54 protein-coding genes, 1 other RNA gene, 1 riboswitch and 3 other annotated features (2 of these 59 cut by a window edge) are annotated in these 57,671 nt (G+C 32.6%); of the genes, 52 read left to right on the forward strand and 3 right to left on the reverse strand.

Going from position 1 to position 57,671, the window contains the following annotated elements; all coding sequences use genetic code 11:
• From coaE to RPL90_RS05395, 22 genes are all read left to right on the forward strand, one after another.
• Window positions 1–373: the 3' portion of a dephospho-CoA kinase gene (gene coaE, locus RPL90_RS05290; protein WP_313546370.1), read on the forward strand. 242 nt of this gene lie to the left of the window's left edge; 373 of the gene's 615 nt are visible here — the last part of the coding sequence; its start codon lies off the left edge, out of view; the stop codon is at window positions 371–373.
• A gap of 134 nt (window positions 374–507) precedes the next feature.
• On the forward strand, window positions 508–1,533 hold the full coding sequence (gene gap / locus RPL90_RS05295; protein WP_313546373.1) for a type I glyceraldehyde-3-phosphate dehydrogenase: 1,026 nt from the start codon (window positions 508–510) through the stop codon (window positions 1,531–1,533).
• 177 nt (window positions 1,534–1,710) lie between these two features.
• The gene (nrdR, locus tag RPL90_RS05300; protein ID WP_048793470.1) at window positions 1,711–2,181 is read left to right on the forward strand and encodes a transcriptional regulator NrdR; all 471 of its coding nucleotides are present in this window, start codon (window positions 1,711–1,713) and stop codon (window positions 2,179–2,181) included.
• A complete protein-coding gene (locus RPL90_RS05305; RefSeq protein ID WP_313546378.1) occupies window positions 2,181–3,560 on the forward strand; it encodes a replication initiation and membrane attachment family protein in 1,380 nt (459 codons plus the stop codon). The genes nrdR and RPL90_RS05305 overlap by 1 nt, the downstream gene beginning before the upstream one ends.
• A complete protein-coding gene (dnaI, locus tag RPL90_RS05310; RefSeq protein ID WP_313546381.1) occupies window positions 3,560–4,480 on the forward strand; it encodes a primosomal protein DnaI in 921 nt (306 codons plus the stop codon). Before RPL90_RS05305 ends, dnaI begins: the two co-directional genes overlap by 1 nt.
• 329 nt (window positions 4,481–4,809) lie before the next feature.
• Window positions 4,810–6,747 (forward strand): threonine--tRNA ligase, encoded by a 1,938-nt coding sequence (thrS, locus tag RPL90_RS05315; protein WP_313546384.1) that lies wholly within the window; start codon window positions 4,810–4,812, stop codon window positions 6,745–6,747.
• Window positions 6,748–6,818: 71 nt separating this feature from the next.
• Window positions 6,819–6,992, forward strand: a riboswitch (Lysine riboswitch).
• Between the two features lie 146 nt (window positions 6,993–7,138).
• Window positions 7,139–8,629, forward strand: a complete 1,491-nt coding sequence (locus RPL90_RS05320; protein ID WP_313546386.1) for an amino acid permease — start codon at window positions 7,139–7,141, stop codon at window positions 8,627–8,629.
• Window positions 8,630–8,689: 60 nt separating this feature from the next.
• Window positions 8,690–8,816 (forward strand) — a sequence feature (ribosomal protein L20 leader region).
• Between the two features lie 27 nt (window positions 8,817–8,843).
• Window positions 8,844–9,371, forward strand: coding sequence for a translation initiation factor IF-3 (gene infC / locus RPL90_RS05325; RefSeq protein WP_048793669.1), 528 nt, complete (start codon window positions 8,844–8,846; stop codon window positions 9,369–9,371).
• 27 nt (window positions 9,372–9,398) lie between these two features.
• Window positions 9,399–9,599, forward strand: a complete 201-nt coding sequence (rpmI, locus tag RPL90_RS05330) for a 50S ribosomal protein L35 (protein ID WP_061854471.1) — start codon at window positions 9,399–9,401, stop codon at window positions 9,597–9,599.
• 64 nt (window positions 9,600–9,663) lie between these two features.
• Entirely contained in the window at window positions 9,664–10,020 is a 357-nt protein-coding gene (gene rplT / locus RPL90_RS05335) for a 50S ribosomal protein L20 (protein WP_048793476.1), read from the forward strand.
• Window positions 10,021–10,122: 102 nt separating this feature from the next.
• Window positions 10,123–10,734 (forward strand): NUDIX domain-containing protein, encoded by a 612-nt coding sequence (locus tag RPL90_RS05340; protein WP_313546393.1) that lies wholly within the window; start codon window positions 10,123–10,125, stop codon window positions 10,732–10,734.
• A gap of 13 nt (window positions 10,735–10,747) precedes the next feature.
• Window positions 10,748–11,671 carry a hypothetical protein gene (locus RPL90_RS05345; RefSeq protein WP_313546396.1) on the forward strand — a complete coding sequence of 308 codons (924 nt, stop codon included), beginning with the start codon at window positions 10,748–10,750 and terminating at the stop codon, window positions 11,669–11,671.
• A 155-nt stretch (window positions 11,672–11,826) separates the two neighbouring features.
• A complete protein-coding gene (gene tig, locus RPL90_RS05350) occupies window positions 11,827–13,137 on the forward strand; it encodes a trigger factor (protein ID WP_313546399.1) in 1,311 nt (436 codons plus the stop codon).
• A gap of 191 nt (window positions 13,138–13,328) precedes the next feature.
• The gene (gene clpX / locus RPL90_RS05355) at window positions 13,329–14,591 is read left to right on the forward strand and encodes an ATP-dependent Clp protease ATP-binding subunit ClpX (protein ID WP_061854475.1); all 1,263 of its coding nucleotides are present in this window, start codon (window positions 13,329–13,331) and stop codon (window positions 14,589–14,591) included.
• Window positions 14,592–14,734: 143 nt separating this feature from the next.
• The gene (gene yihA / locus RPL90_RS05360; protein ID WP_313546406.1) at window positions 14,735–15,322 is read left to right on the forward strand and encodes a ribosome biogenesis GTP-binding protein YihA/YsxC; all 588 of its coding nucleotides are present in this window, start codon (window positions 14,735–14,737) and stop codon (window positions 15,320–15,322) included.
• A gap of 168 nt (window positions 15,323–15,490) precedes the next feature.
• Window positions 15,491–16,828, forward strand: a complete 1,338-nt coding sequence (hemA, locus tag RPL90_RS05365) for a glutamyl-tRNA reductase (RefSeq protein ID WP_313546409.1) — start codon at window positions 15,491–15,493, stop codon at window positions 16,826–16,828.
• A gap of 20 nt (window positions 16,829–16,848) precedes the next feature.
• Window positions 16,849–17,670: a cytochrome c biogenesis protein gene (locus RPL90_RS05370; RefSeq protein WP_313546412.1), complete on the forward strand. Its 822-nt coding sequence runs from the start codon at window positions 16,849–16,851 to the stop codon at window positions 17,668–17,670.
• Between the two features lie 49 nt (window positions 17,671–17,719).
• Window positions 17,720–18,646: a hydroxymethylbilane synthase gene (gene hemC / locus RPL90_RS05375; protein ID WP_313546415.1), complete on the forward strand. Its 927-nt coding sequence runs from the start codon at window positions 17,720–17,722 to the stop codon at window positions 18,644–18,646.
• A 17-nt stretch (window positions 18,647–18,663) separates the two neighbouring features.
• Window positions 18,664–19,341, forward strand: a complete 678-nt coding sequence (locus RPL90_RS05380) for a uroporphyrinogen-III synthase (RefSeq protein WP_313546418.1) — start codon at window positions 18,664–18,666, stop codon at window positions 19,339–19,341.
• A gap of 1 nt (window position 19,342) precedes the next feature.
• A complete protein-coding gene (gene hemB, locus RPL90_RS05385; protein ID WP_313546421.1) occupies window positions 19,343–20,320 on the forward strand; it encodes a porphobilinogen synthase in 978 nt (325 codons plus the stop codon).
• A gap of 12 nt (window positions 20,321–20,332) precedes the next feature.
• Complete coding sequence (hemL, locus tag RPL90_RS05390; RefSeq protein WP_313546424.1) at window positions 20,333–21,616, forward strand: glutamate-1-semialdehyde 2,1-aminomutase; 1,284 nt, start codon at window positions 20,333–20,335, stop codon at window positions 21,614–21,616.
• A gap of 284 nt (window positions 21,617–21,900) precedes the next feature.
• Complete coding sequence (locus RPL90_RS05395; RefSeq protein ID WP_313546427.1) at window positions 21,901–22,974, forward strand: AbrB family transcriptional regulator; 1,074 nt, start codon at window positions 21,901–21,903, stop codon at window positions 22,972–22,974.
• Between the two features lie 34 nt (window positions 22,975–23,008).
• Here the strand turns inward: RPL90_RS05395 and RPL90_RS05400 are convergent, their stop codons facing one another.
• Window positions 23,009–23,572 (reverse strand): DNA-3-methyladenine glycosylase I, encoded by a 564-nt coding sequence (locus RPL90_RS05400; protein WP_313546430.1) that lies wholly within the window; start codon window positions 23,570–23,572, stop codon window positions 23,009–23,011.
• Window positions 23,573–23,630: 58 nt separating this feature from the next.
• Window positions 23,631–23,855, forward strand: a binding site (T-box leader).
• A gap of 38 nt (window positions 23,856–23,893) precedes the next feature.
• Here RPL90_RS05400 and RPL90_RS05405 point away from each other — a divergent pair.
• From RPL90_RS05405 to RPL90_RS05430, 6 genes are all read left to right on the forward strand, one after another.
• Window positions 23,894–26,524 carry a valine--tRNA ligase gene (locus tag RPL90_RS05405; RefSeq protein ID WP_313546433.1) on the forward strand — a complete coding sequence of 877 codons (2,631 nt, stop codon included), beginning with the start codon at window positions 23,894–23,896 and terminating at the stop codon, window positions 26,522–26,524.
• 11 nt (window positions 26,525–26,535) lie between these two features.
• On the forward strand, window positions 26,536–27,798 hold the full coding sequence (locus tag RPL90_RS05410) for a bifunctional folylpolyglutamate synthase/dihydrofolate synthase (RefSeq protein WP_313546436.1): 1,263 nt from the start codon (window positions 26,536–26,538) through the stop codon (window positions 27,796–27,798).
• A 166-nt stretch (window positions 27,799–27,964) separates the two neighbouring features.
• A complete protein-coding gene (locus RPL90_RS05415) occupies window positions 27,965–28,663 on the forward strand; it encodes a prepilin peptidase (RefSeq protein WP_313546438.1) in 699 nt (232 codons plus the stop codon).
• Between the two features lies 1 nt (window position 28,664).
• Window positions 28,665–29,342: a RadC family protein gene (radC, locus tag RPL90_RS05420; RefSeq protein WP_313546440.1), complete on the forward strand. Its 678-nt coding sequence runs from the start codon at window positions 28,665–28,667 to the stop codon at window positions 29,340–29,342.
• Window positions 29,343–31,347: 2,005 nt separating this feature from the next.
• Window positions 31,348–31,956, forward strand: coding sequence for a hypothetical protein (locus tag RPL90_RS05425; protein WP_195708514.1), 609 nt, complete (start codon window positions 31,348–31,350; stop codon window positions 31,954–31,956).
• 685 nt (window positions 31,957–32,641) lie between these two features.
• Window positions 32,642–32,935 carry a hypothetical protein gene (locus RPL90_RS05430; RefSeq protein WP_313546444.1) on the forward strand — a complete coding sequence of 98 codons (294 nt, stop codon included), beginning with the start codon at window positions 32,642–32,644 and terminating at the stop codon, window positions 32,933–32,935.
• Between the two features lie 48 nt (window positions 32,936–32,983).
• Here RPL90_RS05430 and RPL90_RS05435 read toward each other — a convergent pair whose 3' ends face one another.
• Window positions 32,984–33,166 carry a hypothetical protein gene (locus RPL90_RS05435; protein ID WP_080985256.1) on the reverse strand — a complete coding sequence of 61 codons (183 nt, stop codon included), beginning with the start codon at window positions 33,164–33,166 and terminating at the stop codon, window positions 32,984–32,986.
• 141 nt (window positions 33,167–33,307) lie between these two features.
• Between RPL90_RS05435 and RPL90_RS05440 the strand changes: the two genes are divergently transcribed.
• The 24 genes from RPL90_RS05440 to RPL90_RS05555 all read left to right on the forward strand — a co-directional run bounded on the left by RPL90_RS05440 (window position 33,308) and on the right by RPL90_RS05555 (window position 56,538).
• Window positions 33,308–33,766, forward strand: a complete 459-nt coding sequence (locus tag RPL90_RS05440; RefSeq protein ID WP_313546447.1) for a DUF4930 family protein — start codon at window positions 33,308–33,310, stop codon at window positions 33,764–33,766.
• A gap of 69 nt (window positions 33,767–33,835) precedes the next feature.
• Window positions 33,836–33,991: a hypothetical protein gene (locus RPL90_RS05445; protein ID WP_313546450.1), complete on the forward strand. Its 156-nt coding sequence runs from the start codon at window positions 33,836–33,838 to the stop codon at window positions 33,989–33,991.
• A 266-nt stretch (window positions 33,992–34,257) separates the two neighbouring features.
• Complete coding sequence (gene mreC / locus RPL90_RS05450; RefSeq protein WP_313546453.1) at window positions 34,258–35,100, forward strand: rod shape-determining protein MreC; 843 nt, start codon at window positions 34,258–34,260, stop codon at window positions 35,098–35,100.
• Window positions 35,100–35,624 (forward strand): rod shape-determining protein MreD, encoded by a 525-nt coding sequence (mreD, locus tag RPL90_RS05455; RefSeq protein WP_313546456.1) that lies wholly within the window; start codon window positions 35,100–35,102, stop codon window positions 35,622–35,624. The genes mreC and mreD overlap by 1 nt, the downstream gene beginning before the upstream one ends.
• A gap of 29 nt (window positions 35,625–35,653) precedes the next feature.
• Window positions 35,654–35,727, forward strand: a sequence feature (ribosomal protein L21 leader region).
• A 12-nt stretch (window positions 35,728–35,739) separates the two neighbouring features.
• Entirely contained in the window at window positions 35,740–36,048 is a 309-nt protein-coding gene (gene rplU, locus RPL90_RS05460) for a 50S ribosomal protein L21 (protein WP_061854498.1), read from the forward strand.
• A 2-nt stretch (window positions 36,049–36,050) separates the two neighbouring features.
• Window positions 36,051–36,371 (forward strand): ribosomal-processing cysteine protease Prp, encoded by a 321-nt coding sequence (locus RPL90_RS05465; RefSeq protein ID WP_048793501.1) that lies wholly within the window; start codon window positions 36,051–36,053, stop codon window positions 36,369–36,371.
• A gap of 11 nt (window positions 36,372–36,382) precedes the next feature.
• Entirely contained in the window at window positions 36,383–36,667 is a 285-nt protein-coding gene (gene rpmA, locus RPL90_RS05470) for a 50S ribosomal protein L27 (protein WP_002510438.1), read from the forward strand.
• A gap of 123 nt (window positions 36,668–36,790) precedes the next feature.
• Window positions 36,791–38,083 (forward strand): GTPase ObgE, encoded by a 1,293-nt coding sequence (gene obgE / locus RPL90_RS05475; protein WP_313546468.1) that lies wholly within the window; start codon window positions 36,791–36,793, stop codon window positions 38,081–38,083.
• Window positions 38,084–38,096: 13 nt separating this feature from the next.
• A complete protein-coding gene (locus RPL90_RS05480) occupies window positions 38,097–38,552 on the forward strand; it encodes an ACT domain-containing protein (RefSeq protein ID WP_313546470.1) in 456 nt (151 codons plus the stop codon).
• 12 nt (window positions 38,553–38,564) lie between these two features.
• Window positions 38,565–39,167: a Holliday junction branch migration protein RuvA gene (gene ruvA / locus RPL90_RS05485; RefSeq protein ID WP_313546473.1), complete on the forward strand. Its 603-nt coding sequence runs from the start codon at window positions 38,565–38,567 to the stop codon at window positions 39,165–39,167.
• A gap of 19 nt (window positions 39,168–39,186) precedes the next feature.
• Complete coding sequence (gene ruvB / locus RPL90_RS05490; protein ID WP_195716285.1) at window positions 39,187–40,185, forward strand: Holliday junction branch migration DNA helicase RuvB; 999 nt, start codon at window positions 39,187–39,189, stop codon at window positions 40,183–40,185.
• 5 nt (window positions 40,186–40,190) lie between these two features.
• On the forward strand, window positions 40,191–41,216 hold the full coding sequence (gene queA, locus RPL90_RS05495; RefSeq protein WP_313546478.1) for a tRNA preQ1(34) S-adenosylmethionine ribosyltransferase-isomerase QueA: 1,026 nt from the start codon (window positions 40,191–40,193) through the stop codon (window positions 41,214–41,216).
• A gap of 22 nt (window positions 41,217–41,238) precedes the next feature.
• Window positions 41,239–42,378, forward strand: coding sequence for a tRNA guanosine(34) transglycosylase Tgt (gene tgt, locus RPL90_RS05500; protein WP_313546481.1), 1,140 nt, complete (start codon window positions 41,239–41,241; stop codon window positions 42,376–42,378).
• A 15-nt stretch (window positions 42,379–42,393) separates the two neighbouring features.
• Window positions 42,394–42,654, forward strand: coding sequence for a preprotein translocase subunit YajC (gene yajC / locus RPL90_RS05505; RefSeq protein ID WP_048793508.1), 261 nt, complete (start codon window positions 42,394–42,396; stop codon window positions 42,652–42,654).
• A gap of 223 nt (window positions 42,655–42,877) precedes the next feature.
• Complete coding sequence (secDF, locus tag RPL90_RS05510; RefSeq protein WP_313546488.1) at window positions 42,878–45,154, forward strand: protein translocase subunit SecDF; 2,277 nt, start codon at window positions 42,878–42,880, stop codon at window positions 45,152–45,154.
• A 153-nt stretch (window positions 45,155–45,307) separates the two neighbouring features.
• The gene (recJ, locus tag RPL90_RS05515) at window positions 45,308–47,584 is read left to right on the forward strand and encodes a single-stranded-DNA-specific exonuclease RecJ (RefSeq protein ID WP_313546491.1); all 2,277 of its coding nucleotides are present in this window, start codon (window positions 45,308–45,310) and stop codon (window positions 47,582–47,584) included.
• Window positions 47,585–47,601: 17 nt separating this feature from the next.
• Window positions 47,602–48,120 (forward strand): adenine phosphoribosyltransferase, encoded by a 519-nt coding sequence (locus RPL90_RS05520; RefSeq protein ID WP_313546494.1) that lies wholly within the window; start codon window positions 47,602–47,604, stop codon window positions 48,118–48,120.
• A 359-nt stretch (window positions 48,121–48,479) separates the two neighbouring features.
• Complete coding sequence (locus tag RPL90_RS05525) at window positions 48,480–50,669, forward strand: RelA/SpoT family protein (RefSeq protein ID WP_313546497.1); 2,190 nt, start codon at window positions 48,480–48,482, stop codon at window positions 50,667–50,669.
• A 14-nt stretch (window positions 50,670–50,683) separates the two neighbouring features.
• Window positions 50,684–51,136, forward strand: a complete 453-nt coding sequence (gene dtd, locus RPL90_RS05530) for a D-aminoacyl-tRNA deacylase (RefSeq protein WP_313546500.1) — start codon at window positions 50,684–50,686, stop codon at window positions 51,134–51,136.
• Window positions 51,133–52,008: an N-acetylmuramoyl-L-alanine amidase gene (locus RPL90_RS05535; RefSeq protein WP_313546502.1), complete on the forward strand. Its 876-nt coding sequence runs from the start codon at window positions 51,133–51,135 to the stop codon at window positions 52,006–52,008. Before dtd ends, RPL90_RS05535 begins: the two co-directional genes overlap by 4 nt.
• Window positions 52,009–52,345: 337 nt before the next feature.
• Window positions 52,346–53,608 carry a histidine--tRNA ligase gene (gene hisS / locus RPL90_RS05540; protein ID WP_313546505.1) on the forward strand — a complete coding sequence of 421 codons (1,263 nt, stop codon included), beginning with the start codon at window positions 52,346–52,348 and terminating at the stop codon, window positions 53,606–53,608.
• Window positions 53,609–53,620: 12 nt separating this feature from the next.
• Window positions 53,621–55,387: an aspartate--tRNA ligase gene (gene aspS, locus RPL90_RS05545; RefSeq protein WP_313546508.1), complete on the forward strand. Its 1,767-nt coding sequence runs from the start codon at window positions 53,621–53,623 to the stop codon at window positions 55,385–55,387.
• A 61-nt stretch (window positions 55,388–55,448) separates the two neighbouring features.
• A non-coding RNA gene (ssrS, locus tag RPL90_RS05550) (6S RNA) lies at window positions 55,449–55,640 on the forward strand.
• Window positions 55,641–55,761: 121 nt separating this feature from the next.
• Window positions 55,762–56,538 carry a tRNA threonylcarbamoyladenosine dehydratase gene (locus RPL90_RS05555; protein WP_313546511.1) on the forward strand — a complete coding sequence of 259 codons (777 nt, stop codon included), beginning with the start codon at window positions 55,762–55,764 and terminating at the stop codon, window positions 56,536–56,538.
• A 59-nt stretch (window positions 56,539–56,597) separates the two neighbouring features.
• Here RPL90_RS05555 and RPL90_RS05560 read toward each other — a convergent pair whose 3' ends face one another.
• Window positions 56,598–57,671, reverse strand: partial view of a replication-associated recombination protein A gene (locus tag RPL90_RS05560; protein WP_313546514.1) — the 3' portion only. 210 nt of this gene lie beyond the right edge of the window; the window shows 1,074 of its 1,284 coding nt (coding positions 211–1,284); the start codon falls outside the window, past its right edge; the stop codon is at window positions 56,598–56,600.

A 57,671-nucleotide genomic window follows, 5' to 3' on the forward strand; every position in this document is an offset into this window, starting at 1 on the left:
ATTAGCACTAAATGAAATTGTACATCCAATCGTCCATGATATTATGGAAAATGAAAAGAATGCGTACCTTAACCAAGGATATAACGTAATTATGGATATTCCATTATTATTTGAAAATGAATTACAAGATACTGTTGACGAAGTGTGGTTAGTTTATACCTCAGAAAGTATCCAAATTGACCGATTAATGGAACGAAATAATTTATCACTTGAAGATGCAAAAGCACGTGTTCTAAGTCAAATATCTATCGATAAAAAACGAAGAATGGCAGATCTTGTCATCGATAATAGAGATTCTAAGCTTGATTTAAAGCAAAATTTAGAAAGCTTATTAATAGAACAAGGCTATATTGATGAAGCTGAGCATCTTTAATATATTCGCCATTAGCGTTTTGTTTAGAAACGCTAATGGTAATTTTTATTTTTTTAAGCAAACGCTTTCATTTTTTAATTAATATGTTATACTAATCCCTATAAAGTATAACACAAATTTGAGAGGTGCTTTCGATGACGACTAATATAGCAATTAATGGAATGGGTAGAATTGGGCGAATGGCTTTACGTATCGCACTTAAAAATGAGGATTTAAACGTGGTAGCAATCAACGCTAGTTATTCACCAGAAACTATAGCTCATTTAATTAATTATGATACTACGCATGGTACATACGATTTAAAAGTTGAGCCGACTGAAAATGGTATTAAATTAGCAGACCATGAAATTAAATTAGTATCAGATAGAAATCCTGAGAATTTACCGTGGCAATCACTTAATATCGATATCGTTATAGAAGCTACTGGTAAATTCAATCATGGAGATAAAGCAGTAGGCCATATTAATGCTGGGGCTAAAAAAGTATTACTTACAGGACCATCTAAAGGCGGCGACGTACAAATGGTCGTAAAAGGTGTTAATAATAATAGCTTAGATATTAATAAGTATGACATATTTAGTAATGCTTCTTGTACAACTAACTGTATTGGACCAGTTGCCAAAGTATTAAATGATAAATTTGGTATTGTTAACGGATTAATGACAACTGTACATTCAATTACTAACGATCAAAATAATATTGATAACCCTCATAAAGATTTAAGACGTGCGCGTTCATGTAGCGAAAGTATAATACCAACTTCTACTGGTGCAGCAAAAGCATTACGAGAAGTTTTACCTGAATTAGATGGTAAGCTCCATGGTATGGCACTAAGAGTTCCAACAAAAAATGTATCACTGGTTGATTTAGTCGTTGACTTAGAACAAAATGTAACGGCAGAAGAAGTAAATAGTGCATTTAAAGAAAATGATTTACAAAGCGTTTTAGCTACAGAGGACGCACCGCTAGTTTCTGTAGACTTTAATACGAACCCATATTCAGCCATCATTGATACACAAAGTACTATGGTTATGGGCGACAACAAAGTGAAGTTGATTGCATGGTATGATAATGAATGGGGCTATTCAAATAGAGTCGTTGAAGTAGCTGCACAATTAGGACAATTATTAAATGCTGAAGCGGACGTGCTCATTAGTTAAATTAGATAAAACGCTTACTATAAAAAATGTCAGAATATAGATTCTGACATTTTTTTGTTATAATACATTGTATTTCGCAAATAATAGTAATGTACTGTTAACTATGACATCATTCTTTTGTCGTCAAGTTATTTATAGTATAATAAATTCGAATCAACTGAAGAGGGTGATAGCACAATGAAATGTCCAAAATGTAATTCAACGCATTCACGTGTCGTAGATTCTCGTCACGCTGATGAAGTTAACGCGATTCGCCGTCGTAGAGAATGTGAAGTTTGTAATACCAGATTCACAACATTTGAACATATTGAAAAAAGGCCATTAATCGTAGTTAAAAAAGATGGTACACGCGAACAATTTTTAAGCGAAAAAATTTTAAATGGTTTAGTTCGTTCATGCGAAAAAAGACCAGTGAGATATGAACAATTAGAAGAAATTACTAATAAAGTCGAATGGCGTCTTAGAGATGAAGGGCGTGCTGAAATCTCTTCAAGAGACATTGGGGAATATGTCATGAATTTATTAATGCATGTAGACCAAGTATCGTACGTGCGCTTTGCATCAGTCTATAAAGAATTTAAAGATGTAGACCAATTATTACAATCGATGCAAGGTATATTATCAGAAAATAAACGGAGTGATTCATAATGGGTTTACAATCTTCGGATTTTGGATTGAGACCTCAAGATAGCTTTAATGTTATCCGCGATTTTTCCATTAATGAACAACATTTAGATATATTAAATAGACTATTCACTCCATTAGTAGGTCCCAATGCAATGGGACTTTATTACTATTTAGAGCAATTTGTAACACAAAAAGCTGAAATAGTAACCACACATTATGTTGTAATGAGTGAATTACAAATCAATTTAAGCGAATTTAGAACTCAAATGGATGCACTGGAGGCTATAGGCTTAGTTAAAAGTTATGTACACCATGATAGTAATACTTCATCTTTTGTCTACAAACTTATCCAACCACCAACGGCGTATCAGTTTTTTAGCGATCCTATGTTGTCGATATTTTTATTTACTGCAGTAGGCAAAGAACGTTATCATCAACTAAAAGCTCATTTTGAGGCAACTACTGCGTTGAACCTTAGCAATTATCAAGAAATAACACGTAAGTTTACCGATGTGTTTTCAGTACCTAATAAGCAGTTTCACAATGATGTTTCAAACATTAAACGTGAAAAAACTTATGAAGGTTTAAATTTAGCTAAGGTTGACTTCGATTTTGAGGCGCTTTATGACTTATTGCAATCCCATTTTATAAGTACAGAAATTATTAACGCTGATGCTAAAGCTTTAATTACGCAACTTGCTACTTTATATGGCTTAACACCAGAAGCTATGAAAAGCGTAATTTTAAAATCAATCACGAGTGCACAACAATTATCGTTTGAAGACATGCGTAGATATGCACGTACTTATTACCAAATGGAACACGAACAAAGTTTGCCATCATTACAATTAAAACATCAAAGCATACCTCAGCCTGAAGGCAATGGTCAAACTACAGAAGAAGACCGCCTAGAGCAACTGAATCGTGTTAGTCCAATTGAAATGTTAACTGCATGGAAAGGCTCTGAAATTAGTTTAGACGAAAAGAAATTAGTTGAAGAGTTGGTCGAAAGAGAACAGCTACCATTCGGAGTAATTAATATATTGTTGCAATTTGTTATGTTAAAACGAGATATGCGTTTGCCAAAAAAGTATACGCTAACGATTGCGGCACATTGGAAACGTAAAGGATTAAAAACTGCGCAAGAAGCAGAACCATTTGCTAAGAAAATAAACGAAGAAGAACAACAACAAAAATCTCAACGTAGTTTCAAACAGCCAAGAGCAAATTTAGTCTCAAAAGAAATGACACCGAAATGGCTATTAGAAAGAGATAGCACGGACAATGACGAACAAAATCAACCAGACAATAAAACTACGGCAACAAATGATTCTGAGCATGAACAAGAACGTGCCGCGTTCTTACAACATTTAAAAGAAAGATGGGGGGATGATGACTAATGAAAAGCTTTGAAAATATAATGGGCGAATCAAATGATTTAATGAAACGCATTGCTAAAATAAAACAAGATGTAGTCAATGATAAAGACGTTAAAGCATTTTTAACAGAGCATCAAACCGAACTAACTAATGCAATGATTGATGAAGATTTAAATGTCCTACAAGAATATAAAGATCAACAAAAACATTATGACGGTCATCGTTTTGAAGATTGCCCAAACTTTGTAAAAGGTCATGTACCAGAACTTTATATTGAGCATCATCATATTAAAATTAAATACTTACAATGTCCATGTAAGGTTAAACACGATGAAGAGAAATTTAATGCGCATTTAATTACCTCCCATCATATGCAACGTGATACATTGAATGCTAAATTAAAAGATATCCATATGGATGGTAAAAGACTAGAAGCAGCAATGAAAGCAGATGAAATTTGTAATGATATAGCACATGACAAAACGAATGTTAAAGGTCTATACTTATATGGTCAGTTTGGTACAGGTAAATCATTTATTTTAGGTGCCATAGCTAATCAGCTAAAGACTAAAAAAATACCATCTACGATTATTTACTTACCGGAATTCATACGTACTTTAAAAAGCGGGTTTAAAGATGGTAGTTTTGAATCTAAATTAGCAACAGTACGTGAAGCGAATATTTTGATGCTTGATGACATCGGTGCAGAAGAAATCACACCATGGGTTAGAGATGAAGTTATTGGACCTATTTTACATTATAGAATGGTGCATGAATTACCGACATTCTTTAGTTCGAATTTAAATTTCAAAGAATTGGAACACCATTTATCTGTGACACGTGACGGTACTGAAAAAACGAAAGCTGCACGAATTTTAGAACGTATTAAAACATTATCGACACCTTATTATTTAGAAGGGAAAAATTATCGTGATGTTTGAAAAATTAAATAAATGTTGTATAATAAATTCAAATCTAAATTAAAGCGAAATAAATTGAGGACATGATAATTTATTCACTGATATCCAGAAAGTCATTAGTTGATGAGAATATGACTATTATAATAATTTTATTACTCCCTCAAGTACAGTGTTTGTAATGAACACTCGGCTCAAGACCGTTATCTTAAGTAGAGTTTATATTAGGCGATTGTATAAAATGTCTAATATATAATTTAGGGTGGTACCACGAAGACCTCGTCCCTTTTTAGGGGACGGGGTTTTTTATTTCGTTTTATGCAGAGTGAGTTCAAAATAGGAGGGTTTTAACTATGGAACAAATTAATATTCAATTCCCAGATGGAAATACAAAGGAATTTGATAAAGGGACTACTACAGAAGAAATTGCACAATCTATTAGTCCCGGTTTACGTAAAAAAGCAGTTGCAGGTAAATTTAATGATAAATTAGTAGATTTAACTAGACCATTAGAATCAGATGGAGCTATTGAAATCGTAACTCCAGGTAGTGAAGAGGCGTTAGAAGTGTTAAGACACTCAACAGCTCATTTAATGGCACAAGCACTAAAACGCTTATATGGAGATGTTAAATTTGGCGTAGGGCCAGTTATCGAAGGTGGTTTTTATTATGACTTCGATATGGAAGAATCAATTTCATCTGATGATTTTGAAAAAATTGAAAAAACTATGAAGCAAATTGTTGATGAAAATCACAAAATTGAGCGTAAAGTAGTTTCACGTGATGAAGCAAAAGCATTCTTTAGTGATGACCCTTATAAATTAGAGTTAATTGATGCAATACCAACAAATGAAAACGTTACTTTATATTCACAAGGCGAATTTACTGATTTATGCCGTGGTGTACATGTACCGTCTACTTCAAAAATTAAAGAATTCAAATTGTTATCAACAGCAGGTGCCTATTGGCGAGGAGACAGTAACAATAAAATGTTACAACGTATTTATGGTACTGCCTTCTTTGACAAAAAAGATTTAAAAGCACATTTGAAAATGTTAGAAGAACGTAAAGAACGTGACCATAGACGTATTGGTAAAGATTTAGAGTTATTTGCGAATAATCAACTTGTAGGTGCTGGACTACCATTATGGTTACCTAATGGTGCTACAATTCGCCGTGAAATCGAACGTTACATTGTTGATAAAGAAGTGAGTATGGGTTATGACCATGTTTATACACCAGTAATGGCAAACACTGACTTATATAAAAAGTCTGGTCACTGGGATCACTACAATGACGACATGTTCCCAACAATGAAATTAGATGAACAAGAAGAAATGGTATTAAGACCGATGAATTGTCCTCATCATATGATGATTTATGCGAATAAACCTCATTCTTACCGTGAATTACCAATTCGTATTGCTGAATTAGGTACAATGCATCGTTATGAAGCTAGTGGCGCAGTTTCAGGATTACAACGTGTACGTGGTATGACTTTAAATGATGCGCATATTTTCGTGCGACCTGATCAAATTAAAGAAGAGTTTAAACGCGTCGTTAATTTAATCATAGATGTATATGAAGATTTTGGTTTTGAAAATTATAACTTTAGATTAAGTTACAGAGACCCTGAAGACAAAGAAAAATATTACGATGACGACGATATGTGGATAAAAGCGGAAAGCATGCTAAAAGAAGCAGTAGACGAGTTAGGATTAGATTATGTCGAAGCAATTGGCGAAGCGGCATTCTACGGTCCAAAACTTGATGTACAAGTACAAACTGCAATGGGCAAAGAAGAAACTTTAAGTACTGCGCAATTAGATTTCTTACTTCCTCAAAAATTTGATTTAACTTATATTGGTAATGATGGCGAACAACATCGTCCAGTTGTGATCCATAGAGGTGTCGTATCAACAATGGAAAGATTTGTTGCCTTCTTAACTGAAGAAACTAAAGGTGCGTTCCCAACATGGTTAGCACCAATGCAAGTTGAAATCATTCCAGTAAATGTTGATTTACATTATGATTATGCTCGAAATTTACAAGATGAGTTGAAATCTCAAGGTGTAAGAGTAGAAATTGATGATCGTAACGAAAAAATGGGTTATAAGATACGTGAGGCCCAAATGCAAAAGATTCCTTATCAGCTCGTTGTAGGTGATAAGGAAATGGAAAATAACGAAGTTAATGTACGTAAATATGGTTCACAAGATCAAGAGACTGTTGAAAAAGAAGACTTTATTTGGAATTTAGTAGACGAGATTCGTTTGAAAAAGCAAAGATAGTGTTGAAACAAATCAATTATTCATGTATATTGATGATTAGTGAAACAGTGAATAACTAAAATTTAAATAAACTTTGAGTTAGAGGTTGCATTTTTAATCAGTAACTTTTCAATGGCTTAATGGAGCCTAGATTGAAACAGCAAAAGGTAAAAATGCCGAAACACACAATAACCATTATTATTGCGTGTTGGGTCAGTCATCGATAAGATGCTGGACTGTCACATATGTGATGTGCTACCTAGTATGATTGATAACACAGCGGTTGCATATCGGAAGGTATGCAACCATTTTTATTTTCTATAAATTTACATAGGTTGACATTTACTATAAGAAATTTTTAATTTGTTTCTTTCAATAGTAAACCTCTAAGCAAGACAGAAAGGAAGCTACTATGGAAAAAAATCAACATGATGGGGTTAAAAGAGGACTAAAAGACCGCCATATTTCAATGATTGCGATAGGTGGCTGTATCGGTACTGGTTTATTTATGACATCAGGCGGTGCTATCCATGATGCCGGTGCATTAGGTGCGTTATTAGCTTATGCAATTATCGGAGCAATGGTATTTTTCCTAATGACATCGTTAGGGGAAATGGCAACGTATTTACCTGTATCGGGTTCATTCAGTACATACGCTACGCGATTCGTGGATCCTTCTTTAGGATTTGCATTAGGTTGGAACTATTGGTTCAACTGGGTCATTACAGTTGCGGCCGATGTAACGATAGCGGCGCAAGTTATTGAATATTGGACGCCATTACAATCATTACCAGCATGGATATGGAGCAGTATTTTCTTAATCATTATCTTTGCATTAAATGCATTATCAGTACGTGTTTATGGTGAAAGCGAATATTGGTTTGCATTAATTAAAGTTGTTACAGTCATAATCTTTATTATTATTGGCTTATTAACAATTGTAGGTATCATGGGTGGAAAATTTGTAGGATTTGATACGTTTACAGCAGGACAAGGACCAATCTTAGGTCATGGGTTAGGCGGCAGCTTGTTAACTATACTTGGTGTATTTTTAGTTGCTGGTTTCTCATTCCAAGGAACAGAGTTGATAGGTATCACTGCAGGAGAATCAGAAAACCCAGAACGTGCAGTACCTAAAGCTATCAAACAAGTGTTTTGGCGTATCTTACTATTTTATATTTTAGCAATTTTCGTGATTGGTATGCTTATTCCATATAATAGTCCAGCCTTAATGGGTGGAGAAAGTGACGTTGCAACGTCTCCATTTACACTTGTATTTAAAAACGCAGGTTTAGCGTTTGCTGCATCATTTATGAATGCTGTTATTTTAACTTCGGTATTGTCAGCAGGTAACTCAGGTATGTATGCATCAACGCGTATGCTGTATTCTATGAGTAAAGATAAATTAGCCTTTCCAATTTTTGCTAAGACTAATAAAAGTGGGGTACCTTATTTATCACTATTAGTCACTGCGCTTATAGTAATTTTGATCTTTGCGTTACAACATATAAGTGGCGATGCGTACGAATACATCGTAGCTGCAAGTGGTATGACAGGATTTATCGCATGGGTTGGTATTGCAATAAGTCACTATCGCTTCAGAAAAGCTTTTGATAAACAACACTACGATAAAGCTATATTAAAATATAAAGCAAAACTATTCCCGTTTGGGCCGATTTTTGCCGGCATATTATGTGTTATCGTAATTATTGGCCAAGATGTCGATTTTATCCAAACAGGACATTTCAATCTTAATCGTTTTGTGATTACTTATATGGGAATCCCAGTATTTTTAGCATTTTTTATCTACCATAAATTACGTTACAAAACTAAGATCATTCCATTAGAAAAAGTGGATCTTAGACAAGATGTTGATATGGAAGAAATAAAAACACATAAATAATTAAATAACGGTTGACTTATGCCCTAATCGTTGCTATGATAAATAACGTTGAATACGAAACGAACCAAGTAGAAGCTCCCGCTTCTCACCTGTAGCGACGCGAAGGCAGTTGGCAGGTCAATAATACATGTAGTAAACATGTGTAAAGCAGAGCGGGTGTAATTTATACTCGCTCTGCTTTTTTACTTGGCATAATTTCGTAAATTTCATGGAGGTGTCAACCATAGCTAAAGATCAAACTCAAGTAAACGATAAGATTCGTGCAAAAGAATTAAGATTAATCGGTCAAGATGGCGAACAAATTGGGGTTAAACCAAAAAGTGAAGCATTAGAAATGGCCGATCGTGTAGGTTTAGACGTAGTAGTCGTAGCGCCAAACGCTAAACCACCTGTTGGTAGAATTATGGATTATGGTAAATACAAATTCGAACAACAGAAAAAAGAAAAAGAAATGAAGAAGAAACAAAAAACAATAAACGTAAAAGAGATACGTTTAAGTCCTACTATTGAAGAACATGACTTTCAAACTAAGTTGAAAAATGGTCGTAAGTTCTTATCAAAAGGGGACAAATGTAAAGTTTCTATTCGTTTTAGAGGTAGAGCAATTACACATAAAGAAATTGGACAACGCGTTTTAGAAAAATTCGCTGAAGAATGTAAAGATATTGCTTCAGTTGAACAAAAACCTAAAATGGAAGGGCGTCAAATGTTCATTATGTTAAGCCCTACAGCTGAAAAATAATATTCAAATCACAGGAGGAAATTTATCATGCCTAAAATGAAAACACACCGTGGAGCAGCTAAACGTGTTAAAAGAACTGGTTCAGGACAATTAAAACGTTCAAGAGCTTTCACATCTCACTTATTTGCAAACAAAAACACTAAACAAAAACGTCAATTACGTAAAGCTAAGTTAGTTCATAAATCTGACTTAAAACGCGTAAAACAATTATTAGCTTACAAAAAATAATTAGACAACGTTTGCTTATCATTAACATTATAAAGAATTAACATATTTTGAGGAGGAATTTATTATGCCACGAGTAAAAGGTGGAACAGTAACAAGAGCTCGTCGTAAAAAGACGATCAAATTAGCAAAAGGTTACTTCGGTGCGAAACGTACTTTATATAAAGTAGCAAAACAACAAGTTATGAAATCAGGTCAATATGCTTTCCGTGACCGTCGTCAAAGAAAACGTGATTTCCGTAAATTATGGATTACACGTATTAATGCAGCTGCACGTCAACATGACATCAGCTACTCAAGATTAATGAACGGCTTGAAAAAAGCTGAAATTGACATTAACCGTAAAATGTTATCTGAAATTGCTATTTCAGACGACAAAGCTTTCGGTGAATTAGTAACTAAAGCAAAAGATGCTTTAAAATAATAAATAACAAGAGATGTGGCATTTGCTACATCTCTTTTTTATTTTGAGAAATAAATTAGATTTGATAAAATAACTACGAAGTCAAACATGAAGGAGATACATATGTCAAAATTCGATGAACGCATTATAGTAGTGCCTCGTCATATATTATTTGATGAAGAAAATAATCAATTTAATGGGTTTTTAGCTAACGATAGTACAAAAGGGCAAGAAATATTTGATACGCTTAGCCAATACGAGGTTAAACGTAGAGGGGATATGGAAGAAGACCCTGACTATAAGCAATTAATTTCATATTGTTTGTTAGAAAATGAAAATGATCAACTTTTAGTATATGAAAGACTATCTGGTGGTGGTGAAGACCGTTTGCATGGTCAATCATCTATCGGCGTAGGTGGCCATATGAACGATATTGTGGGTGCAGATACAATTAATGAAGTATTAAGAACTAATGCACAACGTGAATTAGAAGAAGAAGTTGGACTAGCATCAGAGAAATCACAAAACTTACAATACATAGGTTTTATTAATGATGACATGAATGAAGTGGGCGAAGTACATCTAGGTGTCGTATTTAAAATCAAAGTGAATTCAAATGATGTAGAGGTACAAGAGACGGACACTTTAAAAATTAAATGGGTTGAACAAGGAAGTATCGACAATTACGATGACTTTGAAACATGGAGTTCTTTAATTTTAGAAGCTTTACAATAGAGGTGAAATAGCCATGTCAGACATCATTCCTTTTCCGCGTTCGAGAGAAAAGCTAATAAGAGATATTAAAGTTGAATTTAACAACAACCATTTAGAAAAGGTTTATGAACTGTTCGAAGAATTTGAACAACATTTTGAGTTAGATGAAACTTTATCGTTGTTAAAATGCGCAACATTACATGAATTAGGTTATTATTTAGAACTTAGAGAAGAAACTATCATTTTATTAAAGCAAGGCTTTAATAATTATGATGAGCTTGTATTGTATTATGTTAAAAGCTTAAACAACTTAAAGCAATATATTGAAGTTGTTGAAGTCATTAATCAAATTATAGATGAAGTTCAAAATCATCAAACGAGAATGGAGCTTTTTCCTATAAAGGAATTTGCACTTAGTCAACTAGAACAATATAACAAAATGGCCGGCGAACAATTGCAGCAATTTGATGCTTTATCTTTAAGAGAACAAATCAATACTATTTTAACTTTAATTGATAATAACCAATACAATTATAAAGAATCGGTGGCACAGCTAATTAATTCTCTATCTTTGCAGCCTAATGTCATAAGCATTATGTTAGAATACTTAAGGTTTGCACAATATGAAACGAGTATTCAATTATCAAAATTTGGTTATAATCTTGATGTAGTTCCGAGTGCCTTAGAAGGTTTAGAACATACTGAACTTAAACAGTATATTATTCCAAACGTAATTCAATTAATGGAAAAAGACGCAACACAATTAATTAATGAGGCAGCACACGTTATGAATAATCATGCCATTTTATTATATCCGCTTGATATAAATCGCATAGCATCTTCAGAACAATGGATTGAGACATATGAAAATTATTTTAAGTCGATGTTAGGCATCGATAAGGGTGAAGCACATAGTGAAATTAAAAACTTAATTTTAAAACTAGATAGTTTAACATAATTAATACATTACATTGTGGGTATACAAACAACATAGTATTAATTCTTAGCAAATTATTTGAACTGTAAAACATCTAGGTTTGTATACCCACTTGTCGTATGGTATACTAGTGAAGTTGAAAAAATAAAATAGGATAATCATGGAGGTTTTTATACATGACAGCAACTTGGGAAAAAAAGGAAGGTAACGAAGGTGTATTATCAGTTACAGTTCCAGCAGAAAAATTAGACAAAGCATTAGATCAAGCTTTCAAAAAAGTAGTAAAACAAATTAATGTACCTGGTTTCCGTAAAGGTAAAGTTCCACGTCAAATCTTTGAACAACGTTTTGGTGTAGAAGCACTTTATCAAGATGCGGCTGATATTTTATTACCAGAAGCATATGGTGAAGCTATCGATGAAACTGGTATCAAACCAGTTGATCAACCTGAAATCGACGTACAACAAATCGAAAAAGGTCAAGACTTCAAATTTGATGCTACAGTTGTAGTTGAACCAGAAGTTCAATTAGGAGACTATAAAGGTCTTGAAATTGAAAAACAAAATGCTGAATTAACTGATGAAGAAGTTCAAGAATCAATTGATCATCAATTAGGCCATTTAGCTGAAATGGTTGTTAAAGAAGACGGTGCCATTGAAGATGGTGACACAGTTAATATCGACTTCGATGGTTATGTAGATGGAGAACAATTCGAAGGTGGTCAAGCTGAAGGTTATGACTTAGAAATTGGTTCAGGTATGTTTATCCCTGGATTTGAAGAACAATTAATTGGTGCTAAAACTGGAGAAGAAAAAGACGTAACAGTTACTTTCCCAGAAGAGTATCATGCAGAAGAATTAGCTGGAAAAGAAGCTACATTCAAAACTAAAGTAAACGAAGTTAAAGCTAAAGAAGTTCCTGAATTAACTGATGAAATTGCTAACGAATTAGATTCAGAGGCAAATTCAGTTGATGAATTTAAAGAAAATACGCGTAAACGTTTAGCTGAACAAAAAGAAACTGATGCAGAAAATGCACAAAAAGAAGAAGCAATTAATAAAGCTGCTAACAATGCGACTATCGATATTCCAGAAGCAATGGTTAACACTGAATTAGACCGTATGGTTCAAGAATTTGGGCAACGTATGCAACAACAAGGTTTAAATTTAGAAACTTACTTCCAAATTTCAGGTCAAGACGAGTCTCAATTAAGAGAACAAATGAAAGACGACGCACAAGAACGCGTTAAAACAAACTTAACATTAACTGCAATCGCTGACGCTGAAAATGTTGAAGTATCTGATGAAGATATCGATAAAGAATTAGAAAAAATGAGTGGTCAATTTAATATCTCAGTTGAAGATATTAAACAAACATTAGGTAATACTGACATCGTTAAAAATGACGTGCGTATCCAAAAAGTTATTGATTTACTTGTTGACGAAGCAAAATTAGTAGAACCTGCTAAAGAAGACGAAGAAGCATAAGGTTAATATATTGAGCAAATTATTTTTTGCTTAAAATGTAAAGCTGTATAATGTAAAAATAGTGAGTGGCAGATGCATTAATTATTGATGTATCTGCTTCACTATTTTTATGCAAATATCTTGTAAATTTAACTGTTTGCATATTAAAATGCTATCTAGTATAGTCTTTAGGGAATAGGGGTGTAAATAGAATGTTCAAGTTCAATGAAGATGAAGAAAATTTAAAATGTTCTTTCTGTGGTAAAGATCAAGATCAAGTAAAAAAATTAGTCGCAGGTAGTGGCGTATATATATGTAATGAGTGTATTGAGTTATGTTCAGAAATCGTAGAAGAAGAATTAGCTCAAGCAGAACCGGAAGGCTTAACTGAATTACCTACACCAAAAGAAATTATGGATCAATTGAATGATTATGTAATTGGACAAGAAAAAGCTAAAAAATCTTTAGCAGTAGCAGTTTACAATCATTATAAACGTATTCAACAGTTGGGACCAAATGAAGATGATGTTGAATTACAAAAAAGTAATATTGCTTTAATAGGGCCAACTGGTAGTGGTAAAACACTTTTAGCTCAAACTTTAGCAAAAACGTTAAACGTACCATTTGCAATTGCAGATGCTACTAGTTTAACTGAAGCTGGTTACGTAGGTGACGATGTAGAGAATATCTTATTACGTTTAATACAAGCTGCTGATTTTGATATTGATAAAGCTGAAAAAGGTATTATTTATGTCGATGAAATCGATAAAATTGCACGTAAATCAGAAAATACTTCTATTACAAGAGATGTTTCTGGTGAAGGTGTACAACAAGCATTACTTAAAATATTAGAAGGTACTACTGCAAGCGTTCCTCCACAAGGTGGACGTAAACATCCAAACCAAGAGTTAATTCAAATTGATACAACTAATATCTTATTCGTTTTAGGTGGTGCCTTCGACGGTATTGATGAAGTTATCAAGAGAAGACTTGGCGAAAAAGTAATTGGATTCTCTAGTAGTGAAGCTTCTAAATATGATGAAGATGCTATTTTAGAACAAATTAGACCAGAAGATTTACAATCTTACGGTTTAATTCCAGAATTTATTGGTCGTGTACCAATCGTAGCTAACCTAGAAACATTAGACGTAGAAGCATTGAAAAATATTTTAACACAACCTAAAAATGCGTTGGTTAAGCAATATGTTAAAATGCTAGAACTAGATGATGTTGAGCTAGAATTTACTGACGGCGCATTAGCTGCAATCAGTAATAAAGCAATTGAAAGAAAAACTGGTGCACGTGGTTTACGTTCAATTATTGAAGAAGCATTAATTGATATCATGTATGACGTTCCATCTTCTGACGGTGTCGTTAAAGTAGTTATTACTGAAGACACTATCAATGAAGAAAAGAACCCTGAATTATACGATAAAGACGGTAATTTAGTAAATAATGAACAAACTTCTGCCTAACTAATTAAATATATTATTAAAGACCGGGACAAAATTGTGTCTCGGTCTTTTTACATAATTGGTTAAATTTTGTTAAACACATCGCAAAATAAGCAATTCTATACTATAATGAATGAGTTAAACAAGTAGAAAGTGGGTCAATAATGAATATTAATCCTAATGAAATTGAAATATTAATAAGTGCAGTAAATCCATCACAATATCCTGAGACAGGCTTAAGTGAAGTTGCATTAAGTGGTCGTTCTAATGTAGGTAAATCTTCTTTTATTAACAGTATGATAGGTAGAAAGAATATGGCGCGTACTTCGCAACAGCCAGGAAAAACGCAAACATTAAATTTTTATAATATCGATAATCAACTCGTATTTGTAGATGTGCCGGGTTATGGTTATGCGAAGGTGAGTAAAAAGCAACGTGCTGCATTTGGTAAAATGATTGAACAGTATATAACGCAGCGCAAGTCATTAAAACTTGTAATTCAACTTGTCGATTTAAGACATAATCCTACTGAAGATGATATATTAATGTATGACTTTTTAAAGTATTATGAACTACCAACACTTGTTGTTGCGACTAAAGAAGACAAAATTGCAAAAGGTAAAGTCCAAAAACATCTTGACAATATTCAACAAAAGCTACAAATGGAACCTTCAGACAGTATTATAAGTTATTCATCAGTTAAAAATAATAAGCAAAAATTAATTTGGCAAGCTATCGAAAGTTATTTATAATTATTATTAACTGACACTTATTATTATTAACACTACGTACATGAGTGCAAATTTGACAAATATTTGAATTTAATAATAATTCTTCTAATTTACGTGGGCAACTTGCTTAACTCATGTCATAGTTATGTTATAATTTACTTATTGTAATATGTATGGAGGGCGTTATAAATGCATTTTATTGCGATTAGTATAAACCATCGCACAGCAGATGTAGCATTAAGAGAAAAAGTTGCTTTCAAAGACAATGCCATACACGTAGCTAATGTTGACTTATTTGAAACAAAATCTATTTTAGAAAATGTAATAGTTTCCACATGCAATCGGACAGAAGTGTACGCTATTGTTGATCAAATTCACACAGGTCGCTATTATATGCAAAGATTTTTAGCGCGTTCATTCGGTTTTGATGTCGAAGAAATCAAAGATATGACTGAAGTACACATAGGAGATGATGCAGTAAATCATTTAATGCGTGTAGCATCAGGATTAGATTCTATCGTTTTAGGGGAAACTCAAATTCTTGGTCAAGTTAGAGACGCGTTCTTTATTGCCCAACAGGAAGCAACTACGGGGACTATTTTCAATCATTTATTTAAACAGGCAATTACTTTTGCAAAAAAATCACACAATGAAACTGATATAGCAGATAATGCAGTAAGCGTATCATACGCTGCAGTTGAATTAGCTAAAAAGGTATTTGGTAAATTAGCAAATAAAAAAGCTGTAGTCGTAGGCGCTGGGGAAATGAGCGAATTGTCATTATTAAATTTATTAGGATCCAATGTTAAAGATATAACAGTAGTTAATAGAACGGTTGAAAATGCCGAAACACTTGCAAGTAAGCATGCTGTTAACTATGCCAACATTGAACAATTACCTAACTTATTAACACAAGCTGACATTGTAATCAGTTCTACTAGCTCTGAAGCTTATATGATTACTAACGAAATGATGTCAGAAATTGATAATCATAGAAAACTAGATTCATTAGTGATGATTGATATCGCAGTACCTAGAGATATTGATCCAGCTGTAAGTCAATTATCTGACGTATTTAGTTATGATGTAGATGATTTAAAAGGCTTAGTCGACGCAAACTTAAAAGAAAGACAGTTGGCTGCTGATTCAATTGCGCAAAATATTCCACGTGAAATAGCCAATCACAATGAATGGGTGAATATGCTTGGCGTGGTGCCAGTTATTAGAGCTTTAAGAGAAAAAGCAATGACAATACAATCTGATACGATGGACAGTATTGATAGAAAACTGCCAAACCTATCTGAACACGAGCGCAAAATCGTCTCTAAACATACAAAAAGTATTATTAATCAAATGTTAAAAGACCCTATAAAACAAGCCAAAGAGTTAAGTAATGATAAGAAAAGTAATGAAAAATTAGAGCTATTTCAAAATATATTTGATATTGAGGCTGAAAATCCATATCTGGAAAAAGGTAAAAATACCAAATATGAGGATAAATTAAGTCGTATTCTAAGTTTTGAATAAGCCAATTAAATGGTGATGCTATGCAAGATAGTTTATTTATAAGATTTCATGAAATTATTTTATTTATTTATTTTGTCAGTATTTCTTGTTATTTTTATGATTTTTTTAGAAAAAATTTTAAGATAAGACGTTTAGGGTTTATTACTTTAGGGATTGTTTGGGTATTACAAACAATCTCTTTGTCTTTATTTATCAATCAAACGAGGTCAGTACCATTAAGTAATATTTTTGATATTTTATTTATTATTACATGGTTGATTATTTCGATTTCAATCGTAATTAATGTCATTAGACCAATTGATTTTTCTATATTTTTATTTAATTTGGTTGGTTTTATATTAATTGCAATTAATACTTTCCAACCTATGAATTATTTGGAAAAAGGCGAAAAAATAACTGTAATTAATGAACTATTGATAGTGCATATTAGTTTTGCAACGGTCAGTTATGCACTTTTCACTTTAGCTTTTGTAAATTGTATTTTATATTTAATTCAGTATAATAATTTGAAACAAAAACGATTTACGCAAAAGTATTTCCGATTAGGTAGCGTGGCTACATTAGAGCAAATTGTATTTTACAGCTCATTGGTAGGCTTTATATTATTAATTTTAAGCCTAATATTGGGTGCTCAATGGGGGATAAATACTATTGGATTCACTACCTTAATTGATAAAAAAGTGATTTTCTCGTTTATCATTGCTATTTTATATGCGCTATATATTTTGTTTAGAGTAAAACAATTACAATCAAAACATAAATTAATATATTTGAATATTGTATTATTTTGTTTATGCATAATTAATCTATTATTCGGTCCAATTATTTCAAGTTTTCACTAATAAATTCATTGGAAATACATGTTGATATAGAAAAGGTGGAACAAATAAAATGCGAAAATTAGTCGTCGGTTCACGAAGAAGTAAATTAGCTTTAACACAAAGTCAACAATTTATAGATAAACTTAAAGCAATTAAACCTGATTTAGAAATAGAAATTAAAGAAATTGTCACTAAAGGTGATAAAATTGTGGATAGACAATTATCTAAAGTTGGCGGTAAAGGATTATTTGTTAAAGAAATTCAGCAAGCACTATTTGACAATGAAATTGATATGGCGATACATTCGTTAAAAGATGTTCCTAGCGTTATTCCGGACGGTTTAACGTTAGGTTGTATTCCTGATAGAGAAATTCCTTTTGACGCTTATATTGCAAAAAACCATGTAGCATTAGAAGATTTACCAGATGGTAGCATCGTGGGTACGAGTTCTCTGAGACGTGGTGCACAAATTTTAGCAAAGTATCCTAATTTAGAAATAAAATGGATAAGAGGTAATATAGATACGCGTTTAAATAAACTATACAATGAAGATTATGATGCTATTATCTTAGCAGCAGCAGGATTAAAACGTATGGGGTGGTCTGATGATATCGTAACGACTTATTTAGACAAAGATACTCTTGTACCGGCGATAGGACAAGGCGCTTTAGGCATTGAATGTCGTGCTGATGATACAGAATTGTTAGATCTTTTAGCTAAAGTTCACAATCAAGAAGTTGCAAATTGTGTTACAGCAGAACGAACATTTTTAAAAGAAATGAATGGTAGTTGCCAAGTACCAATTGGTGGATACGCAACAATTGAACAAGATGGTACTATTGAATTTACAGGATTAATCATGTCACCAGATGGTACTGAAAGATATGAACATACAGTTCATGGTAAAGACCCTGTTACATTGGGTAAACAAGTAAGTGAAGTATTGAATGAGCAAGGCGCTTACGATATTATTAAAGCATTAAATGAAGAAAACTAACCGTTTGAGGTGGAAAAATGAAACCAGTTATTGTGATGACGCAAACGAGTGAATATACAAATGATAAGGTTGATATTATTCATTTACCGATGATTAAAATTGAACCTTTATCATTTGATTACTCAATTCTTGACTCACATTTTGACTGGCTTATTTTTTCGTCTAAAAATGCAGTTGCGTATTTTTATAAATATTTACAATCACTGCAAGTTGATAACATTGCAGTCATAGGTGAGAAAACTAAGGCGTATTGTCAGCAATTTGGGATTCAAGTAGACTATTGTCCTGATGATTATTCGCAAGAAGGATTATTACGTCATTTTCAAAACATTAATGACTTAAATATTATTATCCCTTCAAGTGCGCAAGCTCGACCTCATTTACATGCTGTATTAAGTGAACGAGGCGCGCATGTTATCAAGATAGATTTATATCAACCTGTACCATTTACAGAGAATATTAATAAATTGCAACAATTAATAAATAACGAACAATTAGATGCTGTAACGTTTGCGAGTTCTTCTGCAATAAGGTATTTTTTTAGTAAAGCAAGAATTAATCATTCAAAAATTAATTATTTTGTTATAGGGCAACAAACGTTCAAGACGATTGAACAATTTGGAATCAATGCGCCCATTGCGGACATTCAAACGTTGGACGCATTAGTAGATAAAGTATTAGAAAGTAGGGAGTAAAATGGAATTTGATAGACATAGAAGATTACGCTCATCAAAAACGATGAGAAATTTAGTCAGTGAAACACATGTAAGAAAAGATGATTTAATATATCCAATCTTTGTTGTAGAACGTGATGACGTTAAGGAAGAAATACCTTCAATGCCAGGTGTTTATCAATTAAGTTTAAATTTAGTTAGCGAAGAAATAAAAGCAGCATATGACTTAGGTGTCAGAGCGATTATGTTTTTCGGTGTACCTAATGAAAAAGATGCAGAAGGCACAGGCGCTTATGATCATAATGGCATTGTGCAAGAAGCGACGAGAAAAGCTAAGTCTATGTACAGTGATTTACTAATCGTTGCCGATACTTGTTTATGTGAATATACAGATCATGGTCATTGTGGTGTGATTAATGAACACACACATGATGTAGATAATGATGAATCACTTCCTCTATTAGTTAAAACTGCTATTTCTCAAGTCGAAGCAGGTGCTGATATTATTGCGCCAAGTAATATGATGGATGGTTTTGTTACGGCCATTAGAAAAGGCCTTGACGCTGCCGGTTATGAAAATGTACCTATCATGAGTTACGGTATCAAATATGCGTCTAGTTTCTTCGGTCCATTCCGAGATGCTGCAGAATCTACGCCTCAATTTGGTGATCGTAAAACATATCAAATGGACCCTGCTAATAGACGTGAAGCTTTAAGAGAATTAGATAGCGACCTAGCTGAAGGTGCAGATATGATGATAGTCAAACCATCATTAAGCTTTTTAGATATTATTCGTGATGTACGAAACACAACGAACGTACCAGTCGTTGCATATAATGTAAGTGGTGAATATAGCATGACAAAAGCAGCCGCCTTAAATGGCTGGATAGATGAAAAAGCAGTAGTGATGGAACAAATGATTTCAATGAAGCGTGCAGGTGCTGATTTAATTATTACTTACTTTGCAAAAGATATTTGTCGCTATTTAGACGAACAATAAGGAGGAATTTTAATGCGTTATGAACAATCCGAACAAGCTATGGAAGTTGCGAAAGATTTAATGCCTGGTGGCGTTAACAGCCCCGTTAGAGCATTTAAATCTGTTGATACACCTGCTATATTTATGGATCATGGTGAAGGTTCAAAAATATATGATATAGACGGTAATGAGTATATTGATTATGTGTTAAGTTGGGGACCTTTAATTTTAGGCCATAAAAATAAGCAAGTCATCGAAAAGTTACACGCTGCAGTGGATAATGGTACAAGTTTTGGTGCTTCGACTATAAAGGAAAATGACTTAGCACAACTTGTTATTGATAGAGTTCCTTCTATTGAAAAAGTAAGAATGGTGTCTTCAGGAACTGAAGCGACGCTTGATACTTTAAGATTAGCTCGTGGATATACTGGTCGTAATAAAATAGTTAAATTTGAAGGTTGTTACCATGGACACAGTGATTCTTTATTAATCAAAGCTGGCTCTGGTGTAGCTACTTTAGGTCTACCTGATTCTCCTGGCGTGCCAGAAGGAACAGCTAAGAATACGATTACAGTGCCTTATAATGATTTAGATGCAATCCGCACTGCTTTCGAACAATTTGGTGATGATATCGCAGGCGTTATTGTAGAACCTGTTGCAGGTAATATGGGCGTGGTGCCTCCACAAGAAGGCTTTTTACAAGGCTTAAGAGACATTACGACAGAATATGGTTCATTATTAATTTTCGATGAAGTGATGACGGGTTTCAGAGTAGGTTATAATTGTGCGCAAGGCTACTTTAATGTGACGCCTGATTTAACTTGTTTAGGTAAAGTTATTGGAGGCGGTTTACCAGTAGGTGCTTTTGGTGGTAAAAAAGAAATTATGGATCAAATCGCGCCTGCAGGTGATATTTATCAAGCTGGTACATTATCTGGTAATCCATTGGCAATGACAAGTGGTTATGAAACATTAAGTCAACTAACACCAGAATCTTATAAATACTTTAATCATTTAGGCGATATATTAGAAAACGGTCTAAAAGAAGTTTTTGCTAAACATAATGTTCCAATCACAGTAAACCGTGCGGGATCAATGATTGGTTACTTCTTAAACGAAGGACCTGTTACTAATTTTGATGAAGCAAATGCAAGTGACTTAGAGTTATTTGGTCAAATGTATAGAGAAATGGCTAAAGAGGGCGTATTCTTACCACCTTCACAATTTGAGGGTACATTTTTATCTCTTGCACATACTGAAGAAGATATTAATAAAACAATACAAGCATTTGATACTGCACTAAGTAGAATTGTTTAAATATAATTAACTAAGTGAGTCTGAAACATATGATTGTCTTCAGGCTCACTTTTTATAGGGGCAACAGATGACTGAATTGAAAATGCGCTACTTTCAAGCTTCTTTCAACGCTAGTCATCTTTACCAGGATGGGACTACAAAATTTTCTTATAAAAATAATATTTTTCTCTAGTTCTCTATTTTATTATTAAAAATTTAAGCTATTTCATGAATTTCATAATATGATACAATCAATTTAAATCGATTGAATAATTACGGTATTACAATGAAAGTTGAGAAGAGATATGACTAAGTATTTTCGTAATAATATCATAGTTTTAGCTTTAGCTATTTTAATTAGTTTGTTGTTGCATGTAGCACATGTGTTATTACCTTTTATGTTTGGGCCAATTATCGCAACGATTATTGCTATTAAAATATTACATTTAGAAATAAAATGGCCTTTTTGGCTCAGTGAACTTGGTTTAATTTTATTAGGGGTTCAAATAGGTTCTACTTTTACTGAAAATGTTATTTATGACATTAAAGATGATTGGTTTACGATAATTTTAGTAACAATATTATTATTACTACTTTCATTATTAATTGCCTTATTGTTTAAAAAAATAGCACAAGTTAATACAGAAACTGCTGTATTAAGCGTCATTCCAGGTGCTTTAAGTCAAATGTTAGTCATGGCTGAAGAAGATAAAAAAGCTAATATCATGGTTGTAAGTCTAACTCAGACCTCTCGAATTATATTTGTTGTTGTATTAGTCCCATTTATTTCTTATTTCTTTAAATCACCAGGAGGCAGTCATTCTAACGGGACTGAAGTACATCATAATTTAACACAAGCATTGACCTTACCTAATATGCTTACATTAATTATTTTAATTGCTTTAGTTTATTATGCGATGGGGAAAATCAATTTTCCAACGAAACAAATGTTAGCACCTATTGTCGTTTTAATAGGGTGGAATTTAATATCAGGCGTCACTTTTACGTTAGATAATTACATTATTGCAGGGGCGCAAGTGATCTATATGATAAGAATTGGTAATCAAATAGCTAACTTATTAGATCAAATGAGAGGGCGCATAGCAGTCGCAATAGCGGTACAAAATGTATTATTAATATTGCTAGCGCTTGTTATGGTTTATGTTATTTCATTATTTACTAATAATATGATTAATGATTTATTTTTAGGTGCAGCTCCCGGGGGAATGAATCAAATTGTACTTGTAGCTATTGAAACAGGGGCAGATGTACCGATGATTTCAAGCTACCACATCTTTAGAATATTTTTTATACTTTTTTTAATTGCACCAATATTAAATTATTACTTACGTTATCGTGCTTCAAAAAACCAACAGTAATCGAGCGTCTGATTATTGTTGGTTTTAATTGTATTTATTTTAAGTTTTTCGGATTACTAGGGCAAGATTGTAAATGGGCGTTATACAAACCAGCAGCTTCTAAAAACGAAAATACAGTGACTGGTCCTAAAAACTTAAAGCCATATTGTTTTAGTTTTTGCGATAATTGAGTTGCAGTTTCATCTACAGTGATGCGTTCACTAGGCTCTTTATAATTTAAATCATATGGCTTATGATCTACGTATGACCATAAAAACGTACTGAAACTTCCATAATCTTGTTCAATTTCAAAGAACCCTTTAGCTTGATTCACTATTGCTTCTAACTTTTTTCTGTTATGTACAATGTTAGGAAACGCCATTAATGAATCAATATCCTGCTCTGTCATCTTGGCAATTTTTGTTGGATCAAAATCGTAAAATGCTTGTTCATAAGATGATTTCTTTTTTAATATTGTTAGCCAAGATAGACCGGCATGTTGTGATTCTAATGCCATTAATTTAAACAATTGTAAACTATCATACATTGGTTGGCCCCAAACATAATCATGGTATTCTAAATAAATAGGATCTTTAGTGCCAAACGCACAAGGATTCATAAATTTCACTCCATTTCATTGACTTATTACTGTTTACATTATACTATAATTAAGTAAATTAAATTAGTCTACTGGGAAGAGTAAATGCTAAGGAAATTATAGAGAGTACACGGTTGGTGAGAGTGTATATTTTCTAGTGTTGAAGGTAGCCCACTTTGAACTTTAGCTGAACTCATTAATAATATGACTAGGTTAAGGCGTGCTTGAGCGTTAATCGAGATTAAGTGCAAGAAACGATAAATTTCTTGAATTTAGGTGGTACCACGGAACATCCGTCCTATATTTATAGGGCGGGTGTTTTTATTTTAAGGAGGCAATTATATGGAAATGAAACCTAAATACAATCCGCAAGAAGTAGAAGCGGGTCGTTATGAAGAATGGGTAAAAAATGGATATTTTAAAGCACAAGAAGATGATACAAAAGAAACATATACCATCGTTATTCCACCACCAAATGTAACTGGTAAATTACATTTAGGACATGCTTGGGATACGACGTTACAAGATATATTAACACGTATGAAACGTATGCAAGGCTATGACACTTTGTATTTACCTGGTATGGACCATGCAGGCATTGCAACACAAGCAAAAGTAGATGCTAAATTAAATGAACAAGGCATCTCTAGACATGATTTAGGTCGTGAGAAGTTTTTAGAAAAAGCTTGGGACTGGAAAGAAGAATACGCAACCTTCATTAGACAACAATGGTCTAAATTAGGTTTAGGCTTAGATTATAGCAGAGAGCGTTTTACGTTAGATGATGGTTTAAGCCAAGCCGTAAAAAAAGTTTTTGTTGATATGTACAATAAAGGATTAATCTATCGTGGTGAATACATTATTAATTGGGACCCAGTGGCTAAAACTGCATTATCTGATATCGAAGTTATTCATGAAGATGTACAAGGTAAGTTTTATCATTTCAAATATCCATATGCAGATCAAGATGGTTATATTGAAATAGCTACTACACGTCCAGAAACAATGCTTGGAGATACAGCCATCGTTGTAAATCCTAATGACGAACGTTATAAAGATGTAATTGGCAAAAATGTAACACTGCCCATCGTTGGCAAAACATTACCAATTTTGGCGGATGAGTATGTAGATATGGAATTTGGTAGTGGGGCAATGAAAGTGACGCCTGCACATGACCCTAACGACTTTGAAATAGGTAATAGACATAACTTAGAACGTATTAATGTTATGGATGAAGAAGGTAAAATGAATGACTTAGCTGGTAAATACGCTGGTCTAGATCGCTTTGAATGTCGCGAACAACTCGTCAAAGATTTAACTGAACAAGATTTAGTAATCAAAATTGAAGAACATGAACATTCAGTGGGACACTCTGAACGTTCTGGCGCTGTTGTTGAACCTTATTTATCTACACAATGGTTTGTTAAAATGAAACCACTGGCAGAGCAAGCATTAAACAATCAAGAAACCGATGATCGTATTGAATTTGTACCTTCAAGATTTGAAAATACATTTAATCGCTGGATGGAAGAAATTAGAGATTGGACAATTTCTCGTCAACTATGGTGGGGGCATCAAATACCTGCATATTATCATAAAGAAACAGGTGAACTATTAGTTTCTGAAACACCTCCAACTGATATTGAAAATTGGGAACAAGATGAAGATGTTCTAGACACTTGGTTCTCAAGTGCTTTATGGCCATTTTCAACATTAGGTTGGCCAAATACAGAATCAGTAGACTTCAATCGTTACTTCCCGACAAATGCGTTAGTAACTGGTTATGATATTATTTTCTTCTGGGTTGCTCGAATGATTTTCCAAGGATTAGAATTCACTGGACGTAGACCATTTAACGATGTATTACTGCATGGTCTTGTGCGCGCAGAAGATGGTCGCAAAATGAGTAAATCATTAGGTAATGGTGTTGATCCTATGGATGTTATCGATCAATATGGTGCTGATAGCTTACGTTATTTCCTTGCGACAGGTTCTTCACCAGGTCATGATTTACGTTATTCTACTGAAAAAGTCGAATCAGTTTGGAACTTTATTAATAAAATTTGGAATGCTGCACGTTTCAGCATAATGAATATTGGCGATGAGTTTACTGTTGACCAAGTAGATTTATCTGGTAATTTATCACTTGCAGATAAATGGATATTAACTAGATTAAATGAAACAATCGAAACGGTAACGAATTTAAGTGATAAATATGAATTCGGTGAAGTAGGTAGAGCGCTTTACAACTTTATTTGGGACGATTTCTGTGATTGGTATATCGAAATGAGTAAAATCCCTATGAATGGCGATGATGAAGCTCAAAAACAAACAACACGTTCAGTGTTAACTTATGTCTTAGATAATACAATGAGAATGTTACATCCATTTATGCCATTCGTAACTGAACAAATTTGGCAAAACTTACCACATGTTGGCGACACAATCGTTCACGCTTCATGGCCAACTGTACGTGAAGCATTGTCATTTAGTGAAAGTAAAGAAACGATGGATCAGTTAGTAGAAATTATTAAATCAGTGAGACAATCTCGTCTAGAAGTAGACACACCACTATCTAAAGCTATTCCTATCTTTATTAAAGCTAAAAATAGCCATATTAAATCAACATTAGAAACGAACGCAAATTATATTGATCGTTTCTGTCATCCAAGTGAATTAGTTATTGATACGGATATTACAATTCCTGAAAAAGCGATGACTTCTGTAACATCTGCAGGAGAAGTAGTATTACCGCTTGAAGGTTTAATCGATATGGATAAAGAAATTGCGCGTTTAGAAAAAGAATTAGACAAATGGCAAAAAGAACTAGATAGAGTAAACAACAAATTAGCTAATGACAACTTCGTCAATAAAGCACCTGAAAAAGTTATTAACGAAGAACGTGAGAAAAAACAAACTTATCAAGAGAAGTATGATGGTGTAAAATTAAGAATAAATCAATTGAAAGCATAGGAGCCTTTAACATGAATTACCTAGACAGCTTATATTGGATACATGAGCGTAATAAATTTGGAATCAAACCAGGCGTTAGACGAATGCAATGGATGTTAGCCAAATTAAACAATCCACAATTAAAAATTAATGGCATTCACGTAGGTGGCACAAATGGTAAAGGATCTACAGTTGCATATATTCGCTCGGCTTTAGTAAATAATGACTATCAAGTTGGTACTTTCACTTCTCCATTTATTGAAACGTTTAACGAACGCATTAGTTTAAACGGTCAACCAATTAGTGATGATGAACTTGTGAATTTAGTTGAAATCGTCAAACCAGTAAGTGAAGCTTTAGAAGCGGAAACTGATTTAGGTACTGCTACTGAATTTGAAATTATCACGACAATGATGTTTGTTTATTTTGGAGAATTAAATCCTGTTGATTTTGTAATTGTTGAAGCGGGCTTAGGCGTGAAAAATGATTCAACTAATGTCTTTAACCCTATTCTTACAATATTAACAAGTATTGGTTTAGATCATACTGACATTTTAGGTGATAGTTATGTAGACATTGCTAAAGATAAAGGGGCAATAGTTAAATCAAATACGCCTATAATTTATGCTGTAAAAAATGATGAAGCACTAAAAGTGATTCGTAACAATGCGAAAGTAAATGACGCTAAAGCGATTGAATTAGATAGAGATATTACTGTAGTCTCTGAAGGTGATGAATTTACGTATCGTTACAAAAATTATGAATTAGAAACATTAGTGTTAAATATGTTAGGTGAACATCAAAAAGAAAATGCAGCCTTGGCAATTACTGCCTTACTCGAACTCAATGAAGAAGGTAGTGTCGATTTAGACTTCAATAAAATGATTGATGGCATAGAAAGTGTAAGTTGGAGTGGGCGTATTGAACGTGTAAAAGATCAACCATTAATGATCATTGACGGTGCACATAATAACGAAAGTGTTGAAGCTTTAATAGAGACAATTAAAGATTATTATCATCTTGAACAGGTGGATATTCTATTTTCAGCTGTAAAAGGTAAACCAGTAAACGAAATGTTAGAACAACTAATGCCAATTACTCAACATCTATATATTACTGAATTCGATTTTCCTAGAGCTATGACTAAAGAAGATATTAGCGAGAAAATTGATTTTAGTCAGAAAGAACTTGTTGATGATTATGCGTCGTTCATTGAAAATTATGACGGTCAGGCGTTGATCATAACTGGTAGTTTGTATTTTATAAGCGAAGTAAAAGCAAAAGTGAATTTTTAATAGTACAACCCGTTTAATTAATAATCGTTAATTAAACGGGTTTTTTATATTATTAGAGCAATTAATCCCCGTATTTTAATTAGTGAGAATTATCTTCTTATGTATTTGCCATGGTGCTATAATTTTGAATACTTACTCAACTTGAAATTATATTGGGGTGTAATAAATGTTAATTCAACTTATTTTATGTCCAATTTTATTTAGCTTTTTATATCAAATTACTAATATAAAAGGCCTTGCTTTCAAATATTTATTAACGCGTTCAAAATGCGATTTTTGTCAAAAGCCCATATCTTACTTACAACTAATTCCAATATTTAACTTTATAAGGTCACAAGGCAAATCACTATGTTGTCATCGTCAGCTCAGTAAAAGTTATATTATAGGTGAGTTATTATCTATTGGTTCACTTATTATTTTGAACATTACTACAATACCAGTTAACGGTGCAATGTTATTACTAATATATTTTAGTTTATTAGTTTTAGCACTATATGATATAAAGACATATTCCATTCCTGTACATATTCCTATTGTTGTAATTATAACTTCATTTATTTTAGGGTCTTTTTATTTTCCTCAAGGATTTTTCATAACAATGCTTTTACATCTATTTTATTATTGTTGTAAAAATAGTATCGGTTATGGAGATATCTTAATCTTCGCATTACTATCGTTTATATTACCATTTACTATCTTTTTCTTAATACTATGGTTGACCTTTTTAATAGGTGGTTGCTTTTCGATATTTTATATAGCTTTAAAACGTTCATTGAAATTAAAATTACCACTTGTGCCATTTATCTTTTGTGCATTTAATATGGTTGCGCTTTTCTATCCTTTTTTGAACTTGGGTGGTGGTTGAATTGAATATGAAAGATTTAGCTAATTCTGAAAAACCTAGAGAAAGATTACTAGAACGAGGAGAAAAATATTTATCAAATGCAGAACTTATTGCTATTTTACTGAATACGGGCAGAAAGGGAAGTTCAAGTTTAGATATTGCTAATGAATTATTAAATAAAGTAACTCATTTAAAACATTTACAACAATTGTCTATATATGATTTGAAAGAAATCAAAGGTATCGGATTATATAAAGCGATTGTATTAAAAGCGGCATTTGAACTCGGTATTAGAATGCATTCAGGAAGTATAGAATCACAAGTGAAATTTAAAAAGCCAGCCGATGTAGCAAACTATTTAATGGGGCAAATGCAACATCTATCGCAAGAGCATTTCGTAGCCTTATTTTTAAATTCTAAAAACATTATCATTAAACAAAAAACAATTTTTAAAGGAACTTTAAATTCTTCAATCATCCATCCACGTGAAATATTTTGTGAAGCTATAAAATGGTCAAGTCATGCCATTATAGTTGCGCATAATCATCCATCAGGAGATGTGACACCATCAACAGAAGATATTAAAACAACAGAGCGCTTAATTGAATGTGGTGACATTATAGGGATAGGTTTATTGGACCATATTATTATTGGCCATAATAACTATTTGAGCTTAGTTGAGAGTGGTTATATTGAATAAGGTTACAATCTTTATGATTTACCTCTATGATATTATTAATGTTATAGAGAATTATTCATTAAAGGATGGGTTATATGAGAAGTATAAAAATTAATACTTTAAAAGAGATAAAAAAGAATATTATTATAGTTACGATAATTTCAATTATATTAACAGCATTTATTTTTACTATTATGCACACCTTTAAAATTACGAATCCAAATATTCAGTTAAGTGTTTTGATTTACTCATTTATTGCTTGTATGAATGTGATGATTTTTATCACACTACAATGGTCATTGAAATTAAATGAATATATAAATGTGTGCTTAATTTTTTTATTGTTTTTAATGTTTATACCATTTAGTTTAATTGTACTATTGTCAAATATTACTTATATGATTTTAGAAGTAAGTATATTCAATATAATACTTTTCTTGTGCAGCTTAACAACAGTTTATATTAATATAAAAATTATAATTGGTTGTCTGAATTTTATTAAAACTACATTTAATAAAGAAAAGGTTCAACTAGTGTTAGACTTTTTCGGAAAATTATTTAATATATTGTCTTTACTTATGGTCTTAATTTCCTCTGTAATTAGTTTAAGTGACTATGAAGTAAATTCAACTATATATTTTTATACTCTAATAATAACGTTAGAAACGATTTTCATTAATTTTTTGCTTTTATTGATAAGTTATTGGAGATATATCAGACAAATATTTATCGATATATTTTATTGTTTAAGAGATAATTAAGCATTCTATTTTTATTAGGTAGGGTATTTAAATATGTATAATTAGAGTAGTATTTACTATAACTTAAATATTTAAATGACTTTCTCGCTAAAAAGTATTATATATACAATACAATTCTACAATTTTTCATTTTGTTTATAACTTATAACATTTTATTTTAATAACATTATATGGTGTATATCGGTATGAACAAATATTTTTAGGGTAACCTAAAAATATTTGTAGAAAGCATAAAAATGTGGTGTGATTTAAAAAGCAAAATGAATTAAGAAAGGCATGAGCATGTTGAAAATATTCAAGAAGTTTAAGGCATCGTTGAAATATATAGACGTAGGCATTATCTGTTGCTTTTTAATCTTGAGTATTATTGACATATATAATGATTTAAAAACAATATACAGATTACAAAGATAGCACATAGTCAATTAAAAAAATGTAGATCAATGGCCAGAACTTAATTGAATCTGATGTCATTTGGTATTTTGAACCTGATCAAACAGACCTTGCAAATAAAGTTAAAGCGTATAAAGATAATGGTGATTGCGATGTTTTATATGCAATTACCATTATCTTTGTTATGTATTGAACTTGATTTATAAGTAATGTGCTAATAGGTGTAACTGAGTAATTTATATAATGATAGGGTAAATAAATTATAAAGTTTAGACGTTAAAATTATTACGAGGTAGTGAATAATACATGCAAAATTATTTGAAATTAATATTGGCTACATTTGCAGTCAGTTTAATTCTTACATCGTTGCTTTATGTCCTGTTTGTAATAACAGATCTAATCATAGGTTTTTCTAATGCAGCGTTGCTATTAAATATAGATTTTTTAGTAAACTATGAATATGTAAATATGTTTGAAGAATTATTAATCCATTTCTTGATAACTTTAACCATCGTTTTAATTACTTGTTATGTATATCATAACTTTCAAGATTTAAAAATCGTATATTTGTGTAGTTTAATGATCGTCTTTATTTTGCTTTATCCTATACTTATTTCATTATCAAGTCGTCATTTTTTTCATTATGAAATAGGCGCACATATTGTTTGGTTAATTGCTCATTTTATTTTTATTGTTTTATTGAATTTTAGTGTAAAAAAAATTATAGCCAAGATTTAATAAACATAAAATAGTTACTATTCTTAAAATAATAGAGGTGCTGAATTATAAAATATACAATAGCATCAAAGCGTATTATAAGTTAATATAGTGAGTGAATTGATTTATAATTGCGAGGGGAGAACAAGAATTAAATGGCAAATTATCAACATAACAATAACGCTAAAAAGTCAAAGTGGAATATAATTGTGATTGTTATTATCATTCTTGTATTTTTATCATTAGTTTTTGCGTTATTCTTTGGCACTTATAGTTTTATCAAAAATAATGTAAATTTTAATATCAATCATTCACATTCAACCAGTGAAAAGGAAAAAGGTAATAGTGAACCTAAAGATGCACCTAAAATCAACGTGTTAACTTCTGAATTCAGTAATAATTTTATGCATGCCGATCAACGTAATGGTTATCATGGCATTACAAAAGGGATGACTAAAAAAGAAGTTGAAAAGAAATTAGGGCACACGAATCATGTCGTACCTATCGCAAGTGTTAAAGCACACAAATATGGTAGTATCGCAACTTATTACAATAAAGATAATAAAGTCGAGCGTATCTTTGTCGTGCCTCAAAATGTATCTATACATGAATTCGAAAATTATCATGGTCAAGCCACGATCTCTTACAATCAAAGTGGTAAGGTATATGATGGCAATCCAAATAATAGTTTTTCTGTAAAAGTATTTACTAATAAAGATGATAAAATTACTGGGATAGAAAATGTCGACCAAATTGCGCGATAAAAAGACATTCCAAGTTATTGAATGAGTAACTATCTTTAAATATGATAAAAGGAAACTTTAAATGTTAAATTATAAATCATTATTTCTGCTGTTATTTATAATCGTTGCAGTAATCACAATTGTGAGCTTAATTTTAACTAATAACTATACTATGGCGTTCATTACCATTGTTGTTTTATTTTTAGTGGTTATAGATTTTGTAGTGCGTACTATTAGAAAAAATAATAATTATAAATAGTTAAATTTAAGAGTATGGGACATAATTTTTAACTCAAGTTAAATAACACCTCATTCTACTGATTTAGTCAGTAAAAACGAGGTGTTATTTTTATAATCCACGATTTTGTTCGTGCATGCCTGCCTAGGGTATGGTTCGAGTCTGTAGTCTCTCACGCATACGATTCCCTCAGGCGTCAGTACGATTCAAAATCATTACAAAGTTAATCTTATCTTGTTTTATATTGATAGTATATGACTTTATGATTGGATTGAAAATGCGCTTATATCAAGCTGTTTTCAACTCTAAATATCATTACCAGTGCGGGATTACAAATTCTTCTAAAAAAGATTTTTGTCCTGCTCCCTTTTACTTACTTATAGATTTTATACTGACACTTTGTAATTTCTTCAATCGTTTGAAAAATTATTATATAATAATGTGGTATTTAATATAGGAGGTTACATCATGAGTTTAGTCATCTTATTAGGTGTATTAGCGCCAATTATATACTTAATGGTAAAAGTCGTATCAAATACAACTATTAATAAAAAAATCGCAATAAACACCATAGTAATTGCTATGATTGGCATGTTGTTAGCAGCAATTGTCATGGTAGTTGTAAATAAACCCATTCATTTATTTTATTATATTGTAGCAAGTATTTTTGTAGGAATCATATGGGGCATTATTTTGTGTGGATGTTGCTTGTTTTATCAAAAGTTAAATAGTGCATTTAGTAATAAGAAAAAGGATATGTAATAAAAAACAACGTTTCTATAATTTATAATTAGAAACGTTGTTAATAGTTTAAAATTGAATTAAATTGAAATATTGATGGAAATGGTCCATAATCCATAATACTCCTTGGTATCCTAAATAAATACATAGAATGATAATACCAACTGAGATTAGGAAACGTAATATGGATAAGCCAACTTTAAAAAATAAGATGACTAATAATGCTATTAGTATGATTGATAGAATGCTCATCTTGTTCACTCCCTTTAGTAATATTTTACATTTATATAACTACATAAACATCGGTCCCAAGTTAGGATTTAAATAAGCCTACGGTCTGATTACAAATACAAATATAATAAATTATAATTCATTTGAAAAGGAGGTTATTAAATGAGGTTTATTTTCGGTGTTATAAAAAATATTATAGCAGTAGTTGCTATTATAGCTATCGTTTTTTGTGCTTTAAAATATGCGCCATTCTTAAAAGAACAAGAATGGAACCCACTGCATGAAAATAGGCCTACATTTAAAGATAGCCCTGTCGATCCACAAATGAATAATGGCAAACGGTACTCATTGGAAAGCAATGATTTATTAAATAATGTGCCACCCAGTCAAATTAAAAAGGTTTTCAATTGGGTTGATAAAAAAGAATTTATGTCAGTCTCAGGACTAGAACGTATGGGATATAATGATAAATATATTGCTGGTCAAAGACAAGATAAATTTGTAATATATAAATTTGGTTCAGATTCCATGCGTGTATATACTACTGAAATAGAAATGGAACAGGATTTAGCTAAATTAGGACAACGCATCAAATTAAAACCACGACAATCATATGAGTAATGCGTTTGAATTTAAAATACAAATGCGTTACCTTTATAATGTAAAAAGAAAAAAGGTTGGTGTCTAAATATGAGTGAACAATCTAAAGAGAAAAAAGCTGACGAACAAGCTAAAGCACAAAACTTATTCGCACGTTGGCGTAAAGAAGAAACATTGTATAAAGAAGACGAAAAAGATTCACAAGATAACGATAAATCGAATACTGAGAAGAAAACAGAAGATTAGTGATTAAAAGGACTTGGATAACCAAGTTCTTTTTATTTTATAAAATTTTAATAAACCTTAATTGCTTTACTACACTTTTATTTTTGAATGTTGTTATAATAATAGTAATCATTTTATTCAATAACGTGGTCCGATAATTTTAATCTGCTTCTTGTCGGTTGAAGAAAGTATTCGTAAATATTAAAGTAACACTTTATTTCGCATCATGAGTAATATAAAATGATTAGTGATTATAAAATTATAGTGTGCTAATTGAGGTGTTTAGTTTGTCGAAGTTTTTTAAAAATAACAAGTTGGTTGTTATTTTATGTGCAATAATCATATTCATATCCTTAATCGGAATATCATTAAGGTCTCAATCTCAATCGCATGCTGAACAGTATGTTGGAGATTCAGTTTCATTTGGTCAAAGAGTAGTGAGTTATCCTGTCCAATTCGTTACCGGTTTTATTGATGATTTATTCATGAGTAATAAAGATAAAAAGCCATCCAATAAAGAAAAGCAATTACAGGCAGAAAATGAACGTTTGAAAACGGAAAATAAAAAATACAAAAAAGAATTAGATATCGAGGACATTTCGAAGTATGATCCCATCTCAAGTACTGTTATTTCTAGAAATCCAGATCAATGGATGAATACATTAGTTATAAATAAAGGCTCAAAAAATGGGGTAAAAACTAATATGGCGGTTATGACGTCTGAAGGGTTAGTAGGTAGAATTTCAAAAGTGAATCAATTCTCTTCACAAGTTGATTTAGTATCAACAAATACCAGATCAAATCGTTTATCTGTAAATATTCAACATGATGGTAACAATGTATTTGGCCTAGTAGATCAATATGATGCTAAAAACCAAGAGTTAGTAATTTCTGATATTAACAATAAAGATAAAGTTAAAAAAGGCGACAAGGTTGTTACGAGTGGCTTAGCTGATCAGTTACCAAGTAATTTATACATAGGTGAAGTGACTAAAGTTGAAAATGATAAATACGGCTTGTCTAAAGAAGTTAAAGTTAAACCGGCAGCATCACTTTCAGATTTAAATCATGTTTATGTAGCAAAAAGAGATGCTAAATCATTACCTGATGACGAAAGTGGTGTTAATTAATGAAAGTATTTTACTACTTTTTAATAGGCGTTGTATTATTTTATATTGATACTGTCATCGGCCTAGTCATCCCAATGCATATTGGCAACAAAGACATTATATTTGTTCCACATTTAACGTTAATGTACTTATTAATCACTTGTGTATATCGAAGTTTTGGAGTTTCGATTATATTAGCGATTGTATTAGGTGCAATAACTGATCTTTATTTTGGTAGTTTTTATGGACTGTATTTGTTTGGGTACATTTTATTAGTCGTCATTATGGATTTCTTTTTCAAAGTCTTTTACCGAGATGATTCAATGCTCTTTTTAATTATATTGTTGAGCACAGTAGTTATGGAAGTTTATGTAGCAATCATATATTCGGCTTTAGGCCTAATACATTTCATGTTTATTGATTTTATTTTATTACGCTTAATTCCAACATTAATTTTAAATTTAGTATTATTAATTATTATATATCCATTAATAACTAAATTTTTCAGAAAAACACAATTGAAGATTGACACTAATCATCGGTAATGCTAAAATGCAGTAGTTGAGTAGTTTCAAGCTACATACAACCGCTCGAATTCAGGTATAAGTACAATGATGTCACCTGATTTTGGCGTGACTTATAATATAGGAGGTGCAAAGTATGTTTGCTATTATTGAAACAGGTGGAAAACAAATCAAAGTAGAAGAAGGCCAAGAAATTTTCGTTGAAAAATTAGACGTTAATGAAGGTGACGCATTCACATTTGATAAAGTATTATTTGTAGGTGGCGATTCAGTTAAAGTTGGTGCGCCAACAGTTGAAGGTGCTACAGTTAGCGCTACAGTAAGTAAACACGGACGTGGTAAAAAAATCACAGTCTTCACTTACAAACGTCGTAAAGACTCAAAACGTAAAAAAGGACATCGTCAACCTTACACAAAACTTACAATCGATAAAATTAACGCATAGTTATGATTACTGTTGATGTAGCTTTAAATAGCGAAGGTCAAGTAACAGACGTAATTATGGACGGCCATGCAGATCATGGTGACTATGGTCATGACATAGTATGTGCAGGTGCTTCAGCCGTGCTATTCGGTAGTGTTAATGCTATTATGGGTTTAACATCTGAGAAACCTGATATAGATTATGAAGAAGACGGTGGTCATTTTCATATACGTAGTGTTGATACAAATAATGAACAGGCACAATTAATTCTTCAAGCTATGTTAGTGTCATTGCAAACAATAGAAGAAGAATATCATGAGAATATTAGATTAAATTACAAGTGAGGTGCAATTCAATGTTAAAATTAAACTTACAGTTCTTCGCATCGAAAAAAGGGGTAAGTTCTACAAAAAACGGACGTGACTCTGAATCAAAACGTTTAGGTGCTAAACGCGCTGACGGTCAATACGTTACTGGCGGTTCTATTTTATTCCGTCAACGTGGTACTAAAATTTACCCTGGTGAAAATGTAGGTCGCGGTGGTGACGATACATTATTCGCTAAAATCGACGGCGTTGTTAAATTCGAACGTAAAGGTCGCGACAAAAAACAAGTATCTGTTTATTCAGCTGCTGAGTAATTTGTCTTTACTAACACCAGAAGTTTTAACTTCTGGTGTTTATTTTTTGTTTTATTTTATATAAAACGACTTAATGATATAATGGTGTAGATATTGTAAAATTATAGAAAAAGAGGTGAAAATATGTTTGTCGATCAAGTGAAAATTTCACTAAAAGCTGGTGATGGTGGTAACGGGATTACAGCATATAGACGAGAAAAGTATGTACCGTTTGGAGGTCCAGCCGGTGGCGATGGTGGCGATGGTGCTTCTGTTATTTTTGAAGTAGATGAAGGATTAAGAACTTTATTAGACTTTAGATACCAAAGCCATTTCAAAGCTAAAAGAGGTGAAGGTGGCCAAAGCAGTAACATGCATGGTAAAAATGCGGAGAATTTAATCTTGCATGTTCCACCAGGCACAATCGTTAGAAGTGTTGAAACGGGTGAAGTATTAGCAGATTTAGTTGAACATGGTCAACGTGCCATTGTAGCTAAAGGTGGTCGTGGGGGTAGAGGTAATTCACGCTTTGCATCTCCACGTAACCCTGCACCTGATTTTAGTGAGAACGGAGAACCTGGTGAAGAAATCGAAGTAACATTAGAATTAAAATTATTAGCCGACGTAGGATTAGTAGGTTTCCCAAGTGTGGGTAAATCGACTTTACTTTCTATTGTGTCGAAAGCAAAACCAAAAATTGGGGCTTATCATTTCACGACAATCAAACCCAATCTTGGTGTGGTAGCGACACCTGATAATAGAAGTTTTGTTATGGCTGACTTACCAGGTTTAATTGAAGGAGCATCAGATGGTGTTGGCTTAGGTCACCAATTTTTACGTCACGTAGAACGTACAAAAGTTATAGTGCATATGATTGATATGAGTGGCTCTGAGGGTCGTGATCCATTAGAAGATTATCAAATTATCAACAAAGAATTAAGTGCTTATGAACATCGACTAGAAGATAGACCACAAATTGTTGTTGCGAATAAAATGGATATGCCTCATTCTGAAGATAATTTAGCTTTATTTAAAGATGCATTAAAAGATGAAGAAGTTGATATTATTCCATTATCTACTTTTACGCGTGAAAATATAGATAAATTACTTTACTTAATAGCTAATAAATTGGAAGAAGTTAAAGACATAGACTTTAACGAAGAAGAGGAAGACCTAGGAATAAACCGTGTTGTTTATAAACATACGCCTAATCAAGATAATTTCACTATCTCAAGAGATGATGACGGCGCTTATGTCGTACGTGGTAAATCAATTGAACGTATGTTCAAGATGACTGACTTCAATAGTGATCCTGCTGTGCGTAGATTTGCTAGACAAATGCGTTCAATGGGTATTGATGATGCGTTACGAGATAGAGGTTGTGAAAATGGAGATATTGTCAGAATTCTTGGTGGGGAATTTGAATTTATAGAATAGGGGTGCTCAAAAAATGGATAGTAAAGATTATAAAAAGTTTTATTTAATTAGAGAAGATGTATTGCCAGAATCTGTTGTGAAAACAATAAAAATTAAAGATGCTTTGAAAAGTGATCCTAAGCTATCCATATTTGAAGCAGTCAAAAAGTATGATCTATCAAGAAGTGCATTTTATAAATATAGAGATACTATTTTTCCAGTGGACGAAAAGATGGAGACTACGAAAGAATTTACATTAATCTTATATGTTAATGATATCGTGGGTATGTTAGCTGAAGTTTTAAATACCCTATCTAGATTAAGTTTATCGGTATTGACAATTCATCAAAGTATTCCTATGGATCACAGAGCGACAATAACTGTCTCTTTAGATGCCAAAGGAACAGACTTAGAGATTGATGACGTCGTAGCGTCATTACAAACGATTGAACATGTATCTAAAGTAGAATTAATAAGTATGACAATATAAGGAAGTGTAAATTTGTACGCATATATAAAAGGTAATTTAACTCAATTATTTCCAACGCATTTAGTCGTTGAAACAGCGGGCATTGGTTATGAAATTCAAACACCCAATTCGTATCGTTTTCAACGATACTTAGATCAAGAAGTGAAGGTTTTCACTTCATTTATAGTAAGGGAAGATGCACAACTGTTATATGGTTTTATTAATGAAGAAGAAAAAGATATGTTCCTTAACTTAATAAAAGTAACAGGTATTGGACCTAAATCTGCACTTGCGATTTTAGCTACAAGTACGCCTTCAGAAGTGATCCAAGCGATTGAAAATGAAAATGATACTTATTTAACTAAATTTCCGGGCATTGGTAAAAAAACAGCGCGTCAAATTGTGTTAGATTTAAAAGGTAAAGTACAAGTAACTGAAGAGAAAGCCGAAAACCTATTAACGCACGATAGTGATAACGATGCAAACGATGGCATAGTTAAAGAAGCCATTTTAGCACTTGAAGCGTTAGGCTACTCTAAACGTGAACTTAATAAAGTGGAAAAAACATTAAGTAAAGAAACTTGTGAATCAGTCGATGAAGCAGTTAAAAGAGGTTTGCAATTGTTAGTTTCGTAAAAAAATGGGGTGAACAAAAGTGGATGACAGAATGGTTGATCAATCATTACATGAAGATGAAACATCATTTGAATTATCGTTAAGACCAAAAAGAATACGTCAATATATTGGACAATCTTCAATTAAAAATAATTTAGAAGTATTTATTAAAGCGGCTAAATTAAGAGAAGAACCTTTAGATCATGTATTACTTTTTGGACCCCCAGGTTTAGGAAAAACAACTTTGTCTAATATTATCGCCAATGAAATGGAAGTTAATATTAGAACAATTTCTGGCCCGTCAATTGACAGACCAGGAGATTTAGCAGCAATATTATCTGGGTTACAACCGGGTGATGTATTATTTATTGATGAAATTCACAGATTAAGTAGTGTAGTAGAAGAAGTTTTATATTCAGCAATGGAAGATTTCTTTTTAGATATCGTAATTGGAAAAGGCGATGAAGCTAGAAGTATTAGAATTGATTTGCCACCTTTCACATTGGTTGGAGCAACGACTAGAGCAGGTAGTTTAACGGCTCCATTAAGAGATCGCTTTGGCGTGCAATTACGCTTAGAATATTATAAAGATACAGAACTTAAAGAAATTATCGTTAGAACAGCTGAAGTTTTAGGTACTTCTATTGATGAAGATAGTGCAATAGAATTAGCTAAAAGAAGCCGTGGTACGCCACGTGTTGCGAATAGATTATTAAAACGTGTTCGTGATTTCCAACAAGTTAATGAAGATGAGCATATATTTATTGAAACTACAAAACAAGCTTTGAAGCTTTTACAAGTTGATGAAGAAGGCTTAGATTATATCGACCATAAAATGATGCAATGTATTTTAGATCAATATAATGGAGGTCCAGTCGGGTTAGACACTATTGCAGTTTCTATAGGTGAAGAACGCGTAACGATAGAAGATGTATACGAACCTTTCCTTATTCAAAAAGGCTTTATCGAGCGAACACCCAGAGGACGTAAAGCAACTCCTTATGCTCACGAACACTTTAGAAATAAAGGAAAGAGGTAGTAACATTGGATATTGAAGATTTTGATTATCATTTGCCTGAAGCATTGATAGCACAAACGCCATTGAAAGATAGAGACCAAAGTCGCTTATTAGTATTAGGTAAAAATTCCGGGGATATTGATCATCGCCATTTCAAAGACATTATAGATTATTTTAAACAAGGCGATACTTTAGTGCTAAACGATACGCGAGTAATGCCAGCCCGTTTATTTGGTTTTAAAGAAGAAACAGGTGCTAAAGTAGAAATGTTAATGCTAACTCAATTAGAAGGCAATGATTGGGAAGTATTATTAAAGCCTGCAAAAAGAATTCAAATTGGAGATAAATTAAATTTTGGTGAAGGCAAAATAATCGCAGAATGTATTGAAACGTTAAACCAAGGCGGACGTATTATGCGTCTTCATTTTGAAGGTATATTGCAGGAGCGTCTAGATGAATTAGGTGAAATGCCATTACCACCATATATAAAAGAACGTCTTGATGATCCAGAGCGTTACCAAACTGTTTATGCTAAAGAAATTGGTTCAGCTGCAGCACCTACTGCCGGGCTTCATTTTACAGATGAATTATTATCACAAATAAAGCAACAAGGCGTGAATGTAGCGTTTATTACTCTGCACGTAGGATTGGGTACATTTAGACCAGTAAGTGTAGACAATATAAACGATCATGAAATGCATAGTGAGTATTACCAAATGACACAAGAAACTGCTGACTTATTAAACGCTACGAAAAAAAATGGCGGGCGTATCATTTCTGTAGGTACAACCTCAACTAGAACATTAGAAACTATTCGTCAAAACAATAGTCAGTTTGAAGCGGAAAGTGGATGGACAGATATATTTATCTATCCAGGATTTGATTTTAGAGGTGTGGATGGTTTAATAACAAATTTCCACCTACCGAAATCAACGCTCGTAATGTTAGTGTCAGCATTTAGTACAAGAGAAAATATTTTAAATGCTTATAACCAAGCAGTAACTGAACAGTATAGATTTTTCAGTTTTGGCGATGCCATGCTAATTATTTAGGGAATTGAGAGGAGCAACAAACATGCCTGCAGTTACATATGAACATATAAAAACATGTAAGCAATCTGGCGCGCGTTTAGGAATTGTACATACACCACACGGTTCGTTCGAAACGCCTATGTTTATGCCGGTTGGAACAAAAGCTACAGTTAAGACAATGAGTCCTGAAGAACTTCATCAAATGGAAGCTAAAATCATTTTAGGAAACACGTATCATTTGTGGTTACAACCAGGAAATGATATTATTCGTAAGAGTGGGGGATTACATCAATTCATGAATTGGGATGGTCCGATACTTACTGACTCAGGTGGTTTTCAAGTATTTAGTTTAAGTAATTTGAGAAAAATTTCTGAAGAAGGCGTAGAATTTAGACACCATACTAATGGATCAAAATTATTTTTGAGTCCAGAAAAAGCGATGCAAATTCAAAATGATTTAGGTTCTGACATTATGATGGCATTCGATGAATGTCCACCTATGCCTTCAGAATATAAATACGTTAAAGACTCTATCGAACGTACTACACGTTGGGCAGAGAGATGTTTGAAAGCGCATAATCGTAAAGAGGATCAAGCGTTATTTGGTATCATTCAAGGTGGAGAATATAAAGATTTGAGACAGCAAAGTGCTGAAGAACTCGTAGCTTTAGATTTTCCAGGTTATGCTATTGGTGGTTTATCAGTAGGTGAACCTAAACCTGTAATGTATGACATGGTTGAACATACTGAGCAATATATGCCCAAGGATAAACCAAGATATTTAATGGGAGTTGGTTCTCCAGATGCTTTAATAGAATGTAGCATTCGTGGTATGGATATGTTTGATTGTGTATTACCAACGCGTATCGCTAGAAATGGTACGTGCATGACTTCTGAAGGACGCGTAATCATTAAAAACGCTAAGTATGCTGATGATTTTGGTCCATTAGACCCAAATTGCGATTGTTATACATGTAAAAACTACTCTAGAGCTTATTTAAGACATCTCATTAAAGCAGAGGAAACTTTTGGAATACGTCTTACTACATACCATAATTTGCATTTTCTGCTTAAATTAATGGAAAATATTAGACAAGCAATTCGTGAAGACCGTCTGTTAGATTTTAAAGAAGCATTTTTTGAACAATACGGACTTAATGTAGATAACCCTAAAAACTTTTAAAGGAGAAATATAATAATGCAATTAACATCTTTAATTTTACCAATTTTATTATTAGCATTAATGTGGTTCTTTTTAATTAGACCACAACAAAAGAAAGCGAAAGAGCATCGTGAAATGGTACAACAAATTCGTTCAGGTCAACGTGTAACAACGATCGGTGGTATCAAAGGTACTGTAAGAAGTGTTGATGAAACAACAGTCGTACTTACTTTAAATGGTAATGGTACAGAAATTACACTTGAAAAACCTGCAATTAAACAGGTAGATCCATCTTAATAAAACGCAAATTGGTAGGGATTGTATATTCCTGCCAATTTTTTTATATTTAAGTAATAAAACAAGAAATTAAGTGTACATAATAAAGTTAGTTTGTGTATGAGTTGTAATATGTTAAGATATATAGGTCGCTTAAACAAGTTATAGTAGTTTACGTAATGACTTGCACAAATATTAATAATTGAAGTATCCTTAAATCATAAGTTTACAATGAGGTGTTCATGTGAAAAAAAGTAGTAGAATAGTTGCGTTTATATTACTTGTGGTTCTATTATTTGCGGGTATGGGACTCACATATAAGAACGTAGTTAAAAACGTTAACTTAGGTTTAGACTTGCAAGGTGGATTTGAAGTTCTTTATCAAGTTAACCCATTACAACATGGCGATAAGGTTGGTAAAGATGCGGTAAAAGCTACCTCTAAAACATTAGAGAATCGTGTCAATAAACTTGGGGTTTCCGAACCTAAAATACAAGTCGAAGATAATAACCGTATTCGTGTACAACTTGCCGGTGTTAAAAACCAATCGCAAGCGAGGAAAATGTTATCCTCTCAAGCTAATTTAACAATCCGTGATGCAAATGACAAAGTTAAATTAACTGGTAAAGACCTTAAACAAGGTACAGCCAAACAAGAATTTAAACAAAATACAAACCAACCTGCAGTTACTTTTAAACTAAAAGATAGTGACAAATTCAAAAAAGTAACAGAAGAAATTTCTAAGAAAAAAGAAAATGTTATGGTTGTGTGGTTAGATTACGAAAAAGGCGATTCATACCACAAAGAAAAAACTAAGAAAGACCCTAAATATGTTTCTGCGGCTAATGTGGATAAACCGATCAATTCAGACAGCGTAGAAATTTCAGGTGGTTTCAACGGTGAAAAAGGCGTTCAAAAAGCAAAACAAATTGCAGACTTATTAAACGCTGGTTCTTTACCAGTTGATCTTAAAGAAATATATTCCAATTCTGTAGGAGCTCAATTCGGTCAAGATGCATTAGATAAAACAATTTTTGCGTCTATGTTAGGTGTAGCAGTTATCTATTTATTTATGTTAGGTTTCTATCGTTTACCTGGCCTTGTAGCTGTAATTGCTTTAACAACGTACATTTATTTAACGCTACTTGCCTTTAATTTAATTTCAGGTGTGTTAACGCTACCTGGACTAGCAGCACTTGTGCTTGGGGTAGGTATGGCCGTGGATGCAAATATTATAATGTATGAACGGATTAAGGACGAATTGAAAATTGGTCGAACGCTCAAACAAGCATATAAAAAGGCTAATAAAAGTTCATTCTTAACCATTGTCGATGCCAACTTAACAACTGTTATTGCAGCGGCAGTACTGTTCTTCTTCGGTGAAAGTTCAGTTAAAGGTTTCGCAACTATGCTATTGTTAGGTATTTTAATGATTTTTGTTACGGCAGTATTTTTATCTAGATTGCTGTTATCATTATTAATTTCATCAAACTTCTTCAAAAAATCATATGGACTGTTTGGTGTTAATAAAAAACATATTTATGACATCAATGATGGTAAAGACGTACATGATTTAAAAACACCTTATGAAAAATGGGACTTTATGAAACTAGCTAAACCATTATTATCTTTAAGTGTCATCATTATCATTATTGGTGCAATCATACTATTTATCTTTAAATTAAATTTAGGTATTGATTTCACAAGTGGTACGCGTGTCGATTTTGACGCTGAAAACAAAGTATCGCAAAACAAAGTAACACAAACACTTGAAGATAAAAACTTTGCACCAGATCAAATATCAATTGGTCAAAATGGTAAAAATGTAAGTGTGCAATTTAAGAAAGACTTAAACAAAGACCAAGTCGCAAAAATTAAAGACACGATACATGATAAGTTTGGACATGACCCAACTGTAAATACAGTGTCGCCAGTCATTGGTCAAGAATTGGCTAAAAATGCGATTATGGCATTAATTTATGCTGCAATTGGCATTATCATTTATATTAGTTTCCGTTTTGAATGGCGTATGGGACTTTCGGCAGTGCTTGCATTGCTACATGATGCATTCATGATTGTAGCCGTGTTTAGTTTATTCAGACTAGAAGTAGATATTACATTTATTGCAGCCGTATTAACCATTATCGGTTATTCAATTAATGATACGATTGTTACTTTTGACAGAGTACGTGAAAACTTGCATAAAGTGAAAGTTATTACTAAGTCAGAACAAATTGACGATATCGTCAATAGATCAATCAGACAAACTATGACGCGTTCTATCAATACAGTATTAACTGTTGTTGTCGTAGTTATTGCATTATTAATCTTTGGTGCTTCAAGTATTTTCACATTCTCATTAGCGCTGTTAATTGGTTTAATTACAGGTGTATTCTCTTCTGTATTTATTGCAGTGCCTTTATGGGGTATAATGAAGAAACGACAACTTAAAAAATCAGATGATCATAAGTTAGTAGTTTATAAAGAAAAACGTTCTAACGATGAAAAAATCTTAGTATAATTTAAAAGACTTTTTACCACTGCGTAAGCAATACGCAGTGGTATTTTTAATTTTTTGCCAATTTGCATTAATAATATTGCCATATTAATGGACACCGCTTTTTATTTTATGGAATATTTTGTATAATGACTTGTGGAAATGAGGGAGACTCGTATGATTAAACCAAAGTATAATTGGGATTTTAATACACCCGAAGATGAAATTTCAGCAGATAATGCTAAGAAATTAAAATTAACTCCTATTGTTAAACAAATTTTGGAGAGTAAAAATATCGTCGATTGTGATAAAGTCGAAGCGCTATTTAATAATAAGGTTATTAATCATGATCCTTGGTTACTAAGCGATATGAAAAAAGCAGTTGACCGAATTAATTTAGCAATCGATAAAAATGAAAAGATTCTTGTTTATGGAGATTATGATGCAGATGGTGTTACATCAACAACTATACTAGTATCGACTTTGAGACAATTAGGCGCGCATGTAGGTTGGTATATACCAAACCGATTTTCAGAAGGATATGGTCCAAATGAAATGGCATTTAAGAACGCCTACGATGAAGGTATTTCACTTATTATTACTGTAGACAATGGTATTCAAGGGCACAGCGAAGTGGAAAGTGTTCAATCCTTAGGTGTCGATGTCATAATCACGGACCATCATGAAATAGGCAGAACAATGCCAGATGCATACGCAATTGTACACCCAATGCATCCTGAATTTGATTATCCATTCCAATATTTATGTGGCGCAGGCGTAGCCTATAAAGTAGCTCAAGCATTGTTATCTCAACCACCACAACAATTTTTAGGATTAGTCGCAATTGGTACAATCGCAGATTTAGTTTCCCTAACTGACGAAAATCGGTCGCTAGTCAAACAAGGCCTTGATGTGCTAAATGATCAATGCCCAGTATCGATAAAGGCATTATTAAACCAAGCAAGTTATACTGACGAGATTAATGAAGAAACAATTGGGTTTATTATTGGACCTAGACTGAATGCTGTAGGTAGACTTGAAGATGCAGGTTTAGCTGCCGAATTATTAATGACTAATGATCAAGAAGAGGCTGCATTTTTAGCCGAACAAGTTGAGTTTTTCAACCAAGAACGTAAAGATATTGTAGCTAGCATTACTGAAGAAGCCTTAGCAATGGCAGATGAACAAGTACAACAACAAGCCAAATTTCTTTTGTTAGCTAAAGAGGATTGGCACGAAGGTGTATTGGGTATTGTTGCGTCCAAAATTGTTGAAACATACAATTTACCCACACTTATATTAAATATTGATGAGGCACAAAATCATGCAAAAGGTTCAGCTCGTAGTATTGAACAAGTTTCAATGTTTGAAATTTTAACTGCACATTCTGATTTAATTTCCAAATTTGGTGGCCACCATATGGCTGCTGGTGTCACGATGCCTATAGAAAACATTCAAAATTTAGCACAAGGTTTAAATTTATGGATGGAAGAATTAGTAAGTACAACTTCATTAGAACCTTCAAAAAAGGTTGATGTAAAAGTTAATGAAGCAGATATTAGTGTTGACAACATTCAAGATATTCATAAACTAAGACCTTTTGGTACTGATTTTGAGAGTCCATGTTTCGAATTGTCAGATGTTATAGTGCGTCAGTCTAAAGGTATTGGACAGGATAAAAAGCATTTAAAGTTATCATTAGGAGATAGTAATTTACAAGCATTGTATTGGCAAAACGGTCATTTAAGTAACCAATTAAATACTGAACAACCCATTAATATTATTGGTACATTGCAAATTAACGAGTGGAATGGCCATAAATCGCCACAATTTATGATTCAAGACTTAGCAAGTAATAAATTACAGATATTAGATTATCGTAGTAAAAATAAGCTAGCTGACATTGATAATAATGATAATGCTACTGCTTTTCTTATTCATCCTCATAATGAAAAATTAGGAGATAATTATTATTTTTATGGGGAAGCCATACAACATAATTATGAAAAATATGTCTTTAGAGATTTACCATCAACAATAGAAGATATTAAGCATAGTTTAAAAAGTATACAAGCTTCTCAAATATATTTGATGTTGAATCATCAACAGTCTATATATTTTGAAGGCATGCCTAAAATGGAGAGTTTTAAGCAATGTTTTAAGGCATTAGCTAATAAAGGCGAAACAAATTTAGCACAAGATGGTATGCATTTATGTGATTTCTTAAATGTAAAACCTACAATGCTGAAGTTTATGTTAAAGGTATTTTTAGATTTAAACTTTATAAATGATAACAATGGTACAATAACAGTTAATAAGCAAACAGAAAAACAACCTATCGATGCTAGTAAGTTTTATCAAGCACGGCTCAATAGAATAGAAGTTGAAAAAGTTTTATTATATCAAGATATTAAACAATTAAAGCAATGGTTAACAACCGAATTGACTGATTAAATTAGGAGGAGTTTACAATGGATTTAAAGAAATACGTCTCAGAAGTTCCAGATTGGCCGAAAGAGGGGGTCAACTTTAAAGATATTACAACAATCATGGACAATGGTGAAGCTTATGGTTATGCTACAGACCAAATTGTAGAATATGCAAAAGAAAAAGATGTTGATGTAGTTGTAGGACCTGAAGCGAGAGGATTTATTATAGGTTGTCCCGTTGCTTATTCTATGGGCATTGGGTTTGCACCAGTACGTAAAGAAGGTAAACTACCTCGTGAAGTTATTAAGTATGAATATGATTTAGAATATGGCAAGAATGTTTTGACTATGCATAAAGACGCGATTGTACCAGGTCAACGTGTACTCATTACAGATGACTTATTAGCAACAGGTGGTACGATTGAAGCGGCTATCAAATTAGTCGAAAAGCTTGGCGGCATCGTAGTAGGTATAGCATTTATTATCGAATTAAAATATTTGAACGGTATTGAAAAAATTAAAGACTATGATGTAATGAGTTTAATTTCTTACGATGAATAAAATGAGTGTTTAATAAGTTTTTTGCTATGGAAATAATAATATTACTAGGCAATATGCCTGTAGTATTATTATTTCTTTTTATTAACGTTGAATTAATTATGAAATTATACAGCATAATAGTATTTATCATAGCTAAATCATTGTCTTTTCATAGCATTTCAATTATGCTAGATTAAATTTATTATAATTAGATAGTATTTGAATGTCATATCGCGTTTATTTATTTGCAAACATGTAGTATCATATAACTATTATTTGAAATTACATACATAAGTAAATTGAATTTAAAGTTTGTATACATATAATCAAAAAATTGGGAACATTTTTAGGTGATTAAAATTAAGTGTGGGGTGTCTTGAGTGAATAATGAATATCCATACAGTGCTGATGAGGTACTATATAAAGCAAAATCATATTTATCAAAAGATCAATATGAATATGTATTAAAAAGCTATCATATTGCTTACGAAGCACATGAGGGTCAATTCCGTCAAAATGGCTTGCCATATATAATGCATCCTATTCAAGTAGCTGGTATATTAACTGAAATGCATTTAGATGGACCAACAATTGTTGCTGGTTTTCTTCATGATGTTATTGAAGATACTCCGTATACATTTGATGATGTTAAATCAATGTTCAATGAAGAAGTGGCAATCATTGTCGACGGTGTAACCAAACTTAAAAAAGTTAAGTATCGTTCAAAAGAGGAACAACAAGCAGAAAATCATAGAAAACTGTTTATAGCTATCGCAAAGGACGTTCGCGTTATTTTAGTTAAACTTGCGGATAGATTACATAATATGCGTACGTTAAAGGCGATGCGCAGAGATAAACAAATTAGAACTTCTAAAGAAACACTAGAAATCTATGCACCGTTAGCTCATCGTCTAGGGATCAATACGATTAAATGGGAATTAGAAGATACAGCGCTTAGATATATAGATAGTGTTCAATATTTCAGAATTGTTAATTTAATGAAGAAAAAGCGTAGTGATAGAGAAGATTATATCCATAAAGCGATTAATAAAATACATTCCGAAATGGATAATATGAATATTGTCGGTGAAATTAACGGACGACCTAAACACATTTATAGTATTTATCGCAAAATGGTAAAACAAAAGAAACAATTTGATCAAATTTTTGACTTACTTGCAGTTCGAGTAATTGTTAACTCAATTAATGATTGTTATGCGATATTAGGATTAGTACATACATTGTGGAAACCCATGCCTGGTAGATTTAAAGATTATATTGCTATGCCTAAACAAAACATGTATCAATCTTTGCACACAACCGTTGTAGGACCCAATGGAGACCCGCTAGAAATACAAATTAGAACATTTGAAATGCATGAAATTGCAGAACACGGGGTTGCTGCACATTGGGCTTATAAAGAAGGGAAGCAAGTTAAAAATAAAACGGACGATTATTATAATAAACTCAATTGGTTAAAAGAATTGGCTGAAACTGATAATACGACATCTGATGCCGAAGAATTTATGGAATCATTAAAATTCGATTTACAAAGTGATAAAGTTTATGCGTTTACTCCTGAAAGTGATGTTATCGAATTGCCTTATGGCGCCAACCCAATAGACTTTGCTTATGCCATTCATAGTGAAGTTGGTAATAAAATGATTGGTGCAAAAGTTAACGGCAAAATAGAGCCAATCGATTATGTATTGCAAACAGGAGATATCGTAGAAGTGCGCACAAGTAAACATTCATACGGTCCTAGTCGCGACTGGTTAAAAATTGTTAAATCTTCTAGCGCGAAAAGTAAAATTCGTAGTTTCTTTAAAAAACAAGATCGTTCGTCAAACATTGAAAAAGGTAAATTTATGATAGAAGCGGAAATTAAAGACCAAGGCTATAGAGTGGATGATGTACTTACTGACGACAATATAGCTATCGTAAATGATAAATATAACTTTTCAAATGACGATGATTTGTATGCTGCAGTCGGATTTGGTGGCGTCACAGCATTGCAAATTGTTAACAAATTAACTGAAAAACAACGCATTTTAAATAAACAAAAGGCGCTAAATCAGGCGCAAGAAGTTACAAAATCAGTGCCAATTAAAGAAGATATTATTACTGATAGTGGTATATACGTTGAAGGTATAGAAAATGTATTAATTAAATTATCAAAATGTTGTAATCCAATCCCAGGCGATGATATTGTTGGATATATCACTAAAGGTCATGGTATAAAAGTACATAGAACAGATTGTCCAAATATTAAGAATGAAACTGATAGACTAATAGATGTTGATTGGGTAAAATCAAAAGATGCTACTCAAAAATATCAAGTAGATTTAGAAGTCAATGCTTATGATAGAAATGGTTTACTTAATGAAGTATTACAAGCAGTTAATTCTACGAGTAGTAATTTAGTCAAAGTTTCAGGACGTTCTGACATTGATAAAAATGCTGTGATTAATATTAGTGTTATGGTAAAAAATGTCAACGAAGTATACAAAGTTGTAGATAGAATCAAACAACTGGGTGACGTTTATACTGTAACTAGAGTTTGGAATTAGAGGTGCCACTAAATATGAAGATAGTTTTACAAAGAGTAAAAGAAGCAACGGTAACCAATGATTCAATTAAGCACTCAATTGGTCAAGGTTACTGTTTACTAATTGGATTAGGTCGAGATTCAACTGAAGCAGATATCGACGTATTAGCTAAAAAGATTGTAAATGCACGTCTTTTTAGTGATGATGAAGGAAAAATGAATTTAAGTTTATTAGATATAGGTGGACAAATATTATCGATTTCGCAATTTACGTTATATGCAGATGTGCGTAAAGGTAATAGGCCGGGTTTTTCTAAATCTATGCCACCTGAACAAGCTGTACAATATTTCGACAAATTCAATGATGTTCTACGTAGTTATGGCGTAGAAGTATTAACTGGCGAATTTGGCACTGATATGTTGGTTGATATTTCTAATGATGGACCTGTCACTATAATTTATGAGAGTCAGGATGGCAAAGTTATATGAATAAACTTAATACTTGGTTAACTAAACATCATTTAAAAAATATTCCCACATTTATTGTCGCAGTCGTTTTTATAATCTTTGTTGTGATGTTAATTGCTTTCTTAAATCACAATGATGAAAATAGTAGTACGGTTTATATAACTGAAGATGCAAAATTACTTACAGGTCCCAATGCTACTTATCCACAAATAAAAGCTCTTTATAAAGGTCAAAATTTCCATAAAGTTAAAAAAACCGGTAAATGGATAGAAGTCGAATCCAGAAACGGTAAAGAAAAAGGATGGGTCGCTGGTTGGCATACAAATTTAGACATAAAGCCAGATAAAACAGCAGACGCTAAACCTCTAAAAGATAAATCAATTGTACTTGACCCTGGTCACGGTGGTAGTGATCAGGGAGCTTCAAGTAGAACAAACAAAAAAAGTTTAGAGAAAGTATACACGTTAAAGACCGCAAAAGAACTCAAAGTTTTATTAGAAAAAGAGGGCGCTAAGGTCAAAATGACGAGAACTAGTGATAAATATGTATCGTTAGATGATCGTAATTTAAAAGGTGATGCTTATATTAGTATACATAATGATTCATTAAAATCTTCAAAAGCAAATGGTGGCACAGTCTATTGGTTTAAAGACAGCCAAAAACCTTTAGCAGAAACATTAAATAATAGCATTCAAAAGAAAGCATTGCTGTCAAATAGAGGCGCAAGACAAGAAAATTATCAAGTATTGAGACAAACTAATGTACCAGCCGTATTGTTAGAATTAGGCTATATAAGTAACCCAACAGATGAAACAATGTTGACCGATAAGTTACATCGACATATTGTAGAACATGCAATTATAGATGGTTTACGTTCCTACTTCTCAAAATAAAAAGGTTGCAAAATAATTATAAACTGGTTATGATTGTTAGTGAATTTTATAAATTAACCGTTACGATTCTTGAATGTTTTAAATAACAAGGTAGCACTTACTGTGTGAAGAGATATAATTCTAGGCTGAAAAATTATACTTAGTTATTTAAAATGAATGAACACAAGAACAGGTGCTCTCATTAAAAGGGGCCGTTTTACGAGCGTTATTCGTGTTAAAGTGGGTCATTTTTTAGACAACAATTTGACCAATTAGGGTGGCAACACGGCATTTCGTCCCTTGTATGATTAATCATCATGCAAGGGACTTTTTTTATTTCAGACAAGGAGAGATGAGTATGATAAATATTCCAAGAGGAACTCAAGATATACTACCAACTGAATCTAAAAAATGGCGTTATATCGAACGTCGTTTGGAAGAATTAATGACTTTATATAATTATGAGGAATTACGCACACCTATCTTTGAAAGTACGGAATTATTTGCACGCGGTGTAGGTGATTCTACTGATGTCGTACAAAAAGAAATGTATACATTTAAAGATAAAGGTGATCGTAGCATTACGTTACGACCAGAAGGCACAGCTGCTGTTGTAAGATCTTATATTGAAAACAAAATGCAAGGCTATGCTAATCAACCTATTAAACTTTATTACTTAGGACCTATGTTCCGTTATGAACGTAAACAAAAAGGACGTTATCGTCAATTTACTCAATTTGGTGTTGAAGCAATTGGTGCTGAAAACCCAAGTATAGATGCAGAAGTTTTAGCGATGGCAGTGCACATTTATGAATCGTTTGGATTACAACACTTAAAACTAGTTATTAACAGCATCGGTGATATCGAATCAAGAAAAGAATATAATGATGCTTTAGTTAAACATTTTGAACCCGTTATCGGTGATTTTTGTAGTGATTGCCAAGCTAGATTACACACGAATCCAATGAGAATACTTGATTGTAAAGTAGATAAAGATAAAGAAGCAGTAAAAAATGCGCCACGCATTACTGAATATTTAAACGAAGCATCTACTAACTATTATAACGAAGTAAAACTACACTTAGATCGTTTAGGTATTCGTTATGAAGAAGACCCTAATTTAGTTAGAGGTTTAGATTATTATACGCATACTGCTTTTGAGTTAATGATTGATAATCCTAATTATGATGGCGCTATAACTACACTTTGTGGTGGTGGCCGTTATAATGGATTACTAGAATTATTAGATGGCCCAAATCAAACAGGTATTGGTTTTGCATTAAGTATTGAACGATTATTATTAGCCCTAGAAGAAGAAAATATCGATTTAGATGTCGATAATGATTTCGATTTATTTATTGTTACGATGGGCAAAGAAGCTGATGATTACGCCGTTAAATTATTAAATGATTTACGTAAACAAGGTGTAAAAGCAGATAAAGATTATATGGATCGTAAAATTAAAGGCCAAATGAAACAAGCAGACCGCTTAAACGCTAATTATACTATCGTTATTGGCGACCAAGAATTAGAAAATAATCAAGTAGCTATGAAAGACATGACAACAGGTGAAAGTGAATCAATACAATTAGATAGCGTAGGCGCATACTTTAATAAATAAGGAGAATACAATATGAGTAAACGAACAACTTACTGTGGATTAGTAACAGAATCATTATTAGATCAAGAAGTAACATTAAAAGGTTGGGTTCATAACCGTAGAGATTTAGGCGGTTTGATTTTTATTGATTTAAGAGACCGTGAAGGTTATGTACAAATTGTGTTTAACCCTTCATTCTCAGAAGAAGCATTACAAATAGCAGAATCAGTACGTTCAGAATATGTTGTTGAAGTAACAGGACTTGTGAAAAAAAGAGACCCAGAAACAGTAAATCCTAAAATTGCTACTGGTCAAGTTGAGGTGCAAGTTTCTGATATTAATGTAATCAATAAAGCAGAGACACCACCATTTTCTTTAAATGAAGAAAATCAAAATGTAGACGAAAACATTCGTTTGAAATATAGATACTTAGATTTAAGAAGACAAGAATTAGCTCAAACATTCAAGATGCGTCATCAAACAACGAAGGCAGTACGTAATTATTTAGATGATGCTGGTTTTTATGATATCGAAACACCAGTTTTAACAAAATCAACGCCTGAAGGTGCACGTGACTATTTGGTTCCTTCTCGTGTACACGACGGTGAATTTTATGCTTTACCGCAATCACCACAAATCTTCAAACAGTTATTGATGATAAGTGGTTTTGACAAATACTACCAAATCGTTAAATGTTTTAGAGACGAAGACTTACGTGCTGACAGACAGCCAGAATTTACTCAAATCGATATTGAAATGAGCTTTGTTGATCAAGAAGACGTAATTGAGATGGGTGAAGAAATGCTGAAAAAAGTCGTGAAAGACGTGAAAGGCGTTGATTTACAAGAACAATTCCCACGCATGACTTATGATGAAGCGATGAGAAGATATGGTTCAGATAAGCCAGATACACGTTTCGATATGGAATTAATTGATGTATCTGAACTTGGTAAAGTTATGGACTTTAAAGTGTTTAATAGTGCAGTTGAAAGTGGTGGACAAGTTAAAGCTATCGTTGCCAAAGGTGCTGCTGATCAATATACACGTAAAGATATAGATGGATTAACTGAATTTGTAAATATTTATGGTGCAAAAGGTTTAGCATGGGTTAAAGTTGTAGAAGATGGCGTAAGTGGTCCAATAGGACGTTTCTTTGAAGATGATCACGTTGCTACTTTACAAAGCCTAACAGGTGCCGAAGCAGGCGACTTAGTCTTATTCGTAGCAGATTCACAAAGTGTCGTAGCACAAAGTTTAGGTGCATTACGTGTGAAATTAGCTAGAGAATTAGGCTTAATTGATGAAAGTAAATTGAACTTCTTATGGGTAACTGATTGGCCATTATTAGAATACGATGAAGAAGCTAAACGTTATGTAGCAGCACATCATCCTTTCACTGCACCAAAAGATGAACATATAGATAAATTGTCTACTGAACCTGAAAACGTTCAAGCTAAAGCATATGACATTGTGTTAAACGGTTATGAGCTTGGAGGTGGTTCAATAAGAATTCACGAAGGTGACTTACAAGCTAAAATGTTTGAAGCTTTAGGTTTCACAGAGGAACAAACGAGAGAACAATTTGGTTTCTTATTAGACGCATTTAAATATGGTGCACCACCACATGGCGGTATAGCTTTAGGTCTTGATAGATTAGTAATGTTATTAACAAACAGAACAAATCTTAGAGATACCATCGCATTCCCTAAAACTGCATCTGCTACATGTTTATTAACTGATGCACCTAGTGAAGTATCTGATAAACAATTGGAAGAATTGTCATTACGCATTAGACATTAATTAGATGTGAGTTCAAATTCTTGTCATTATAAAAAATTGTGTTATGATATATCTATAAGATAGTCATCTGTAATGTTCGTATGTTTGCTTTTTAATTTGGGCCTAACACTCTTTGATCAGGGAGCTCAATGGGTTTTCTTGTAGCGCAAACGCCTCTCTAGGAGGACTTGCAAAATAAGAAACAGGGCACCCACCTGTATATAGCAGGCCGAATGATCAAGCTACTTATAACTACGGCATATACGGACTCTATCGGTACGCAAGACTTCTGTCTTGCGTATTTTTTTGTTTAAATTAAAATTGTGAGTAAAAAATTAGTGAATTTCATGTATAATCTTAACTAGTAAAATAGAGAAAAAAAGAGGAGTATTGTTATGAAACATCAATTTTCAAGAAATGAATTGGCTTACGGTCAGGAAGGTTTGGATTTATTAAAAGAACAAACCGTAGTAGTACTAGGGGTTGGCGGTGTAGGTTCATTTGCTGCTGAAGCTTTAGCACGAACTAACATAGGTCATATTATACTTATTGATAAAGATGATGTTGATATTACAAACGTAAACCGTCAGTTACATGCGCTTACATCTACTATAGGTCAAAGTAAAGTTACACTGATGGAAGAACGTATTAAATTGATAAACCCAGACTGTAAAGTAACATCATTACACATGTTTTATACAGAAGATACTTATGAAGAACTATTCGAACAATATGATATAGATTACTTTATAGATGCGAGCGACACTATCATGTATAAAGTACATTTAATGGAACAGTGTTTAAATAGAGATATTAAAGTGATTTCAAGTATGGGTGCAGCAAATAAAACTGATCCTACAAGATTTCAAATTGAAGATATTTCTAAAACGCACACTGATAGAATGGCACGCATTATTCGTCAAAAATTAAAGAAAAAAGGCATCCGTAAAGGAATACCTGTAGTCTTTTCTGATGAAAGTCCAATAATTATTAGAGAAGATGTTAAGGCTACAGTAGGTGATGAAAATGCACCAACTAGAAAAGCGCAAATTCCACCATCTTCTAATGCCTTTGTGCCAAGTGTTGTCGGTTTAATATGCGCAAGTTATGTTATTAATGATATATTAAAAGATATTCCAGTAACTAGAATAAAAGACAAAGGCCAAATGTAATTTTTTATAAATTAAAAACCGTTACTGCTCCTCATAAGGGTAGTAACGGTTTTTTTGTGTTATTTTGAATTTTGTTGTTGCGCTTTTGTAATGTTTTCATATATCGATTTAAATTGTTGTTCAGATTTTGAAGTTGTTTTTGGTTCATAATAAATTTTATTTTTAAGTTTATCAGGTAAATATTGTTGTGCGATAAATCCACTGTCGTGACTATGAGGATATTGATAACCTATAGCTCGGCCTAATTCTTTTGCGCCTGAATAATGTCCATCTTTTAAATGGTCAGGTATTTGTCCGACATGGCCTTTTCTTATATCTGAAAGGGCTTTATCTATAGATGTTATCGCTGAATTTGATTTAGGTGATAAGCATAGTTCAATTACAGCCTGACTTAATGGGATGCGTGCCTCAGGAAATCCGAGTCTTTCTGCTGCATCAATTGCAGCTAATGTGCGTTGACCTGCATTAGGAGAAGCTAAACCAACATCTTCGAAACTTATAACAAGTAAACGACGTGCAATCGTCGGTAAATCGCCAGCTTCGATCAAACGCGCAAGATAGTGCAATGCGGCATTCACATCACTACCACGAATAGATTTTTGAAAGGCACTCATAACGTCATAATGCATATCTCCATCTTTATCACTAAGAAAAGCACCTCGTTGTAAGCAATCTTTAGCATCTTGTAATGTAATGTGCCGTATATCCTCATTCACCTCTGAACTTAAGACAGCTAACTCTAAAGCGTTCAAGGCACTTCTGACGTCTCCTTGACTTTGTGTCGAAAAATATTCCATTGCATCTGCGTCGACTTGGGGATTATAACTTTTTAATCCTCTTTCATCGTCTTCCAAAGCTCTATTAAGTGCTAAGTTCACATCTTCATCAGTTAAAGGAAATAATTCGAATATTTGAGCTCTTGAACGTATTGCTGGATTGATTGCATGGTAAGGATTTGAAGTAGTCGCGCCAATCAATACGATTTTGCCATTTTCTAAATGAGGTAGTAAAAAATCTTGTTTCGTTTTATCTAATCTATGGATTTCATCTAATAATAAAATTACTTGTCCAGACATTTTAGCTTCTTCAACTATGAGTTGCATATCTTTTTTAGTGTTAGAAACAGCATTTAG

Origin of the sequence: Staphylococcus kloosii, from assembly GCF_032139365.1 — a bacterium.
In the GTDB taxonomy this organism is placed as follows: Bacteria; Bacillota; Bacilli; order Staphylococcales; family Staphylococcaceae; genus Staphylococcus; species Staphylococcus kloosii_A.

Coding starts and splice junctions, on each gene's coding strand:
- hisS (WP_313546505.1), top strand. CDS start 52,346: ATGATAAATATTCCAAGAGGAACTCAAGATATACTACCAACTGAATCT.
- dnaI (WP_313546381.1), top strand. CDS start 3,560: ATGAAAAGCTTTGAAAATATAATGGGCGAATCAAATGATTTAATGAAA.
- RPL90_RS05425 (WP_195708514.1), top strand. CDS start 31,348: ATGGCAAATTATCAACATAACAATAACGCTAAAAAGTCAAAGTGGAAT.
- rplU (WP_061854498.1), top strand. CDS start 35,740: ATGTTTGCTATTATTGAAACAGGTGGAAAACAAATCAAAGTAGAAGAA.
- RPL90_RS05465 (WP_048793501.1), top strand. CDS start 36,051: ATGATTACTGTTGATGTAGCTTTAAATAGCGAAGGTCAAGTAACAGAC.
- rplT (WP_048793476.1), top strand. CDS start 9,664: ATGCCACGAGTAAAAGGTGGAACAGTAACAAGAGCTCGTCGTAAAAAG.
- RPL90_RS05435 (WP_080985256.1), bottom strand. CDS start 33,166: ATGAGCATTCTATCAATCATACTAATAGCATTATTAGTCATCTTATTT.
- dtd (WP_313546500.1), top strand. CDS start 50,684: ATGAAGATAGTTTTACAAAGAGTAAAAGAAGCAACGGTAACCAATGAT.
- tgt (WP_313546481.1), top strand. CDS start 41,239: ATGCCTGCAGTTACATATGAACATATAAAAACATGTAAGCAATCTGGC.
- hemA (WP_313546409.1), top strand. CDS start 15,491: ATGCATTTTATTGCGATTAGTATAAACCATCGCACAGCAGATGTAGCA.
- hemL (WP_313546424.1), top strand. CDS start 20,333: ATGCGTTATGAACAATCCGAACAAGCTATGGAAGTTGCGAAAGATTTA.
- thrS (WP_313546384.1), top strand. CDS start 4,810: ATGGAACAAATTAATATTCAATTCCCAGATGGAAATACAAAGGAATTT.
- mreD (WP_313546456.1), top strand. CDS start 35,100: ATGAAAGTATTTTACTACTTTTTAATAGGCGTTGTATTATTTTATATT.
- RPL90_RS05410 (WP_313546436.1), top strand. CDS start 26,536: ATGAATTACCTAGACAGCTTATATTGGATACATGAGCGTAATAAATTT.
- RPL90_RS05535 (WP_313546502.1), top strand. CDS start 51,133: ATGAATAAACTTAATACTTGGTTAACTAAACATCATTTAAAAAATATT.
- hemC (WP_313546415.1), top strand. CDS start 17,720: ATGCGAAAATTAGTCGTCGGTTCACGAAGAAGTAAATTAGCTTTAACA.
- aspS (WP_313546508.1), top strand. CDS start 53,621: ATGAGTAAACGAACAACTTACTGTGGATTAGTAACAGAATCATTATTA.
- rpmI (WP_061854471.1), top strand. CDS start 9,399: ATGCCTAAAATGAAAACACACCGTGGAGCAGCTAAACGTGTTAAAAGA.
- RPL90_RS05555 (WP_313546511.1), top strand. CDS start 55,762: ATGAAACATCAATTTTCAAGAAATGAATTGGCTTACGGTCAGGAAGGT.
- clpX (WP_061854475.1), top strand. CDS start 13,329: ATGTTCAAGTTCAATGAAGATGAAGAAAATTTAAAATGTTCTTTCTGT.
- RPL90_RS05380 (WP_313546418.1), top strand. CDS start 18,664: ATGAAACCAGTTATTGTGATGACGCAAACGAGTGAATATACAAATGAT.
- RPL90_RS05440 (WP_313546447.1), top strand. CDS start 33,308: ATGAGGTTTATTTTCGGTGTTATAAAAAATATTATAGCAGTAGTTGCT.
- RPL90_RS05305 (WP_313546378.1), top strand. CDS start 2,181: ATGGGTTTACAATCTTCGGATTTTGGATTGAGACCTCAAGATAGCTTT.
- yihA (WP_313546406.1), top strand. CDS start 14,735: ATGAATATTAATCCTAATGAAATTGAAATATTAATAAGTGCAGTAAAT.
- RPL90_RS05340 (WP_313546393.1), top strand. CDS start 10,123: ATGTCAAAATTCGATGAACGCATTATAGTAGTGCCTCGTCATATATTA.
- RPL90_RS05400 (WP_313546430.1), bottom strand. CDS start 23,572: ATGAATCCTTGTGCGTTTGGCACTAAAGATCCTATTTATTTAGAATAC.
- hemB (WP_313546421.1), top strand. CDS start 19,343: ATGGAATTTGATAGACATAGAAGATTACGCTCATCAAAAACGATGAGA.
- yajC (WP_048793508.1), top strand. CDS start 42,394: ATGCAATTAACATCTTTAATTTTACCAATTTTATTATTAGCATTAATG.
- RPL90_RS05480 (WP_313546470.1), top strand. CDS start 38,097: ATGGATAGTAAAGATTATAAAAAGTTTTATTTAATTAGAGAAGATGTA.
- RPL90_RS05395 (WP_313546427.1), top strand. CDS start 21,901: ATGACTAAGTATTTTCGTAATAATATCATAGTTTTAGCTTTAGCTATT.
- RPL90_RS05370 (WP_313546412.1), top strand. CDS start 16,849: ATGCAAGATAGTTTATTTATAAGATTTCATGAAATTATTTTATTTATT.
- gap (WP_313546373.1), top strand. CDS start 508: ATGACGACTAATATAGCAATTAATGGAATGGGTAGAATTGGGCGAATG.
- RPL90_RS05520 (WP_313546494.1), top strand. CDS start 47,602: ATGGATTTAAAGAAATACGTCTCAGAAGTTCCAGATTGGCCGAAAGAG.
- RPL90_RS05405 (WP_313546433.1), top strand. CDS start 23,894: ATGGAAATGAAACCTAAATACAATCCGCAAGAAGTAGAAGCGGGTCGT.
- obgE (WP_313546468.1), top strand. CDS start 36,791: ATGTTTGTCGATCAAGTGAAAATTTCACTAAAAGCTGGTGATGGTGGT.
- RPL90_RS05445 (WP_313546450.1), top strand. CDS start 33,836: ATGAGTGAACAATCTAAAGAGAAAAAAGCTGACGAACAAGCTAAAGCA.
- RPL90_RS05415 (WP_313546438.1), top strand. CDS start 27,965: ATGTTAATTCAACTTATTTTATGTCCAATTTTATTTAGCTTTTTATAT.
- tig (WP_313546399.1), top strand. CDS start 11,827: ATGACAGCAACTTGGGAAAAAAAGGAAGGTAACGAAGGTGTATTATCA.
- RPL90_RS05430 (WP_313546444.1), top strand. CDS start 32,642: ATGAGTTTAGTCATCTTATTAGGTGTATTAGCGCCAATTATATACTTA.
- RPL90_RS05320 (WP_313546386.1), top strand. CDS start 7,139: ATGGAAAAAAATCAACATGATGGGGTTAAAAGAGGACTAAAAGACCGC.
- RPL90_RS05345 (WP_313546396.1), top strand. CDS start 10,748: ATGTCAGACATCATTCCTTTTCCGCGTTCGAGAGAAAAGCTAATAAGA.
- recJ (WP_313546491.1), top strand. CDS start 45,308: ATGATTAAACCAAAGTATAATTGGGATTTTAATACACCCGAAGATGAA.
- nrdR (WP_048793470.1), top strand. CDS start 1,711: ATGAAATGTCCAAAATGTAATTCAACGCATTCACGTGTCGTAGATTCT.
- rpmA (WP_002510438.1), top strand. CDS start 36,383: ATGTTAAAATTAAACTTACAGTTCTTCGCATCGAAAAAAGGGGTAAGT.